We start from the raw sequence: 57671 nt of genomic DNA on the forward strand, positions 1-57671 counted from the left end.
CTATCCCATCGCTATCGGCGATACTCCAGGAACCCTCTCGCAGGCGTGTCATCCATGGCAACAGTGCTGGAAACAATTCAGCTACGACAATCCACAGGCACATTAAATACCCTATGATTATTGGGTGGCCATTCGGCAATGCGCGGCCGCTTGCCTGGGGATGACTAAAAACTCAAGCCTCCTGACCGCAGGAGGCTTGAGAACAAATTTACCGTGCCCATGGCGAAGCCCTATCGGACTAGGTTATCCTGACCGCATCATTGTCGGATACCTGACTGGGGGCCCCGCGAATAATGCAAAGATTTTTTGTGCTGGCCGTCCTTATCCTGCTGGGCTGGCTGACGTATCGCCTCTCTCCCATTCTCAGCCCCTTTCTGGTGGCCGGCATCCTCGCTTATCTCGGCAATCCGCTGGTGACCCGCTTGCAACGACACCGAATCAGCCGCACCTGGGGCACCACACTGGTTTTCGTCCTCGTCGCTGTGATCATGGCGGGAATCATCATGGCCCTGCTCCCCATCATCCGTCACCAGTCCTCACTGTTCATCGAATATCTGCAAAAATATGTCGAACTCCTGCAAACGCAGATCATCCCGCAGTTCTCCGCACGGATCGGCATCCACCTCGACAGCCAAAGCATTACCCATTACGCCACTGCCAACGCCCAGAAACTGGCGGGGTGGCTGGGACGCAGTCTCCAGTTAGCGCTGAGCTCCGGCTCCGGTCTGATCAGCAGTGTACTTAGTATCATTTTAGTACCGGTTCTGGGGTTCTATCTGCTACGCGACTGGCCACGTCTCATTGCTCGTATGGCCGCCCTCATTCCGCCACACTATCTGCCACTTTCCCAGCGTCTGGCCAGTGATGCGGACACCATGCTCATGGCATTTTTGCGCGGACAACTCCTGGTGATGCTGGCCCTGGGCACCAGTTACGCGATTGGCCTCAGTATGGTCGGTCTGCAAACCGCTATCCTCGTCGGCCTGGTGGCGGGACTGCTCAGTTTTGTGCCCTATCTTGGCGTCGTAAGCGGGATAACCATGGCCAGCCTCGCCATGTACGTGCAGACCGGCGCTTTTTTGCCCATCCTCTGGGTACTCATCGTCTTTGGCATCGGCCAAGTACTGGAAAGCATGGTATTCACCCCCTATCTGGTAGGGGATCGCATCGGCCTGCACCCGGTCGCTGTCATTTTTGCCGTGCTCGCGGGCGGTGAGCTCTTCGGCTTTGTCGGCTTACTGCTCGCACTACCCGTCACCGCCGTCCTCATCGCCCTGTTACGCCACCTCCACGGCTGGTATTTGCAGAGCCCTTACTACCTGGGCAAAGAGTCATAACTTATGGAAGACGTCGTTATTATCGGCGCTGGCATTTCCGGTCTGGCAACCGCCTATTTTCTCCGTAAGCGGGGTTGGAAACCCCTGCTGCTGGAAGCAGGCGCCAAGCCAGGCGGCAACCTGCAAAGCCGACAGGAGGAAGGCTTTCAGCGGGATATGGGACCCAACTCGCTCCTGCTCAAAGGCCAGATCGTCCCGGAATGGCTTCGCGAACTGCAGTTAGAAGAAGAGGTCGTCGAAGCCAACCCACTCGCCCAGCGCCGCTATATCCTTAATCGCCATCGGCAACCCGTCGCACTGGGACCGGGTGTGCTTTTCGGCAGCAGCCTGCTGAGCTTGCGCGGCCGCCTGCGTCTCCTTGGCGAGCCTTTTCGGCCACCGCGTCGGGCGCAGACGGGTGAGGAAAGCGTTGCTGACTTTGTGCGGCGGCGACTCGGGGATGAAGCGCTCACCTGGCTGGTCGACCCCTTCGTCTCTGGTGTCTTTGCCGGCAATCCCGCACGTCTTTCGGTACAGGCTACCCTGCCCCGCCTGGTGGCGCTGGAGCAGGACGGTGGCTCACTCCTCCGCGGCGCGCTGCGCGCCCGGAACAAGAAATCGCCCGCCACCCCGAAAACCCGTCTTATTTCTTTTCGCGAAGGTTTACAGGCCCTCCCGCTCAGGGTCGCCAGCACACTCGGCGATGCTCTGCGTTGCAACACCCCAGTCGATCAATTGCGTAATAGCGATGACATTTGGCAGGTCAGCAGCGGCAACCAATCCTGGCAAAGCAAACGGCTCATTCTTGCCCTGCCCGCAGGCGCTGCGGCCGAGCTGATCGCGCCAACGGACGCTGCACTTGCCCGTGAACTGGACGCCATCCCTTATCCCGCAGTCGGCAGCCTGTCCATTGGCTTTCAGCGCGCACAGGTACAACATCCGCTGGATGGTTTTGGCATGCTCATTCCGCGGGTCATGGGTCTGGAAACACTGGGGGTGCTCTTCTCCTCCACCCTCTTTCCCGGGCGCGCGCCGGCGGATCAGATATTGCTGACCGCCTTTATCGGCGGCAGTCAGAATGACATTTCCGGACGTAGCGATGATGATCTGCTGGCGACCGCATTACACGAAATCAACCCACTGCTGGGTATCAGCGGCAAGCCCGTTTTCAGCCGCTGCCAGACCTGGCCAAAAGCCATCCCGCAATACGAAATCGGGCACCTGGATCGGGTAAGGCGGATCGACGCCCTAAGCGCCCGGTACCCCGGGCTGTACTTCCGGGCCAACTGGCGGGAGGGCGTCGCGCTGGGAGACTGTATGGAAGAGGCTTACCGGTTCAGTCAGGATGCCGACTGGCAGCACTGAAATTAGTGTCTGGGGTTGGGGCGAGCGCCGCAACCAGGGTATCCATCGCCGTATCCTGGGGCTTCGCAACTGCCCTTGGTGTCGCCGTGCTATTGAGCGCGACAGCGGACTTATACCGGGCATCGGCGCTAACCGATTCCAATTTGCGCCGAAATCCGGGCACATTCCCAACGATCTCTACGGGCGTCCCCACCTGCACCATCGCGGCGATTTGCTGTGCATCCCAATTTGACAAGGCCACGCAACCGGCGGTCCAGCGCCCAGGAAATACCTTGCTCTGAGGATCATCAGCAAATTGCGGACCCATGCCGTGAATGCCTATTTCACCGCCCAGCGGGGTATTTTGTGGCGGCGTCTGCCCGGCGTCGACAGCGTCGACAATGGCGCGATATTGCGCCTTATTGATAATGCCCTCACGCAACCCCCACGCCGCATTTTCCCGGTTGGGATAGGTCAAACCCATGAAAGGGCCATAGCGCGTTCCCCGGCTCACCCAGCCGATGTGATAACGCCCCATCGGGGTGACGTCATCCCCTCGTGTCCGTCTGGAAGCTGCGCCATTGAAGCCGATGGCCACCGGGTAGGTCGCCAACACGGTATTACCCTTGTAGATCGTCAGGAAGTGCGTGGTAGTCGAAATGATGATATGCACCGATTGGGTGACGGGCGCAGCGCTTGCCGGAGAAACCACGGGCGCCACCGGCTGAACAACCGGCGGGGGAATCTGTGCGGCATAGTAGGCCACCGAATGCACTGGCGCAGAGGGCAGATGTGTCGTCGCGCAACCCGCCAATCCCAGAGCACCCGGCACCACCCCCAATAGCCCCCATCTCTTGAATTTGCGTATCACTCCCACATCCCCCGATTGTTTCCACTCACACAGTCTCATAATATACCGGAAGTCTGATCGCAAGGTCCATGATCTTCTGGCGGATTTCCGCTAACCCACCTGCCCATACCCTAGCCGGTTCCCCAGCCAGCGTTGCACGAGAGCCTGCGCCGCATCAGGATCTTCCTGCAGCAGTTGATCCGCCAATGCAGGCACGAAAGCCAGCAGGGCTTCGTCACGCAGGATATCTGCGACGCGCATCTGCAGGATGCCCGTCTGCCGCGTGCCGAGATACTCGCCCGGTCCGCGCAGTTCCAGGTCTTTGCGCGCGATGACAAAGCCGTCATGGGTTTCGCGCATCACCCGCAAACGCTCTCGCGCCCGGTTACTCAGGGGTGGATGATAGAGCAGGATACAACTGCTCTGCTGCGCCCCTCGCCCCACCCGCCCCCGCAACTGGTGCAGTTGCGCCAGACCCAGACGCTCCGCATGCTCAATAACCATGAGACTGGCGTTGGGAACATCCACCCCCACTTCGATCACCGTCGTCGCCACCAGAATGCATACCGCGCCTGACTGAAAGGCTGCCATCACTTCCGCCTTTTCTGCGGCGCGCATCCGTCCGTGGATCAGCCCGATGTTCACACCGGGCAAGGCCATTTGCAGCTCTGCAAAACTCGCCTCCGCCGCCTGCAACTCGAGAATTTCCGATTCCTCAATCAGCGGACAAACCCAATAGATTTGCCGCCCCTCTTCCAGCATGTGTTGCATCCGTCCGATCAGTTCGGGCCGACGACTGTCAGGCATCACCAGGGTTTCCACGGGGGTGCGCCCGGGCGGCAGCGCATCAATGACCGACACCTCCAGATCCGCATGCACTGTCATCGCCAGGGTTCGCGGAATCGGCGTAGCGGTCATCACCAGCAGGTGGGGCATGGTCATGGTGCCTTTCTCCAGCAATTGCCTGCGTTGCTCCACGCCAAAGCGGTGTTGCTCATCGATGATGACCAGCCCGAGACGAGCAAACTCCACCCCCTCTTGAAACAGCGCCTGCGTCCCCGTCACCAAACCAAGCCTGCCATTGGCGAGGGCTTCCAGGATCTCGCGGCGGGCGCGCGGCGAGCGGCTACCCACCAGATAACCCACGTCCCGGTCCAGCGGTTCCAACCATTGCCGAAAGCGCGTATATAATTGTTCTGCAAGGATCTCGGTCGGCGCCATCATGGCTACCTGATACCCGGCCTCCAGTGCGGTCAGCGCCGCTGCCGCCGCGACCAAGGTTTTGCCGGAGCCCACATCCCCTTGCAATAAGCGACGCATGGGCTGCTGGCGCGCCAAGTCGGCGTTAATCTCCGCAATCACCCGCTCCTGTGCTCCCGTCGGTACGAAAGTCAAATGCGTCAGAAAATGCCGCCACAACTGCCCTTTACTGAGTAGACAGGGGGCATTCTGCATCATCCCCGACTGCCGCGTCTGACGCACCGCCAAATGATTCGCCAGCAACTCCTCCAGCGCCAGCCGCTGCCAGGCGGGATGCTGCGGCGAGGGAATCTCGTCCGCACTTTCATGCAGCAAACGCAGCCCTTCGCGCAGACTGGGCCACTGCGGAGGCAGTCGATTTTCAAGGTAATCTGGAAGCTGGTCGAGAAGGGTCAGGGCTTGCGCTACCCAGCGCCGCCATTGCGCCTGAGTAACGCCTTCACTACTGGGATAAAAAGGGGTGAGGTGACGCGGAGCGCGAAACTGAGGGACATCCGCCATCTGCCATTCTGGATGCACCATTTCAAGGCCGTGAAAGCCGCCGCGCAATTCTCCGAAACACCAGAGCTGCCGCCCGACCTGCCATTGCCCACGCAGGGCCGCTACCATGTGAAAGAGCCGTATGAGCAGACGTCCACTGCCATCACTCAAAGTCACCAGCCATTGTTCCCGTCGCCCACGCTGGTGATCGACACGGACAATTTCACCCAGTACGGCGCACTCCTGACCGGGCTGCAAGGCCGTCATAGGGGATATGTGGCGGCGATCCTGATAACGACTGGGCAGATGAAACAGGATATCCTGCACCCGCCACAGGTCCATGCGCTGTAAGCGCTGGACCAGAGCGGGGCCGACCCCGCGCAATGCTGAGACGGAACTCTGTAGATACGGTCCCGTCTTCGCAACCACCATGCTAGTCGGCGCGCGGCAGGGCCTCGCGACGCGCCCATTCCGCGAGAAGCTCGTCAAGATCGACATGATGCATGATGGCTACCCCCCCCAGCGTTTCACGATCAGCAATAAAGCATTCTCCGCAATGAATACCGCGCTCTTCCAGCAACGAAACCAATACCGGATGTGTCTGCAGCAGCTCGCGCATGGGCTGGGCAAGGGCTTCCGCGCGCTCCATCTCAGTGCTCCTTGTCCAAGGCAACAATGCCGTCTATTTCTACCTGCGCGCCACGCGGCAGAGCAGCCACCTGTACCACCGCACGCGCCGGATAAGGTGGCGTGAACGCCACCTCCATGGCCTGATTTACCTGCGCAAAATGGCCGAGATCCACCAAATAGACCTGCAATTTGATCGCATCCTGCAGACGCCCACCCGCTGCTTCGCAGACTGCCTGCAGGTTATCCAGCACTCGCCGGATCTGCAGGGCGACGTCGCCTTCTACCATCTGCCCGGTTCTAGGGTCCAGGGGAATCTGACCCGAAAGGTAGAGCAGGCCGTCATGCACCATACCCTGACTATAAGCCCCGATAGCCTGAGGTGCCGAATTACTCTGAACTGGAACTGGCATAGATTAAACTCCTTGTTAGCCTTTGACCCGCTGTACCCGAGATACCATCGGCAGACTACGCAAACTCCGCATGATTTTAGCCAGGTGATCACGATCGTGTGCCTGTATGGTAAAGGTGATGCCCGTATAGAGTCCATCCTGGGGCTCGATGTCCACATGATCAATATTGGAATCTTCATCGGAAATCAGGGTGGCAACGCGGGCCAGCACACCACGCGCGCTCTCCGCTACCACCCGGATCATCACTGGAAATTCACCTTGAGCTTCGGGGTCCCACTGCACATCCACCCAACGGTCGCGGCGTTTGCGCCACTCGCGGATATTGTGACAATCATGGGTATGCACCACCACGCCTTTGCCAGCACTGATAAAACCCAAAATAGGATCGCCGGGGATAGGTCGACAGCAACGCGCCAACGTCACCGGCATCCCCTCTGTCCCTCGAATCAACAGTGGCTTTTTGGTGGCCACCTCACGGTTGAGCCGGCTCGGTAACAATTGACTTACCGCCTGCCCCAGACGACGCGCGGTCTGCGCCAGTTTCCCGCGATCTTCTTCCTCAGGTAACAATTTGTGGGCCACCACCAACGGGAAGACCTCGCCCATACCAATAGCTGCGAGCAATTGTCCCTCATCCTGAACATTGAACGTCGTCAGTACCCGCCGAAAATCGGCCGCTTCAACTTGTTGGAGGTTAGCGCCCAGACTATGCATCGCCTTTTCCAGCAGGTTGCGACCCAACACTTCGGCATCGCCGCGCTGAATGGTCTTCAGATAAGCACGCACGCTGCTGCGCGCTTTGGCGGTCACCACCACATCCAGCCAGCCGGGCTGCGGATGTGCCGAAGCTGCCGTGACAATTTCTACTTTATCCCCGTTATTCAGAGGGCTGCGCAACGGCACGTACATATCATTGACCTTAGCGGCCACTGCCTGGTCACCAATATCCGTATGCACCGCATAGGCAAAATCCACCGCCGTCGCGCCACGCGGCAAACTGAGAATCTTGCCCTTGGGGGTAAACACATAGACCTCATCAGGAAACAGGTCGAGCTTAATGCTCTCCAGGAACTCCTGAGAGTCCCCCCCCTGTATCTGTAGCTCCAGCAAACGCTGCAACCAGGCGCGCGCCTGCGTTTCGGCATGTGCGTTATTCGAGCCCGTCTTATACAGCCAATGCGCCGCCACCCCCGCTTCGGCGACCCGGTGCATATCCCCGGTGCGGATCTGGACCTCTACCGGATGTCCAAAGGGGCCCAGCAGCACGGTGTGCAGGGACTGATATCCATTGGATTTGGGGATGGCGATATAATCTTTGAAACGCCCGGGAATCGGCCGATACAGACTATGAACAATGCCCAAAACGCGATAGCAGGCATCCACATCGGCGACAATGACCCGGAAGGCATGGAGATCGTGGATGGCACTGAAGGGCATACCCTTCTTCTGCATCTTGCTATAAATACTGTAAACGTGTTTCTCACGACCGCTGACCTGTGCTGCCAGCCCCTCCTGCCGAAGACGGTCCTCCAGGGCATGTTCAATTTTTTGCACCGCTTCCTTGCGGTTACCACGCGCTGCCTTTACGGCCTCATTGAGGGTGTGCCAACGCTTGGGGTAGAGATGGGAGAAGGCCAACTCCTCCAACTCAATACGAATAGCGTGAATACCCAGACGTTGCGCGATGGGCGCATAAATATCGAGGGTTTCCCGGGAAATACGTCGCCGCTTCTCCAGCTTCATCACACCCATGGTGCGCATATTGTGTAGACGATCGGCCAGTTTTATCAGTACCACCCGAATATCCCGGGACATGGCCAGAAACATCTTGCGAAAGTTCTCGGCCTGTGCCTCTTCACGGGTTTCGAAACGGACCTGCCCGAGCTTGCTGACCCCGTCCACCATCTCCGCCACTTCTGGCCCGAAGCGCTCGATGATGCTTTCCTTGCTGATGTGGCAATCTTCAATCACATCATGGAGCAAGGCGGCTTGAATGGTGAAAATATCCAGTTGCAGTTCGGCGAGAATGCAGGCTACCGCCACCGGATGATGAATATAGGGTTCACCACTACGCCGGGTTTGTGCTCCGTGCGCCGTAGCCGCCAACTCGTAGGCTTCACGCGCGCGCACGACCTCTTCGGGCGTCATGTATTGCTGGAGCAACGCGCGTAGTGGCGCGCAAGGATCCTCTAAAGCTGGAGAAACCGGCGGCAGACGCAGCACCTCGCCCACCGCTGTCGCCAGGGGTAGTTTCGGCACCGCTGTGCCTAGCTCGCTTTCACTCGCCAGCGACATCCTCAGCTCCAGCCGCTTCGCGGTTCACCGCACCAGGGAAGTTGGGTAATGGTGGCGGCATCTGCTCGTCCAGTATCGCCCGGCTCACCTTGCCAGCTGCCACTTCGCGCAGCGCAACGACCGTATTTTTGTCACGTCCCGGCTCCACTCCCGGCACAGCGCCAGAGGCCAGTTGCCGCGCCCGTCGCGCCGCTACCAACGTCAACTCAAAACGATTATCCACATGCTCCAAACAATCTTCTACTGTTACTCGTGCCATCGTCTATTCACCTTTTATCAATTCAACCGCTCATACCGAGAAGGCTCTTTAATCGTTGATGCTGTGCATGCTGCTGGTAACCCAACCGCAAATGCTCGGCATGGACAATACATTGCAAGTCGGCTAACGCATCCTGGAAGTGGTCATTCACCACCAGATAATCAAACTCGTCATAATGCAACAACTCTTCACGTGCTGCCGTCAGCCGGTGCTCGATAACCGTCTCCGAGTCCTGGCCACGGCCGCGCAAACGTTCCGCCAAGGTGGCGACAGACGGTGGCAGGATAAAAATACTGACCGCCTGCCCCGGCAATCTTTCCCGCACCTGCCGCGCGCCTTGCCAGTCGATCTCCAGCAGACAGTCGGTCCCAGCGAACAGCTGACTCTTCACCCAAGGTTCACTGGTGCCATAACCATTGCCATGCACTCGGGCATACTCCAGAAACTCACCCCGCTCCGCCATGGCCGTGAAGGTCTCCATGGGAACGAAATGATAATCCGTCCCCTCTACCTCTCCCGGCCGCGGGGGCCGGGTGGTGTAAGAGACGGAGGTGCGCAATTGCGGAATCGCCGCCACCAGCGCCCGGGCCAGACTGGTCTTTCCCGCCCCGCTGGGTGCCGAAACAATCCACAGGATACCGCGTTCTGCTCCACCCGTCATTGGCTTTTCACTCCACATTCTGTACCTGCTCCCGCATCTGTTCGATAAGCACTTTCAGCTCTACCGAGGCAAAAGTCACCTGACTATCTCCGGCCTTGGAAGCGAGCGTGTTGGCCTCTCGATTGAGCTCCTGCATGAGGAAATCCAGGCGTCTGCCAACGGCCTCCTGCCGCTGCAAGATGCGCCGCAATTCAGTCAGATGAGTGTCCAAACGGTCCAGCTCCTCCGCTACGTCCTGACGTTGCAGATAAAAGAGCAGCTCCTGTTCCCAACGCCCCGCGTCCACCTGCTGTGCCAGTTCCTGCAGGCGCGCCTGTAAACGTTCGCGCAGCGCCTTTTCCAGCTCGGGCAAATGGTTGCGTAACGCTGCCGTCTGCCCGGCAACCGCATCCACACGACTCAGTAACAGTTGTGCCAAAGCAGCACCCTCCCGCTCCCGCGCCTCCTGCAACTCGGTTAACGCCAGGTCCAGCAGCGCCAGCGCTTCTGTTTCCAACACCTCCGCGTCCGTATCCGTACCAGATGCCTGCACCAGACCCGGCCAGCGCAGTGCATCCCACGGATTAAACACGGTCTCACCCAGTTCCCAGATGGCATTCAGTTCCGCATGGAGTCCGTGTAGTTCCGTCGCCAGTGTCGTATTAAGGCGCAACGATCCACCCGCCGCAGGTTGAAAACGCAGCCAGACATCCACCCGCCCGCGCACCAGCGTTTTTTGCAAGCGTGCCCGTACCGCTGTTTCGAGGGCGCTCAAGCCCTCGGGCAGGCGCAGACCGACATCAAGAAAACGGTGATTTACGGTACGCAGCTCCCAAACCAGCGTGCCCCAAGCCCCGTGACTTTCACAGCGGGCGAACCCGGTCATACTGCATATCATTTTGTTGGCTCCCCAGCGCAATCCTGCTCACGAAAAAGCAGGCATCCTTGCATAAACTAGCATACGGCTGCCAGTCCGGCGACCTCTGCACGCGCTTGCCGAGTGCAAAATACCGATTAAGCGGCCTTGACGCTGTCGGAATCCAGAACTAAACCTAAAGAACTAAACCTAAAAAATTGGGCTGCCGGTTCTAGCGTCAACGCATCCAGTTGGCGAATCCGACCATTACGATAACTGCGGGAGAGTGTCACATGATAGGCTCGAAAGAAATGCTGTTCGAATGGGATGAGTGGAAAACGCGGGCAGTGGCGCTGGGGGTCGCGGAGGATCTGGCCGAACTGGGCAAAAAGATCATGCGCGATGCCTATATGCAGCGCTGGCCCGAAGCCGTGCTCGGCGACTGCGGCTGGGATGACGATGGTTTTGGGATGCTGGCCTTGGCACGCGCAAAACCCGCTGAAGCTCGCCGTGATTGGGAACGGCTATATGCGCACCATCATCGCCGGCCCGCCTGCCCGGTAGAGGCGAGCCACCATCGCCCTAATAAGGCCATGGTGCGAACCACCGCTCCACTGCTGGTTCACCCCCGGAAACAGGAAGAGAACAGACCCTGAAATCTACAAACGCACCCAGAGCAAACGCCAGAGGATAACAGGCAAGGAAATCGCACCGACATAGTGACCAACGATGCGTTCTTGCCCGTTCACCCGTAGGGAGGTGGGCGCCAGCTACGTTTACTGGGTCAGGCCGGCGTAGAGCATGGGCAAACGCTCCGGCAGGCGTTCCACATGGTCGATCACCTGATAATTGCGCGCCCCGAAAATCCGCGACACATACTCATCGGCGTGGGGATCAAGGCTCAGACAATAGGTCATCACCCCGTCCCGCCCCAATTCCTCCACAGCCCGCCTCGCGTCGTAGCGCAGATACTGCGGATCGCGTACATCAATATCCGCTGGCTCGCCATCGGTAATAACCAGCAACAGTTTTTTCGATTGCCGCTGATGACGCAGGTAGTGCCCGGCATGGCGTAAGGCCGCCCCCATGCGCGTGGAAAGCTTGCCGGTCATACCCGCAATACGCCCCATGGCCTCATCGCTATACGCCTCGTCAAAGTCTTTAAAGCGGTAATATGCGACATCATGCCGCCCATCGGAATGAAATCCGTGAATGGCAAAGGGATCACCAATACGGTTCATGGCGTCGGCGAGCAGTGCCGTCGCATCCCGCGTAAGCTGGAGGATAGTGTCTTCCGAACCATGGACCTTGTCGTTGGTCGACTCGGACAGATCCATCAATACCAGCACGCTGAGATCGCGCACCTTGCGCAAGTTACGCATGTGGATACGGGTATCCGGCGCCAGACCCATGCGGATATCGACCAGTGCGCGCACCGCCGCTTCCATATCGATCTCATCGCCATCTTCCTGTTTGCGCAGACGCTGCACACCCTGTGGTTGCAATGCCTCGATCAGGTATCTGAGCCGACTGGAGACCGGCTTGTACTTGTCCAGCACCTCACGCACATCGCGCACATCGCCGATCCTGGGCCGACGCTCCAGCACCGTTACCCAGTGCGGGCGATTGGTCTGAATCTGATAATCCCACTCCGGATAATGGTAGGGATCAGAAACCGGCTCCTTGCCTTCCATTTGGTTGTAACTCAGCCCCATATCTTCGTAGGGGAAAAGCTCGGATTGCAGCACCCAGACTTCCTGGGCGTCGTCACCGGCCAACTCGGTATCAATCTCGTTGACCATTTCCATGACACTGACATATTTCCGCACTTGGGCGCCGGGAAGGATAGTCGCTTCACTTTCCCAGTCGATTTCCTCAAACTCCCAAATATAGCGGTTATCGTCCCGATAGGGGATATCGGGGATGTCGGTACGGGCATGGTAAGTCATCTTTTCCTTACGCAGGGTGTCCGCCAGTCGCACCCCCAAATCCCAGGAAAGTTGTGGATCGTCCCAGCGGGCCTTTGCCTCCTCAAAGGTTTGCCGACCCTCCTGCACCCAGACATTGTCGTCCTCATAGGCGGGATCAATGATTGCCCGCGCCAGTCGGGAAAACAGCTCCCCCATAGTGGCCACCGGCCCGGCCACCGCAGTGTGAAAAGGCATCCAGATTGCGCGCAGTCCGGGGAAGGCGCGCATGGCCAGTGCCTCCACCCGTGCATCTTCCAGCAAACCGATTACGGCCATCTGCTCAGGGTTGAGTGCCTCAGCCGAGATCGCCTTGTGCATGTAAGCCACATGCGCGGCGGCGTGAGCCGCCACGGCGCGATAGCGGGTCATCCCATCGATGCCTTCCCAATCATCGTAGGCGTCGGGAAGATGGATGAAAATCCCTTCGATATAAGGCCGGTAACCTTCGCGGTCTTCAAAGTCACCGCTGGTCGGGCGCAGGAAGAAATCCCGTCCCCATAATGCCCTCAAATACATACGCAGACGACGCTGAATGTCAACAAAAAGCGTGCCTTTACGCTCCTGCTGGAGCATAGCCAGGGCTTCCGGACTTTTCAGGGAAAAGTAGGCAATCTGCGCCGCAAAGTCTGTACGATGGGCGTGTGCACCCCAGAGTGCCCAGCGCCGCAAACCACCCAGCGTCAAATAGCCAAAAAGCTGGTCGATATTTTCCAGCATGGGTCGCAGCGCGCGCGGCACTTGCGCAAGCAGGCGGTCCAACATGCCGAGATAGCTTTTGAAGAGCTCCAGATCGGCCAGACGGTTGGCGGCTGTCGGACTGGTGGACACCACAGCCTCCAGTACCGCACCGCTGGTTTTGGACGCCATTTTCATAACGGCACCCACCAGTTCCCAGACGGCATCTTCTCCCATTTCGCGGGCGACGTGAGGGGCTGCATCCAGATAACTGCTCACCAAACCATCGCCCTTGCCCAGAGATCGCAACCCCATGGCACCATCCAGGTATCGATCCAGACCGGCAGGACTAAAAATTCGGGCAGCTTCTTGCCAGTTACTCTGCAGGATGGCCTGGCTTTCATCGCCAAAAGCCTCCAGCAATTCTGCATAATCTTCCAGATGTTTCATGCGTCCTCCATGATCGTCGGGCCCTCTGCACTGCTAGGCGAACGTGAGAACTCAGAAGTACGTGGTCACCGCCGCATCCAACGCGTCGCGCATGTCGGGGTCATCGGTAATCGGACGTACCAAGGTCACCCGGCACGCGGCCTTCGCCTCAACACCCTTGTTGATCAAGGAGCCTGCGTAGACCAACATACGGGTGGAGATGCCTTCATCCAGGCCGTGTCCTTTCAGATTGCGGGCACGTTCGGCAATGGAAACCAGCTTTCCGGCAACCTCCTTGCTGACACCAGTCTCGTGAGAGACAATTTCCGTTTCAATTTCGTGATCTGGATAGTTGAAATCCAGGGCCCCAAAACGCTGCTTAGTCGACTGCTTCAGATCCTTCATGAGGCTCTGATAGCCCGGATTGTAAGAAATCACCAATTGGAAATCGGGATGTGCCTGCACCAGCTCGCCCTTCTTTTCCAGGGGAAGCACACGGCGGTTATCGGTCAGCGGATGGATGACCACAGTGGTGTCCTGACGAGCCTCCACCACCTCATCCAAATAGCAGATAGCGCCCAAACGGGCCGCCATGGTCAGCGGCCCATCCTGCCAGCGGGTGCCTTGCGGGTCGAGCAGGAAACGTCCGACCAGGTCAGAAGCCGTCATATCCTCATTGCAAGCCACCGTAATCAACGGCTTGCCCAACTTATGGGCCATATACTCCACGAATCGGGTCTTGCCACAACCCGTGGGACCCTTGAGCATCATCGGCATGCGCACGCTGTAAGCGGCTTCGTAAAGCGCTACTTCATCACCAGTAGCGCGGTAATAGGGTTCTTTTTTGATGCGATATTCGGCCAGCTGGTCGTTCATGAGATGATTCTCCTCGGGCAGGGAAACACGGCACTTGACGGGAACATTCACGCTATCAGCAATCTGGAGGGATAGCAGGGGATGTTCTCGACAAGCGCCGCACCGGCTCAGCGCAAAAAGTCTGAGCGGTACGGCACGGGGCTTATACGGTCTTGCCCCGATAGACTACCAGGGAGGTACCCTGGGACTGCTTGAAGTTGTCATAGCCGACGATACGGACGTGGTTATGGGGATTCGCCTTATGGCACGCTTCCGCTTCTTTCAGGATAGTGTCCACGTCGGTTTCGCCGAACATGGGCAACTTCCACATATACCAATAGTTGCCGAAGGCGTTTTCCGGTTCGGTATGTTCTACCGCCGGGTTCCAGCCCTTGGAAACAATGTACGCAACCTGTTGACGGATCTGCTCCGCGGTCAGGGCGGGCAGGTAAGACAGTGTCTCGAACTTCCGGCTCGCCGGATCGGAGAGACGGGATTTATAATCTTGCACTTCACTCATAAAAAGCTCCTAGGCATCAAGACGTGCCCACCGGCGCGGGGATCCAAGCACCCCCGCCAGGGTACACGATAAACCTGCTTATTTGTGGGCAACGTCCAGCTTGTCGACCGTATCGAACTCGAACTTGATCTCTTTCCACGTTTCCATGGCAATCTTGAGTTCGGGAGAATGCTTGGCGGCCTCGGTGAGCACAGCCTTGCCTTCCTTCTCAATAGCCACACCACGGTTGCGGGCTTCCACACAGGCTTCCAGCGCGACACGGTTGGCAGCGGCGCCGGCCGCATTGCCCCAGGGGTGACCCAGGGTGCCGCCACCGAACTGCAACACCGAATCATCACCAAAGATGGTGACCAGCGCCGGCATGTGCCAAACGTGGATACCACCAGAAGCGACCGGCATCACGCCCGGCATGGAGCCCCAGTCCTGGTCGAAGAAAATACCGCGGCTGCGATCTTCCTTGATGAAACCATCCCGCATGATGTCGATCCAGCCCAGGGTCGCCTCACGGTCGCCTTCGAGCTTGCCTACCACCGTACCGGAGTGCAGATGATCGCCGCCAGACAGGCGGAGAATCTTGGTCAGCACACGGAAGTGGATGCCGTGATGGGGGTTACGGTCGAGCACCGCATGCATGGCGCGGTGAATATGCAGGAGCATGCCATTGTCGCGACACCAGTTGGCCAGACCCGTGTTGGCGCAGAAGCCGCCGGTAATGTAATCGTGCATGATGATGGGTGCGCCGATTTCCTTGGCGTACTCCGCACGCTTGTACATTTCCTCCGGAGTCGGGGCGGTAACATTCAGGTAGTGCCCCTTACGCTCGCCGGTCTCAGCCTCGGCCTTCTGGATGGCTTCCATGACGAAGTCGAAACGCTGCCTCCAGCGCATGAAAGGCTGGCTGTTGACGTTCTCGTCGTCCTTAGTGAAGTCAAGTCCACCACGCAAGCCTTCATAGCAGGCGCGACCATAGTTCTTGGCCGACAAACCCAGCTTGGGCTTGATGGTGCAGCCCAGCAATGGACGACCATACTTGTTCATGATGTCGCGTTCGACCTGAATCCCGTGGGGTGGCCCACCGCAGGTTTTGACGTAAGCGATGGGGAAACGGACGTCTTCCAAGCGTAGCGCACGCACCGCCTTGAAGCCGAAGACGTTACCAACCAGCGAGGTGAAGACGTTGACCACAGAACCTTCTTCGAAAAGGTCGATGGGGTAGGCGATAAACGCATAGAAACAGGTATCATCGCCAGGAACGTCTTCGATCCTGTACGCACGACCCTTGTAGTAGTCGAGATCGGTGAGGAGATCGGTCCACACCGTGGTCCAGGTACCGGTAGAAGATTCGGCGGCAACCGCAGCAGCGGCTTCCTCACGATCTACGCCCGCCTGGGGAGTAATTTTGAAGACCGCAAGGATATCGGTATCCTTGACGTTGTAATCTGGTTCCCAATAGGTGTTCCGGTAATCCTTCACACCCGCGTTATAGGTCTTGACGGCCATAATGCCACCTCCATGCAGTTGCCCGACGCCGGTGCCTCCGGCGCAATCGCTACGTCTGCAGCGATGGAGTGACTATAGTGTTCACAAGCCATAAACACTAATCACTATTAATTATTTTTCTCATAAGCACAAACTGATGCAATGATCGCCGGGGAGTTTTTTTGGCGCTGGGATAGGGCGTATCTACCAGGGCAGCACTCTTGGCGTTACCTTGTTCGCGTGCCATCATCCACCAAGTTAGGAGCACATGACCGCTGCAAATCTTCGCCAAAAAGCTGCGGCATGATTTCTGCCCACACATGGACAGAAATCCCGGTATCCTCGTGTCCAAGTCGGACTTTATTTAACTCATTGTTTGCTGTCTAATACTCTCCACGCCATGGCAACAAGGTTAATAAATATGCGCATCTGTATTCTGGGTGGGGACGGTTATCTAGGATGGCCTACGGCTATGCACTTTTCGGCGCGTGGGCATAAAGTATTAGCTGTTGATAATATGATCAAGCGCCATTGGGAAGCCGTGGTTGATGTAGCTCCCCTGGAGCCCACCCCGCTTCTTCAAGGCCGTGCCGTTCATTGGCATGGGAAAACCGGCAAAGTGATTGAAGTGGTCGTGGGCGATATTGCTACCGACCCGGAATTACTGCAACGCATTTGCCGGGATTATCAGCCGGACGTTATTATTCATTATGCGGAGCAGCCTTCGGCACCTTACTCCATGATGAATCAGAATGCTGCCATACATACTCAGCAGAATAATATCATCGGCACCCTCAATGTGATGTTTGCCATGCATGATCATTGTCCTCAGGCGCACCTTATCAAGCTGGGCACGATGGGTGAATATGGCACCCCGAACATCGACATAGAAGAGGGCTGGATCGAGATCGGGCACAAAGGCCGAAAAGACCGGATGCTTTATCCTAAAAAAGCGCATTCTCTCTACCATTTGTCCAAGGTCGCTGACTCCAATAATTTGGAGTTTGCCTGTCGCGTATGGAATCTCGCGGTAACCGATTTAAATCAAGGTGTTGTCTATGGTATAGATACACCAGAAATGGACAACGATCCAGACCTGCGCACCAGCTTTTACTACGATGACATTTTTGGTACCGTTTTGAATCGTTTCGTCGTGCAAGCTGCTATCGGTCATCCGCTCACTATTTATGGCAATGGTGGTCAAACACGTGGATACCTCAACATTCAGGATACTCTCCAGTGCGTAGAATTAGCCGCCTTACATCCAGCAAAAGCAGGAGAGTTCAGGGTTTTTAATCAGTTTACCGAACAATTCTCCATTATGGATATTGCCGGAAAGATCCAAAAGGTTTCTGGCACACGTGATCTCGATGTAGCCATCAACCATCTACCCAATCCCAGGGAAGAGATGGAACAACACTACTACCATGCGATTCACACAGGACTTCCAGAACTGGGTCTCAAACCCCATATGTTAACCGACGATGTGATCGCGCACATGCTAGATCGTGCCATATCTGCCAAGGATAATGTTCGCCGCGTGGGGCTCTTACCGCGCGTCACTTGGAAGCACGGCATGGATGACAAGCAGATAATACAAGCCTCTCGTGAATAGGCGAAGCTTTATGTCTGCCATGATGACTCTTACGGGGGTAATAGGTCTACCACTGTCCAGCATGGCATCAAAGGATGGTTTTTTCGCCATTCCCAAGAGTCTTTGGGTATGGAAAACCCCCCTGGTTGATATCAAGAAAGTTGCCACCTTTTCAAAAAACTATGGGTTTAATACAGTTTTCTATTCAGTTCCACCAGCGGATAGGGGTAGTTTACCCGCATTGCAATCAGCATTACGCTTTCTGAAAGAATGCGGAATATCAGCTTATGTGGTTGGGGGCACTCCCGCTTGGGCGCAACATCAGAATCTACCAAGTTCCTTTCAATCCCTCCTAAACCTGGCTGGTCAGGGGGCTAATGGGATCTGTTTGGATGTCGAACCGCAAGACTCATACGCATGGAAGATGTCTCTGGATCATCAGGCGATTGGAATGGATTACTTAAACTTCCTACAGAATGCAGTCGCACGTACCAAATCTAATGGATTAGCTACTTGTGTATCCACTGTGCCTGCATTCAACAACCTTTCCATTTCTCATACTGGGGACAACATCCTTGGTGCGGTGACATCTATCGTCCAGGCGCAGGTGCTCATGGCATACCGATCTAATCCCAGTGCGGCATTACGTGTCGCCAACCGATCCCTTGAAACGATAGCTGCCATGAAAGGCAAATTCTGGTTCGGGGTCACTACTAAAGTTGGCGTATCTAGTGCAATTAGTTATGCGGGAAATACGGCCGATAACTTCCAGCATGCGATGACAACCTTGGATAGTATGCTCAGGAACAAATCTGGCTATCTTGGTATCGCCATCAATGACTACCAATCATTGCGAACACTGATGGGGAGATAAGCCGTGCTATTCCGCAAGTCATCTCCTAACGCACAAAACATACCGGTCAGGAAGTCACACTTTCCGAGACATGTAGCGCGCTATATTTTATTCGCAATCATTGCTGTGTTGCTGTTTTATTTTTTCTTGCCACCATTTTCTAATATCCGCGTGATGGGAATCGTCAATGGCAATCTCACTCCAGTTAGCCCTATATTTCTATCTCGCATCGATCAGGAGATGGTGTCCTGCGATACTATGGTGCATCGTGGCCAATCACTGGCTTTGGTAAGCAATGAACTTTTGGCGGACCAATACCAGCAAAACCAGTATAATGCCGAAAAGGCAATCGCCCTTGCTCGTAATGGGGCAAGCAACGGTGTCGCCGAAGCCCAGGCTGCAGCCACAGCAGCACAATATACTGCTCACGCTGCAATAGCGAACTGCTCACGATTGGCTTCGATATATACATCCACCATAAAGTTGGCCGAAGTTGAAGCCGTTAGTCCAGTTGCTGTGTCGGCAGCTCGGGACCAGCTGTTGCAAGCGCAATCTGAGGCGAGAGCTGCAGCAGCCACGGCAAAACAGATGACGTTGCAGGTAACCCAATTGCAAGTAGCAGAAAAAGCCGAAATGCTCTCTGCCGAACAGCAATTAAAATTACAACTTGCTCAAAAGACCAGTGTTTATCGCCGCCCGTTAGTTGCGCCCGTAGATGGGGAATTGCTGGACTGCCATGCTCATCCAGGTGAGATTGTGGCTGCAGGCGAGGCTCTCTTCAAAATATTTCAGCCGGAAAAAGCCTATGTGACGGCCTTCGTCCCACCTAATATGGTGAGCCACCTACATGAGCACGCGAGCGCATATATCGATATTCCTGGTGTCGGCGAAATGCCCGCTACAATCACATCAATCCAACCAGAAATAACCCAACTTCCTAAGCTTCTCACGCGATATTTTTGGGAACAACCACAGTGGACTCAATATCGTTTAGTGCGAATCACATTCGATAATCCCTCTCCAGACCAACGCGGCAATCTGCTATTTGGGGAAAGAGTGCATGTCAGGATTCCACTGGAGTCTTGGGGCAAAAGAGTCATGGAGGATTTCTGATATGCCTGAGGATAGCGAGCGACACCTAAATATTCTGCGCCGTATGCAGCTATGCGGTGGGGAATGGTTGCCAATATGGACTCCCTGCTTCTCCAAAGGCTACGTATATGATGCCAGTATCGAGTCCATGGAAATCAATGACATCCTGATACGAGATTTACAATATCTCGTGCAAAACGATTATCTTGAGAAAACCTTCTTTGAAATACTCACCCGTTGCCCAGCCTGCAACAGCCATCATGTGAACGTGCGTGAAGTCTGTGTTTCCTGCAAATCCGCTCACATAGAGGCGATTCCTCTCATTCATCACTTCCGATGTGGCTATGTAGGCCCCATTTATCTATTTGAGCGCGACGACAAGGGCGCACGGCGCTGTCCAAAATGCGAGGGCAAGCTGGAGCATTTGGGTACAGATCACGATCTTCCTGGAGAGAATCACCATTGCGTGAACTGTAATGCGTCATTTCAGTCGCCAGACGTTGAAGCATTTTGCTTGAGTTGTCAGAAACGATCACGGGGACTTGAGCTTATTCGAGAAGAAGTTGACAAATATCAGATCAGCAGCCTGGGATTTTCCGCGTTACATCGAGGTCGCTTTTTTGAAGCGGATAATGAGCGATTTTATGAAGCCGATAGTCAGATTATCCGTCATCATTTATTTATGCAGCTTTTGGAAGACGAAAGAAATCGCCAGCACCGTTATGGGATCCCTTTCAGCTTACTGTTGGTGCAACCCATGGATATGGCCGATCCCCTGACATCCATAAAAATAGTAGCGGACCGCATCGCCAGTAATTTGCGTAACACAGACCGGCTGGGGCGATTGGATAAGGAGAACCTTTTGATCGTGCTTTCTTCCTGTGATTCGGCAGGTGCCGCTATCGCGAAAACCAGATTGGTTGACAGTAGCATGCGTACGCTCAGCATCGAGACATCGCCCAAAAAAACCATTCAAGAACAAATCGAAACAGCACGCGCTTTATTGAAAAACAATGATCGGATATCTTAGCTATCTTCTGTCTTATCTGGAACCGGGGACTCTGTCACAAGTACCCAGCGCCACGGGAACACTCATTCGGTCAAAAGACCCTTATTTTTGGTTTATTACCATTGTCATGGCTCGCTTCACACTGCCAGACATTACCGCTTGGGTAATATTTATGATCCGCCCTTCAATGCTCTTTGATACTGGAAGCGTATTACAAAACAGACCGTTAGTATCTGTCATGATCGCTGGGCGTAATGTTGCCGAGGGTATTATTCCTACCATACGATCTGTACTTGGTTGTGGATATCCCAATTTAGAGATCATCTTTGTAGATGATGGATCCACCGATGGATCCGCCATGCGGGCCAGATCGCTTGAAAAGACGGGAAGACTGCGTGTCTTTGCATCAACGCAGCACAACGGCAAACCCCCCAGCCTTAACATCGGCTTAAGCATGGCACGGGGAGACTTTTTATTTATCCTCGATGCGGATTGCGAAGTGCAATATGGCTGTATTGATGCGCTCCTTAAGCCTTTTGAAGATCCTCTTGTTGGAGCCGTGGCCACCAATCTGCGGGTCCGCAATGCCCGTGAGAACATTTTGACCCGTTTCCAAGAGTGTGAGTATGCAATGAATGTAAGCATTTCCCGACTCTGGCGCGCGCGTCTTGGACTCCTCTCCATTCTTCCCGGTGCTGGGAGTATGTTTAGAGCCAAAGCGATGTTCGCTCTTGGTGGACTCGACGCAGGCCTTGGCGACGACACTGATCTTACCATGCGCTTGCGGAAGGCGCGATGGAAACTGCGATTCGCGCATGACGCCGTGGTATGGACAGATGTGCCCAACCAGTTCGGTTGGCTGTTACGCCAACGGAGCCGATGGGCACGCAATATGGTTAAGATCCGCTTACACAAACAGCTAGACATTGGTATACCTAGTCGCTTTGGTTTCAGCAACATGCTCATGACTTTGGATATCCTTATTACTCGCACTGTTATACCTATTCTAGGCTTTTCCATGGTTACATATTACACTTTATCCATGCCACTTTCTCGACCGCTATTATTGACTGGATTATATTGGATTGTGATTTTCCTGTTGGGTATTCGCTTGCTCATAGCGAATGACATTTTCCGCACACCAAATTTGCGTACATTCTGGTTGTGGCCCATTTATCCATTTTATCGGCTCCCTATCAGGGTTATTGAATTGGTTTCCATCATTAGAGAACTGCTAGGCATTTATCGGTGGCATCCTTATGTACCTAAAAGAATCTGGGATCAGACAACACATTGGTGAACGGCTTATGAATTTTAATCAAGTCATAGTGCTAATCATAGCCAGTAGCTATATGTTGCCAATGGTTGCTGATGCAAACCCATCGCTCAGTCTCCAGACAATCGAACGGATGGTGCGGAGGTCGCTACCCGTCCAAGCGGCTCTGGCCAATATCAAGGCCGCTCAGGAAAATGTCAAAGAAACTAAGGATCAAGGCGGGCTTACTCTTCATACCGGTATCAATATTGGCCAACATTATCCCTTAGTAATCAGTAATATCACGCCAAAATATTTTGGGATAGACCCACAGGTTAGCCTGAGCTATCCATTGCTTGGCGCAAACGTTGTGCAACAGGAGAAGACATATGAATCAATATCTGCGCTTTCGACAAGCCGTGCTACGTTACTGCAAACGCGATTGCAGGTAATTGATCTTGCGGACACCGCCTTTTTACTTTATTGGCAGTCGAAGGAAAGAAAACTGCTAGCTGAGAATCTTGTAGGACAAATTAAAAAATGGTCACTGGCCGCAAAAGAGGAGCGGATATCCGGCTCATGGTCACTTGCCGATGGCTTGTATTTTGATAGGGTGCAGTCCCAAGCAGTTGATGCAGTGAATCAGGCACAAATACAGGAGGAGACGGCCCTATCCGCTTTGAATTCCATTCTGGGACAAAAACTCGGACCATTTGAACCGAAATCACCCAATATTCTGCAATTTAATCAATGTCATATATCAAAGGTAAATGATGCGGCCATGGCCAGCGATCCCATGATCAAGACATTGCTGGGGCAACTAAACGCTATTCGCGCAGAACAGCATCTGGGTCCTTGGAGGTATATCGATGCAACGGCAAATGTCGGTGCCCAGTCATCTTATGATCCTGCAGGGAATCGAGCAGGATACACTATTGCAGCAGGTATTCAGGTCAATGTGCCTCTTGACGTAATTGATGCTGACAACGCTCACATATCAAAACTGGCCGCCCAGGCTGAATCTTTACAATTACAGATACTTCAAGCGCGAGCCAACGTTCACCAAAATCTTGTCGCAGCGATGGGTGATCTTCGAGTCGCAAGAGATGATCTCGTTGTAGCTCAAAAACAAGTTGCAGTGAATCAAGCAGATTGGAACAGCCTACATGCCATGATGCAGGATGGTCCCAACGATGTGTTCCGGAAGTCTATTGTTGCCCGTATGGACTGGTTTCAGGCAGAAACTATGCGCATAAATGCTATCGCCGCGGTTGCTGCTGCGGCTGCCAAGTTACGGAGACTCGATCCATCTGCGTGTGGACTATTTGCAACTTCTCCCGGATGATATGCGGAAGTTATGGTCAAGATACCACACCAATGAAATATCATGAAGGAAATCATAGACTGCAATCACTATTAATTATTTTTCTCATAAGCACGAACTGATGTAATAATCGCCGGGGAGGTTTTTTTTGGCGCTGGGATAGGGCGTATCTACCAGGGCAGCACTCTTGGCGTTACCTTGTTCGCGTGCCATCATCCACCGATGAATCCCAATCCCCTATATTCTTCGCGCTCATGACCAGCCACCACCCTCTGCGCAGCGTGCTCAAGGTGGGCAGCAATACCATGGTGTCACGCCTGTTGGGCTTTGCCCGCGACGTGATTCTGGCGCGGCTCTTTGGCGCGGGAGAAATGGCCGATGCGTTTTTTGTGGCTTTCCGTGTCCCGAATTTGTTCCGGCGCCTGTTCGGTGAGGGGGCGTTTTCTCAGTCATTCGTCCCAGTGCTGGGGGAATATCGGGCGACACGCTCTATCGAGGAGACTCAGGCTTTTGTCGCCGACGTGGCGGGCTGGCTGGCCCTTACCCTGGCGGTCGTCACCCTCGTTGGGATACTGAGTGCCAGTGCCGTTGTCTATGCCATCGCGCCCGGTTTCGCGGCCAATCCGGGCAAGTTTCACCTTACCGTAGAGCTGCTGCGTATCACCTTCCCCTACCTTTTCTTTATTTCACTGGTAGCGCTAGCCGGCGGTGTACTCAACACCTACGGGCATTTTACGGTACCGGCTTTTACGCCGGTATTCCTGAATCTCAGCATCATCGCCGCAGCGGTCTTCTGGGCGCCGCACCTGCAACAACCCGCCGTAGCAGTGGCCTGGGGTGTACTCATCGGCGGCGTGGTGCAGTTACTTTTTCAACTGCCCGCACTCAAACGGGTCGGGCACCTGCACTGGCCGCGCCTGCGCCGCCGCGACCCCGGCGTGAACAAATTACTGCGGCTGATGGGACCTGCGGCTTTTGGCGCGTCGGTAGCACAGGTCAACCTGTTTCTGAACACCATTCTCGCCTCTTTAGTGGGGGGTAATGTGGTGTCATATCTGTATTATTCCGATCGTCTGGTGGAGTTTCCTTTGGGCGTCTTTGGAGTAGCACTGGGGACGGTGGTGCTGCCGCTGCTCTCGCGGCAGGCGGCGGAACGTTCGCCGCAATTCCCGCAAACGCTGGACTGGGCCTTGCGCCTGACCTGGCTCATTGGCCTGCCTGCTACCGTCGGTCTGCTCATTCTCGCGCAGCCCTTGCTGATCAGTCTGTTTCGTTATGGGGCCTACACGGCGGAAGATGCCCGGCAAAGCACCTTGAGCCTGATAGGTTATGGCCTCGGTATCCTGCCGATCGTTGCCGCGCGGGTGCTCGCGCCCGCCTTCTACGCCCATCAGAACACACGCACACCGGTGCGTTTCGGCATGATCAGTGTCGCCGTCAACATGGGTATCAGCCTTATCCTGGCCTGGCCGTTGCAGCAATTGGGCCTGGCGCTGGCGACCAGTACGGCAGCACTGGTCAACGCCTTTATGCTCTGGCGTCGTTTGCGCCACGACGGACTTTACCAAGCCCAGCCGGGTTGGTGGGTCTTCCTGCTGAAAACCCTAGGTTTAGCCTTATGCATGGGGATCGTCTTGCTGTGGTTGCGGGGAGATGCTGCCCTTTGGCTGTCGCTGCCCCTCTGGGAACGGCTGTTGCGGGTGCTCGGCCTGGTGGTTCTCGCTGCCGTCTTATACCTTATGGGTGGATGGTGGCTCGGCATACGGGAGTTGCGCGATTTATACCGACGGAAGTCTTCCCATGCCTGAGTCCGACGGACCACACGGACATGGTGATGCGGTCTTCGCCATTCAACGACCCGGCCAGGTAAGGGTATTCACCCTGCACGAGGCAGAAGCCATTTTCCCCCTGCTGCGTTTTATTACCGCCCAGGCGCACGACGAGTTGGCTCCAGTATTGGAGTCCATGCGCACCGACCTGGAGAACCGCGCGGCATTGACCCGGCACGAGGGCCATTACGAAGAGATTGTTCAGCGCTGGATCAACAAGATGGAAAGGCTGGGCGTGGTCGTTTCCGGACTGTGGCTGGTGGATTTTGATACCGGCGACGGTTATTTGTGCTGGAGATACCCTGAAGTCGCCTTGGGCTTCTATCATGGCCACGACCAGGGATTTGGCCAGCGCCGCCCCCTGTCGGACCTATTGCAGGCGCATCAACCCGAACCACCCCCAATCTAGGGTAATCCACATTTTTACGCTAAGATGATGGCATTTTTTGGCAAACCCGGACGCACTGAGGCGCATGCACCCCTTCCTCTCCCTCCATCACCGTATCACCCGCACCGCTGAGGCAACCCAGGCGGTCAGCATCGGCAATTTCGATGGGGTGCATCGCGGCCATCAGGCACTACTGGGAACCATGCGGGAAAGTGGGCTACCGACGGCGGTCCTCACCTTCGAGCCCCTCCCCCGAGAGTTTTTCCGGGGTACGGACGCGCCACCACGCCTCAGCAGCCTGCGCGAGAAGGTAGTAGCACTCCGCCAAAACGGGGTACAGAACATCACTTGCTTGCCCTTTGATCAGGCACTGGCCAACCTGTCTGCTGAAGATTTCATTACTCAGATACTGGTCAAACAATTGCGTTGCGGTCTGCTGAGCGTTGGCCACGACTTCCGTTTTGGGGCAGGGCGACATGGCGATCTGGACATGCTCATCCGTTTCGGACAGCGGTATGGCTTTTCGGTGAAAGAGCAGCCCCCCTTTCTGCTCGACGGCCAGCGGGTGAGCAGCACCGGCATCCGCACTTTTTTACAGGCCGGAGACTTAACTCAGGCGGCGGCTTGGCTGGGACGTCCCTATGCCCTCTGTGGACGGGTCGTGCATGGCGATCATCTGGGCCGTGAACTGGGCTTTCCTACCGCCAATATCCCTTTGAATCGCCGCCCGGTGCCGGTCAAAGGGATCTTTGCTGGACAACTGTTGAGCCCAAAAGGAAACTGGATCGCCGCCATCAGTATCGGTCTGCGCCCCACCGTCGGCGGCAAACAGATGGTACTGGAGGCCCACTGTCTGGATGCGGACAGCCCCGATCTCTATGGACAGCAGGTTTCTGTAGAATTGCACCACAAACTGCGGGACGAAGAGAAATATGAGGATCTCGATACCCTCAAGGCCGCCATCGACAATGACGTCGTGAACACTCGCAATTTTTTCGCCGAACATCCCCAGGACTTTGAATAATCATGGACTACAAGCAAACCCTTAACCTTCCTAAAACCGATTTTCCCATGCAGGGAAAACTGCCGGAGCGTGAACCCGCGATCCTGGCCCGCTGGCAGGAGCATGACCTCTACGGAGCACTGCAAAAGGCGCGTGCCGAAAGCCCCGCGTTCGTCCTGCATGATGGCCCGCCCTATGCCAACGGCAAGATTCATATCGGCCATGCGGTCAACAAGGTGCTGAAGGACATCATCAACAAAAGCAAGCTGAGCGAAGGCTTCCGGGTGCCTTATGTGCCGGGCTGGGACTGCCACGGGCTGCCTATTGAGATCCAGGTGGAAAAAGAGCTGGGACGCCCCGACGAAAAAGTCAGCGCACAGGCTTTCCGCAATGCCTGCCGTGCTTATGCCGAAGGTCAGATTGCCGGGCAACGCCAGGATTTCGAGCGCCTCGGTATTATCGGGGACTGGGAAACCCCCTACCTGACCATGCACTTCCAGGCCGAAGCCAATATCTTGCGGGAACTCGGTCGCCTGACGGTGAGCGGCCAGGTGGTACGCGGTGCCAAGCCGGTACACTGGTGTGTGGACTGCGGCAGCGCCCTGGCAGAGGCGGAAGTGGAATATCAGGATCGCAGCGATCCGTCTATCGACGTCGCCTTCGTCGTCGCCGACGCCACCGACTTGCGCCAACGCCTTGGTCTCGCTGAACCGGTAGAAGCCAACGTGGTGATCTGGACGACCACGCCGTGGACTCTGCCCGCCAATCAAGCGGTAGCCATGCACCCGGAATATACCTACGTATTACTGCGCTCCGGCAACCGGCATCTGATCCTCGCTGCGGCACTCGCAGAAAGCGCCCTCGCCCGATATGGCCATCCGGAAGCAGAAATGCTGGCTGAGTTCGCTGGTGTGGAGCTGGAAGGCCTCCAGCTCAAGCACCCTTTCCTGGACCGCCAAGTACCAGTCATTCTCGGCCAGCATGTCACCCTGGAGGCGGGCACCGGCTGCGTACATACCGCCCCCGCCCATGGTGTGGATGACTATGAAGCGGCCCGGCACTATCACCTGCCGGTGGACAGCCCCCTGCTCGGCAACGGCCGCTTCAAAGATGACCTGCCCCTGAGTCTGGGGGGTATCACCGTGCAGGAAGCCAATGAACGGGTACCTGAACTCCTGCGCGAGCGCGGTGCTCTGCTCCATTTTGAGAAAATCCGTCACAGCTACCCCCATTGCTGGCGCCACAAGACCCCCCTGCTCTTCCGCGCCACACCCCAGTGGTTCATCAGCATGAGCGCCAACGGTCTGCGCGAGAAGGCCATCGACGCCATCGACGCCACCCGGTGGATTCCCGACTGGGGCGAAGACCGCATCGCCGGTATGGTCAACCAGCGTCCGGACTGGTGTATCTCCCGGCAACGCGCCTGGGGCGTACCCGTCGCGATCTTCTCCTGTGCCCAGTGCGGCGAGCCCCTGCGCGATGCTGACACCTTCGAGCGTATTGCCCAGGCGGTGGATGCGGGCGGGGTCGATGCCTGGTTCAACCAACCGGACAGCGATTTTCTGCCTGCGGATGCCCGCTGCGACGACTGCGGCCACGATCACTTTCACAAGGTCACTGACATTCTTGATGTCTGGTTCGACTCCGGCTGCACCCACGCCTTTGTACTGGAGCAGAGGCCGGAGTTGCACAGCCCGGCCGATCTTTATCTGGAAGGCTCCGATCAGCATCGCGGCTGGTTCCAGTCTTCTCTGCTGGAGTCCGTCGCCAGCCGTGGGCGGGCACCCTACAAAGCGGTACTTACCCACGGCTTCACCGTCGATGGCGAAGGCCGGAAGATGAGCAAGTCCGTGGGCAACGTCATTGCCCCGCAGGCGATCATCGACCGCTACGGCGCGGACATCCTGCGGCTCTGGGTGGCATCGGAGGACTACCGCAGCGAGATCCCCATCTCCGACACCATCCTCAAGCAACTGGGCGACAGCTACCGGCGCATCCGCAATACGGCCCGCTATATGCTGGGCAACACCCACGACTTTAATCCGGCCACGGATGCCCTGCCCACGGCAGAGCTGTTGGAAATGGACCGCTGGATGCTGGCCCGTACTGTACTTTTGCAGGAGGAAATTCGCGCTGCCTATAGCGAATATCAATTCCTTCGCGTCCAGCAGCGTCTGCATCACTTCTGCTCAGTGGATCTGGGCGGGCTCTATCTGGACGTGCTCAAAGATCGCCTCTACACCACCCCCGCCGCCTCGCGGGCGCGGCGCTCGGCGCAGACGGTACTCCGGCAGATGCTCGAAGCCATGGTGGTGTGGATGGCCCCCATCCTGAGCTTCACCGCTGAAGACATCTGGAACGAGATGGGCAATCGCCCGTCCCCCAGCGTGTTTTTTGCGCAATATCCGAAAATTACACTACCCGATGATAGTGAAGTACTGAATGTACGTTGGGGGCGGCTCAGTCAGTTGCGGGACGCTGTCAATGCCACGCTGGAACCCCTGCGTCAGGAAAAAAAGATTGGCTCCGGCCTGGATGCCGAAATCACCCTTTACGCCAACAGCGAATGGCACGAGTTTCTGGTGCCATTCGCTAAGGAACTGCGCTTTTTCCTGCTAAGCTCCGCGTGCGCCCTGCACCCCTATGGAGAACGCCCGGAAGGATGCAGCGATATCCTCTCCGGCATCGCCATACAGGCCCGGCCCAGTGATGCCCAAAAATGCGCGCGCTGCTGGCATCGTCGCCCGGACATGGGGCATCACCCCGAGCATCCGGATATTTGCGACCGCTGTGTCGAAAACCTCATTTTACCCGGCGAAACACGGGAGTTCTGCTGATGCTGCGTTATTTATGGTTATCGCTCGGAGTCATTCTGCTGGATCAGGGCGTCAAACTCTGGCTAAGCCACATCTGGCGGGTAGGACAGGGTGTTGTCATCATCCCGGGCCTGCTCAATTTCCGCCTGATCCACAACACCGGCGCCGCCTTCAGCTTCCTGGCGGGGGCTGGCGGCTGGCAACGCTGGCTGCTCATCGGCATCGCGCTGCTGGTGGTGGTGGTGATCGTCGCCATCCTGCGACGGCTCAAGCCCGGCGCCACCTGGACCGCCATATCCCTTGCGCTGATTCTCGGCGGTGCGGTCGGCAACCTGATTGACCGTATCCGTCTCGGCTATGTGGTCGATTTTATTGGCACCCATTGGGGCAGTCTCTACTGGCCCTACTTCAACATCGCTGACAGCGCCATCTCCATCGGCGCCGTGATGCTTGTCCTCGACGCTTTCCGGCGTCATTAATGTAAAACGGCGGTAGGACCTGGGGGCTTTTTGCGACGCAAGCCAAAGTAGCAAAAGCCGCCCTGCCAATTGACGAATTCCCGCTGCGGCCCCGCTACAACGGGGCCTTGTCGTTCAAACGTGACAAACCTTCCCCGGCCGGCCCGTCGGGAAGCACCTGCCCCTTAATTTTAATGGCTTATTTTTTTGGCACGACTATTGCTTTTACTCTCATATTCATCAGAGCAAAGCAATGGAGACGGACATGGACAGCACCGCGAATCTTCTGGCCGCCTTACGCCGGGTACGCAGCTTCCCCAGCTATGCATCTTTTATGGCGGGTCACGAGCGGCAGCGCATCAAACGGGAGTTGCAACGGCGCTTACTGCGTCTGCGTCGGCAACGTCAAAGCCATGACCTCACCCACCATGTCGCAAAACAGCAACAGACGGCCACTGGTTTGTTGCATGCCATTTTTCACTGATTGCCATTGAAACGATTAAACCGCCGCCCTTTGCACGTCTTTACCCAATTCCTGCAAGGCCTGCCAACGCGTTGCCCATTCCTGCACGGGATGCGGTGACGCGGCAGCGATGGCTTGGCGAAAAGCGATAAAATCCTTTTCCACTTGCTGCAACACGCTGAGCAAGCGTCGGATACGACCGGGATCACCTTTGCGTCTAGCTGACTCAATGGCCTCCTCAGCCGCAGTAAGCGCACGCGGAAAATCCATAGACTGACGCAATGCAGCCTCGCGCCGTTTACGCTCCCCGCCGCCTTCGCGATCGGGCATACGCGGCACCCGCTGCTGCCATTCTTTGAGCAGGTCTAATGCCTGTTTCTCCAAATCAGCGCGCAATTTTTCCGTCGATCCCGCTAGCATTCGTGCACTTTTAGCACGCCGGTCATCGTGACGCAGACGTGCCTGATGACTGAGACTGAAGGCCAGGTCTTGTTCATTCACCAAACCGTCAGCGATGAGAAGCTTCCCTAGACGCTCTCCTCCGACAGTCTGACGCGCAATAGCACGGTCGAGCTGCTCAGGGGAGATAAACCCCCGCTGCAGCAGCACCTGACCAATGCGTAGCGTTTCTTCTTGAGATGTCAATGTGACTGTTCTACCGAAGGAATGACCACTCCCTCCAACTCTGCGGCCATGGACGGCAAACGCTCCGGCCAGCCTGCCGTGGCGCACCGATACCCGGGGAGGCGCACCACGGTACAACGCTGCTGCGCAGTCATACCCAGTCCTCCGGCTCGTTGCCCGGCCGCCACTTGATACTGCAACCAATGCTGGGCAGCACTTTGGCCGAAGGCTCGGCACCCGCTAACATCGCGGCTATGGCTGCAGACAGGTCTTCGCCGGTCACCGGCAGATCATTTTTGGGACGACTCGCATCGAATTGACCGTGATAAAACAGTTTGCCTGCCGCATCAAAAAGGAAAAGATCCGGCGTGCACACCGCATTAAAAGCCTTGGCCACTCTTTGTTCGGCATCAAATAAATAAGGGAAATGATAACCGGCGCGCAGGGCCTCGGCGGGCATTTTTTCCGGCGCGTCATCCGGATAGGTCAGGGCATCGTTGCTGTTGATGCCCACCACCTGCACACCCTGCTGCTGCCATTGCTTCGCCAACGCGCCTAAACGTTTGCTGATGTGGACCACATAGGGACAGTGATTACAGATAAAAAGTACCAGCATGGGCTTGCCCTGCGCCTGCGTGCTGCACCACTGTCCCGCCTGGCCGCCGATGGGCAGACAGAATTCGGGCGCTGTGCCGCCAAGCGGCAAATCTTTTGCGGTCATAGCCATAAATGATCTCCTTTCAAATCATCACGATGGATGGAAATAAAACGGGGCGTCCTCTCCGTCTGTTATAATCAGGCCGGTGCCGGCTGCTGTCCCCCAGGGACGGGATGGACGATGGTCTCCAGACGCCAACGCCCGCCGCCTTGCAGACGCAGGCAGTGCTGATGGTGCTGCAACAGGCTGGAACGGTGGCCCACACTGATGATGGCGGTTTCCGGCAACTCCTCGACGAGCGTATGGTAGAGCGCATCCTCTGCCGGCTCATCCAGTGCCGAGCTGGCTTCGTCCAAAAACACCCATTGCGGCTTCTGTAACAGAATGCGGGCAAAGGCCAGACGCTGCTGCTCACCCAACGACAATACATGGGACCACAAACGGGTGTCCTCCAGCTTGTCGGCTAGCGCCTCCATGCCAACCAGATGGAGTACCTGCTGCAGCCGGGCGTCGCTGACCCCTGGCACCCCGAAGGGGTAGACCAGCACATCACGCACAGTGCCCAGAGGCAGATACGGCTTCTGCGGCAGGAAGAGCGGACGGTCGCTCCGCGGTATCTCCACCACGCCTTCACCAAAGGGCCAAATGCCGGCCAAAGCCCGTACCAGCGTGCTTTTGCCTCCGCCCGATGGGCCCATGATCAGCAAGCGCTCCCCGCGGCGCACCTCCAGATCCAGGTGGTGAATCAATTCCCGGCCATCGGGCAGGCGCACATTGAGGGCCTGCACAGTGAGTTGCGGACCATCCTTGCGCTCGATCTGGTAATGGGTCTCCCGGATGACCCGTACCTCGTCCATCGACTGTTCAAAAAAACGTAGACGATCGACGACGGCGTGCCAGTTGGCGAGGCTGCCATAACTGCTGACAATGAAAGACAGCGCGCCCTGCACCTGGGCAAAAGCCGAGGCAAGCTGCTGCAAACCACCGATGCCGATGGTCTTGTTGACAAAATAGGCGGGCATACTCACCAGGATCGGGAAAATGATGGCCACCTGGCCATAGCCCGACACCCACCAGTTGAGGCGCATGGAACGCCAGATAATCCGCCAATAGTTGGCGTAGACGTTAGCGAATCGCTGCAGAAAGTGGTGGCGCTCCTCAGTCTCTCCGCCATACAGCGCAATACTTTCACTGTTTTCACGCAGGCGCATCATGCTGAAACGGAAATCCGCCTGATAACGCTCCTGATTAAAGTTCAGACTGATAAGTGGCCGCCCGATAAGGGCCGTCAGGATGGTGCCGAATACGGAATAAATGAGTGCCGCCCAGACCAGATAGCCGGGGATTGTATAGAGACTGCCCTGCCAGGGAATGGTGATCATGGCCGACAAATCCCAGAGCATGAACACAAAGGCAGCGAGGGTTGTGACAGAACTGAGCAGGCCAATCACAATATTGAGTGTCTGCCCGGTGAAACTGGCCAAATCCTCGCTGATGCGCTGATCCGGGTTGTCGGTGCCATCGCCCAGCACCTGCATGTGATAAAAGGTACTTTTGGCCAGCCAGGCATCCAGATAATGCTTCGTCAGCCAACGTCGCCAGCGAATCTCCAGCATCTGGGTAAAAAAGGTCTGGGAAACCGCCGCGACGATATACAGGGTGGCCAATCCCAGAAAAACCAGCATCTGGTGCCAGGCGGCATCCACTGCAAAGTGCTGCAGGGCATTCCAGAACACCGCATACCACTCGGTAATGCGATAGGAAATAAAGACCATGAACAGATTGAGGAGGAGGATGAGGGCAAAGACCCCACGCGCCATCCAGCGCTCCTCGGAGTGCCACCAGTAGGGTTTCGTCATCCACCACAGGTCACGGAAGAATGCCCCGTTAAACTGCTTCATGCACGATCTCCAAAGAAGTCCCACTCAAGCATCCAACACTCCTCATCTGCCGAATCCAAGTCGGCGCAAACATTGCTGTCTTCGGGTAATGGTCATAATCCATAAAGCCCAGGAGAATAGCATGGCTCAAACCAAAAACCATTCCCGCCCCTATTCATGGGGCCTGGCTTCTAGGCGAAGCCGGCGTTCAGCGACACAGGTCTCATCATCCAGCAACAGAGGGATTAGGCCGGCATTGCCTGGGACGCGCCACCAAACGCCTGGCGACGATGCTGCAGCGCCGGCAGATTACTACGGCAGCGCCGCAAAAATTCCGTGTCAACCGGAGCCAGCGCGACGCCTTCGCCCTGGTCCATGCGGGCCAGCACCTGACCCCAGGGATCGATTATCATACTACCGCCAAAGGTCTGGCGGCCGTTCTGGTGCAAACCACCCTGATCCGCAGCGAGCACATAGGCCTGGTTCTCGATGGCACGGGCCCGCAGCAAACACTCCCAGTGCGCGGCGCCCGTCTGTTGGGTAAAGGCGCTGGGGACGACCAGTAATTCAGCCCCCGCGTAACAGCGGTACAACTCCGGGAAACGCAGGTCATAGCAGATAGAGAGGCCAAGCTGGCCCCAGGGCGTGGTCACGGCCACCGGGGCGCTGCCGGGGGCAATAGTGCGGGACTCGCGGTAACTTTCGCCGCCCGCCAGATCGACATCAAAGAGGTGTATCTTGTCATAACGCGCCAGGCATCGGCCGGCGGGGTCAAAAACCAGGCAGGCGGCATAGCTGCGCCCGTCAGGTGCGGTCAGGGGGATACTGCCCCCTATCAACCACAGGCCCAGGCGCTGTGCCTGCATTGCCATCCAGGACTGGATCGGGCCGTCGCCATCCACCTCCATAATGGCCAGCTTGGCTTTTTCATCACGCCCCATGAGGGCAAAATTTTCGGGTAAGAGTGCCAGTTGCGCCCCCTCCGCAGACGCCTGCGCCAGCAGAGACCCGGCACGGGCGAGATTATCCGCCAGCACGTCCGACGACACCATCTGTACTACGGCAACCTGAGCATTCATCGCGTTAGCTCCCTTTGGTCGTGGCCGGTGCATGCACCGGACGCACCGCCGGATGCGCCCAGGGCCCGTCCACCTGATAACGCCATTCTAGCACCTTGCCCGATTTCCCAAAGATGGCCGGGCCGAGTATGGGGAAATGCCCGAGAAGCAAGTCAAAACTCTGCAATGGATAAACCTGCAGACCCATACGCACGGTTTGATGCGCCAAGTCGACGGCGCCGACTCCCTTCATTTCGAGCGCACTGGATTCAAGGAGCAGATTGCGGGTATGGGCAACACCATCCTGCACTTGAAAATCGGCAAAAAGCTTGGAAAAGAACAAGCCACCACCGTAGAGCGGGCGATAATCAAAGGTGAGAACATCTTCAAACAACGTCGTAGGATTCAGAAAGATGAGCCAGGAAATATCCGTACCCAGTTTTCTGAGACGACCATTCCACAACTTGGTTTGTATGGTTCCGCTGAGATGCGCGGCAGAGAAATCCCAGGGCGCACCTGGCCAGGACAGTTTTCCTGCATAATCGGCGCGCCCGTAGTCCAGGGTATCCATACCGATGTCCCGCAGAACCGGGGCGATATTGTTGCTGCGGATATTTCCCTGAAAGGTCGACTGACCCGCTCCGGCGCCCTGCCACGACCCCTTAAAATCCCACTGACTGCCTGCCCAGTCGCCTTTGAGCATAGAAAAGTTCCAGCCGGCCGCCGATCGCGCCGCATCCAACAGCACATCATGCGCCTCGTGGCCATGCCAATCGAGTTGCGCGATCCGGGTATGCAGTGTCAGCGGGCTGCCTGCGGCCCCTTGCCGTATTTGCGAAAGGACGGGGGCGGAAGATACTGCGGATACCGGTGCAGCAACACTTAATTTTTGGATGTCCAGACGGAGTTGGGCGGAAGCCGTGGGTTGCGGCGCACGCGCATATTGTAAGACACCGGCTAACCGGGAGCTAGCAAATTGCAGATGCAGCTTTTTTGCCGCCACCTGGCCGCGGATCTGCACATCCGGCCAATCCTGTTGCAAAAAACGCAGGTGCCGCCAATGCAGATCAAAGCGGATTCCCGGCCACGTCTTACGGTCTTCTTCACCTGTCAGCATGTTCAGCCACGGCCCTACGGAGAGGCTATCGCCACGGCCCTGAAGGAAAAACCCAGTATTGGGCAACGGCGGAGGGATTTCTCCACCCAAACGCGCGGCGCCAGCCTCCCATCGCCAGACGGATGCCTCCCGTTGCCAAGCCAGAACGGCAGACCCCAGGGGTAACTTGAAATTGACCTGCAAACGGCGAGCCACATTCCCATAACCTTGCACGGCCAGGCTTCCACCCTTGCCTGATGCCCAATTCAAGGGCGCCGGTAAAGCACTACGGCTTTGGCGCAGGTCGGCATCGCCCTTAAAATGCAGCTCGTTGTTTAACAGCGTACCGCTACCCTGGTACGGGACGGCGCCACCGAAAGCCGTGCGCCAGCGTTCCGGCATTGGCAGATCGGCCGCCTGGGCCTCACCCTGTAGCGAAAGACGCAGGTGCGGCGAGGTCTCCAGTTGACTGGCCTGCAGGCTTGCCTGCATGGGGCCTCCGGCAAAAACGCCCTTCAGCTCACCAACGCGAATCTTATCCCGCTGAAAATAAACCGGCCCCTGCATACTCGTGGCCTGCCAACCGCGCCATCCGATCCCCGCGTGACGGAGATCAATCCGGCCATCTACCTGGCTTTTCTCGGCCCCGAAGGGAACGCTGAGGGCTAACTGTAATTGTCCTTGCCCCGTCAGACGCAGGGGCATATTCGCCACGGCCTTACCCTCCAATACGGGTGTTTCCCGCAAAAAAGGCAGCAATTTATCCAGCGGGATCGGTGCCTTCAACGTTACCTGCAGCGGCGAGGTATGCGGTGCGAAGAGATGGTTGAGCGCAATGCTGGCGGACGCCACTGGCACCCCGAAAATGTCACCCCGATGACTTTGGACAGAAAGGCGATCTCCCGCCCAGAGGAGTTGTGCGTTCACTTGCGTCGCTATGGGCCAGCGCGGGGCATAATGCAGGGTCACATGGCGAAAATTCGCTCGCAGCGAAAAATGCTCGCCCGGCGCCAGGCGGGGCAGATGATTCCATGGTCCCTGCCACTGCAGATCAGCATGCTGCAAGGATCCTGCCTGAAAAGCCTGAAGTAACCACTGGCGCAGGGCAGGGCTAATATTACTCTGCGGTACGAAATCCGCCATCGCCGTCACCGGCATGTCGTCAATCTGCGCCTTCAGACGCAGTTGCTGGCCCTGCACCGCCAGGCTGGCGTGCAGGTGACCTGGCCCCTGAAACACGATCGGATTGGCTTGAATCGACCAGTCGGTACCTGTCTTTCGGGCGACAATTCGTGCCGATAGTTCTTGCAGGTGCAGCGGCGCTGCAAAGCGTTGCGGCCAGTCCAGGGTGAACTGCTGGCTCACCAGATGAAATTGCACGCTTTCCGGGTGAAGGACGACGTCGCCGCTAAGACCCTGCACGCCGAACCAGTCTCCATGCGGCGAAACACCGATGCCATGAAGTCCCGCCTGAAGCTCCCAGATGGCGGACTGGTGGCCCACGCTGCGCGCGCGAAAGTGCAGATCGCGCAAGCTGCCCTGCCACTGTTGCCGGGGTATCCAACGGAGCTGCACGGGGAGCGCCATCTCCGGCACGTTCTGCAGGAGTACGGCGGGAAGCAGCGGCGCTTCCACCTGCCATTGCAGGCGATGGCGCCAGTTGAGCCCCAAGCGCGCGGCCAAAGGTTGTGCAGCAAGCCCCGTCAAATCAGCAAGCTGCAATGTCCCGGTGGAATCCGTTCCATTCCAGTCCAGATGGCCATGGATTTGCGCCCATTGTTTACCGTCCATCCCGGCGTCATGCATGGCAAACTGCCCGGTAGCGGTGCGCGGCAAGCCAGAACGCCATTGCAGGTGCCCGCTGCCGCTCACGCTACCACTCCACACTGGCAAGTGCGAATCCGCTAGATGGAACCAAGGCAGCGGCAACGACTGCAATACCCAATTACCGCTGCCCGAGGAGCGCCCCGGACCGGTAAAGACGCCGCGCGCCGCTCCTGAGTAACGCAACAGACCCTGAGGTGACCAGCGCACCTGCACCTGCACCTGCGGACGCAAGCCACCGCTGCTCTGCCCCTGTACATGCAGCGAAATGGGGGCGGCCTGTGGCTGGGATCGCCATTGTATGGTCAGGTGCTGTACATCCACACGCGCCCAGTCCAAATCCAGTGGCAATAGCGATCCGCCATGTCCCAGCGCCTGCCCGGCCACCTGCCAGTTACCGTCGCCCGCCTGAACAACAGACACCTCGCCGGCGGCGACGCGGAAATCCTGCGCGACCAGATCCCCCCAGAGCAGCGGCAGGGCAAAAAGGCGCAAATGCACCCCGTGCAGCACCAGATCAGGCTGCGCGGACGAACCCACCCGCAACGCGGCCAATTCCAGCAACGGCCCCCAGTTCCAGCTTAGGTGCATCCCTTGCACCTGCACCGGGGCATTCAAAGCCCGCGACAAGGATTGAGAAACATAGGGACGCAACAAATCCAGACGGGGAATCAGCAAGAGATAGAAAGCTGCCGCCAGCAACACCAGCACTGTCGGCACGATGGCCAGCAGCCAACCACCAACCCGGCGGACACCGGCAAGGATCAGGCGCAAACGCGGCAAGGCACGCCTCTCCTGAAAACCCGTAACATCAGCCAATCCGTCCGGTCAACGCCGGTAAACGCGGTAAGGTAATGAATGTGCTCCCTGCTACGATTGTCTCTGTGGACCGCGTTACCACCTAGCACCGCGTAACGCGCCAACGTACCGCACAAAATCCTAGCACAAGAAGCGCCACAGAGCCCCATGCGGACCAGAAAACCGGGATAAGTTACACTGCCCATACACACGATGCGGAACACCACCGGAAGGAGCACGCATGGCGGCACCAGAGTTACCCGTGGAGATCATCCACGCCATTAACCTGTTACCCCTGGAAACGGCGCCGATCACCGAGTCACTTGCTGCCACCTGGGCCACCCTCGCTGCTGAGGAACAGGCGGAGATCCGCCGCCTTGGACCTTCTTTTGCTGCACATTGGGTGCATATCGCTTGTGTCAGCCCCTTCGCGCGCCAACTTCTCCTACGCCATCCCCACTGGTTGCTGCGCCTCGCAAGGGGGGGCAGGCACAGCGACCTTGCCACCTCCCACGGACTCACCAGCGAGGTCTTCCTTGCCGATCTGCGCCAGTACCGCAATGCCCGTATGATAGAAATTATCTGGCAGGATCGTCAGTCCGGCGAACATTATTCAGAAACCGTAGCGGCCCTCAGCGAACTGGCCGAAATCTGCCTGCAACACGCTTATGCTTATGGCGTGGCGATGCTGCGCCAGCGCCACGGCACCCCCCGCAACAACGACGGTCAGGAGGTGCCTTTCACCGTCCTCGGCATGGGCAAGCTGGGCGGACGCGAACTCAACCTCTCCTCCGACATTGACCTCATCTTCTGCTACGGCGAGGGCGGCGAGACCGATGGCCCCAGCCCCCTCGACAACAGTGCCTACTTCCAACGCCTCGGTCGCTGGCTGATTCAGGCCCTTGATCAGCGCACGCCCGACGGCTTCTGCTTCCGCGTCGACATGCGCCTGCGCCCCTTCGGAGATGCCGGCCCCCTCTGCATCTCCGCTACCGCCATGGAGCAATACTATCAAGTGCATGGCCGCGGCTGGGAGCGTTACGCCTTTATCAAGGCGCGCCCAGTCGCGGGTGACGTCACCTTTGGCCAGATTCTCCTCGACACCCTGCGCCCCTTTGTCTATCGCCGCTACCTGGACTACACCGCCCTCACCGGCCTACGGGAAGTCAAAGCCCTCATGGATGCGGAACAGGGTGGCAGCAGCAACGACATCAAAAAGGGCCAAGGCGGCATCCGTGAAATCGAGTTTGTCTGTCAATCCCTGCAAATTATCCACGGTGGCCGCCAACCCGCCCTGCGCAGCACCAACACCCTGGACACCCTTGCGGCCATCGCCAGTGCTGGACTTTTGCCTGCGGACGATATCGACCAGCTTCGGCATGCTTATCTTTTTTTGCGCAATACCGAGCACTGCCTGCAAATGGTCGATGATCAGCAGACCCAGCAACTACCGCGCTCGGAACTGGAATGGCAACGCCTGGCCTGCAGCATGGGTTTCACGGATGTCATCACCCTGCGCGAAACCCTGGACACCCTCCGCCAGCGGAACCACATTATCTTTCAGCGCATCCTGGCCTCCGGGGAGGATGACCGCCAAGGTAAAAACGGCAACGGAGAGAAACTCTGGCAACGCGCCCAGACCGGCGCGCTGGAAACCGCTCCCAGCGACCTGCTCCAGGTCCTGCACTGCATAGAACCGGAAGTTGTATGGACACGCCTTTGGCGTTTCGCCCACAGCCGCGATGTGGCCAGCCGCCTCTCTACAGAAGGACGACAACGCCTCAACCGCTTGCTTCCCCTGGCCCTCGACCTGTGCAGCGCCCAGCCAGACACCGACGCCTTGTTACAACGCTTCCTCACCCTCATTGAGGCCATTCTGGGGCGTGCCAACTACCTTGCTCTGCTTGCGGAGAATCCGCCGTACCTCATACGCATCGCGGCGTTACTGCATAGCCCCTGGCTGGCACAGGAGCTGGCACGCTTCCCCATCCTGCTGGATGACGTGCTCAGCGATACCATCATCAGCCCCGAGCACTGGCCGCAGGCCCTCGCTGCACAATTACAGCTTGCTGAAGATATGGAAGAACGGATGGATGCCCTGCGGCGCTTCAAAAATACCGAAGTCCTGCGCCTCGCCGCCGCCTTCTGGACGAACCAGCTGCCCGTGGAAACGCTGCTCCCCCAACTCAGTGACCTCGCCCAGCTCACCCTGCAAACCGCATTGGCCTGGGCTGAAGCGGAAATGCAGCGCCGCCACGGCTGCGTGCACTCCAGCAACGGCCAAGCGGCCCCCTTCACCGTTATCGCCTTTGGCAAACTGGGTGGCCGGGAAATGGGCTTCGCCTCCGATCTCGACCTGGTCTATCTTTACGATGCCCCCCTCGACGCCGAAAGCGATGGTCCTGCCCCCCTCGCGGCGTCCACCTGGTTCGCTCGTCTCGGACAACGGCTTATTCACATCCTCAGCACCCTCACCCGTGCTGGGTTGCTCTACCAGATCGACATGCGCCTGCGCCCCAGCGGGCAGTCCGGCCCCCTGGTTACCACCCTGGACGCCTTCAGCCGCTATCAGCGCGAATCCGCCTGGACTTGGGAACACCAAGCCCTCACCCGCGCTCGCTGGATCGCTGGCGATGCGGCGCTCGGCGCCCGTTTCACCAGCCTGCGTGCGGAAATTCTCGGCCAGCCGCGCATTCCAGAACCGTTGGCAGAAGACGTCCGCGCCATGCGGCAGCGCATTTATCGGAGCAAAATCATTGCCCAGGACGCCTTTCACCTCAAATTAAGCCCCGGTGGCCTCACAGATATCGAGTTTCTCGTACAATTTGCTATGCTAGGGGCTTGCTCCCAGCAGCCGACTCTATGCCAGGATACCGGGACCGCCGCAGGGATAGCCGCACTGACGGGCGCGGGCATCTGGAGCGCGGAGCAGGGGGCCGTCCTCGGCCAAGCCTGGCAACGGTACCGTCAGGAAGAAAACCGGCGCTGGCTGAACTTGCAGGACAACGAAATCCGCGCCGCAGATATCCCGGATTGGGAGGCGCTGCAAGACGCAGCGCATGGGGTGCGGCAGATTTGGCAGGAATTCATTGGCAGTTATAGCGATTAAGGAGATGTGACGATGTCCATGGCGGAACGCGACGGTTTTATCTGGTTTGACGGCAAGATGGTTCCCTGGCGGGAGGCCACCGTGCATGGTCTCACCCACAGCCTGCACTACGGCATGGGCTGTTTTGAGGGCGAGCGTGCCTACGCCACCGCGCAGGGCACCGCCATTTTCCGCCTGCCGGAACACACCAAACGCCTCTTCAACAGCGCCAAGATATTGCAGATGGACGTCCCCTTCACCCAGGACCAGATTAACGACGCCACCAAGGAAGTCATCCGTGCCAACCATCTGGAGTCGGCCTACATCCGCCCCCTCCTGTTCTATGGAGCTGAAGGCATGGGCCTCTCCGCCAAGGGACTCAAGGTCCATGCGCTCATTGCCGCCTGGAGCTGGGGCAGCTATTTGGGCCAGGAGGCCCTGGAAAAGGGTATTCGCGTCAAGGTGAGCTCCTTCAGCCGCCACCATGTCAACGTACACCTGTGCAAAGCCAAGGCCACGGGCAACTACATGAACTCCATGCTGGCCCAGCGCGAGGCGGCCTCCTGCGGCTATGACGAAGCCCTGCTGCTGGATCGCGAAGGCTACGTGGCGGAAGGTTCCGGCGAAAATATTTTCATGATCCGCGACGGCATTCTTTACACGCCCACCCTGACCAGCGCCCTGGAAGGCATTACCCGCGACACCATCCTCAAGTTCGCCCGCGATGCCGGTATCCCTATCGTCGAAAAACAACTGACCCGGGACGAATTCTACATCGCCGACGAAGCCTTCTTTACCGGCACCGCTGCCGAAGTGACCCCTATCCGCGAGATCGACAATCGGATCATCGGCGAGGGCTGTCGCGGCCCAGTCACCGAGCTGCTGCAAAGCCGCTACTTCGATACCGTGGCCGGGCGCCGCGAGGACCACCCAGAATGGCTGCACTACGTTGGCTGACCCCATGACCGGCCCCATCAAGTGCTGTGACCAGAGCCATACCGAGGTGGAGACCAAAGACCTCCCCCTCTGCTGCCCCACGCCCGGCATGAGCCGCTGGAACGGGCACCCCCGTGTTTTCCTCAAGATTGAAGAGACCGGAGAAGCCCGCTGCCCGTATTGCGGAACCCTTTACGTGCTTAAAGGCGGGCCATTAAAGGCGGCGGGGCACTGAAAAGCATCAGCATGGTTGCTCTAAGATCTCGGCAGCCACTGCAAAAACGCCTCTGGGCCTAAATACCCCTCCTGCTGCGCGGCTGTTTTGCCATCAGCGGCGACGGCGATGAAGGCCGGGGGACCTACCAGATTGTAACGTTTCAGGAGGGCGCGGCTGGCGGCGTCATCCTGTGTCACATCCACGCGGATCAGATCTCGCCCCTGTAAAGCGGTCTTCACCCGCGGATCAGCGAAAGTAACTCTATCCATGCGCACGCATTCCACGCACCAGCTTGCCCAGTAATCCACCAATATGGGCTTGCCTTTGGCCTGCGCCAGCGCATTCTGCAAAGCCTCCGGAGTTTTTACCACCGTAAAATGCGGGGCTTCAGCCCGGTTTTCCGGCTGCGCCGACACGGCTGTTGTAAGGCGCGCCAGAGGTTGCAGGGGATCACCGGCACCGCTGAGCGCTCCAATACCCATGACCAGACCATACGCCAGCACCACTATACCGAAGCCTTTCCAAAAACGACGCCATCCCGAAACGCCTGCGGCCACTGCATCCAGCGCGCCGAGATAGATGGCGCTGATCACTGCCAGCGCTGCCCACAAGGCCAGACCAACCGGCCCAGGCAGCACCCGCGCCAGCAGCCAGATAGCGACGCCCAGCATCAGTACACCAAAAACCGCTTTGACGGCATCCATCCAGGCGCCAACTCGCGGCAACAAATGGCCCGCGGAAGTGCCAATGATCAGCAAGGGCACGCCCATCCCCAGGCTGAGGACGAAGAGCGATAGCCCACCAAGAAAAACATTCCCCGTCTGCGAAATAAAGAGTAGCCCGCCCGCCAGAGGCGCCGCTACGCAGGGCCCGACAATCAGCGCCGACAGTGCGCCCATAACAAAGGTACTCAACAGATCTCCACCCTTTCCCATGCCCGCCAGGCGCGTCTGGATACTGCTCGGCATTTGCAACTCGTAAAAACCAAACATGGACAGCGCCAGCAGCACGAAAATAAACGCAAAAGCCCCCAGCACCCAGGGGCTCTGGAAGGCCGCCTGCATATAGGCCCCGGTCACCGCCGCGAGCACTCCAGCAATCGTGTAAGTCAGCGACATCCCCAGCACATAGGCAATAGAAAGCGCAAAGGCGCGTGACCGCTGCTGGCCGCGCCCCGCCTCTTGCCCGACAATCAGCGCCGAGAGAATAGGGATCATGGGGAAAATACACGGCGTGAAAGCCAAACCCAGTCCGGAGAGAAAAAAAAGCCCCAAAGTCAGCCAGAAGCGATCCTGCAAAGCCGCTGCCAGGACCCCGGCGTTACTCGAGTGGCTGACCGCAGCTGGCGCGCTCACCACTGTTGACGACTGCACGACGGGCGCCACCGGCGGTGCCACAGCCTGCTGAGTCAAAGCCAACCTGACTGTTTTGACCTGCTCAGGGTAACAAACACCGGCATTCGCGCAGCCCTGATAAGTGGCTTTTAATTCAATGAAAGCGGGGACAGTTCCCTGGACGGTGAAAGGCACCGTGAGGGTATTTTGTCCTTCCAGGACCCGCATTTTGCCAAAGGCCGGGTCGTCCAGCATCATCCCTGCGGGCAAGGTGTAATGGCCGAGAATAATGCTGTCTGGCGCCGCGGAGAATTTTATCCGGTCGCGGTAGAGGTGGTACCCCGGCGCCACATCCCAGCGCAGTTGCAGCTGGTCGTGGCCGCTCAGACTCGCTGCAAAGCGAAAGGCCTGGCCCGGCGTCAAAAACGGGGCCGCATGCGTAAAGGGCAGCCAGAGCAGTAGCAGGAACCCGCAAATGGCACTCCACATCAACGCGCTCCTGACCCAAATAGCCCTACTCCCTGCTCCAGTACGCATACCTGCATCGCTCCTCGCCACTCTATTACCTCTGCAGACATTTTCCGCAAGTTATTCGTTCCTCAAAGCGGCAAGAACTGCGCCACCGCGCTGAGGATACAGGCTCCTAGAAAGAAATCCCAGCAGCGTGGAACTTTCTGCGGACCTTGCTCTCTAATCCCTTGCAAGCGACTGTAGATTGTTGCGAGCGCATGTTTCTTCCTCCTTTGGTGGTTTTTGGGCGGGCCTCACGGTTCCGCCCTTCTTTTATCCGACCGGTCGGGATGTAATTTGCCAACACTTCTGTCTTTTGCTAATATATCAACTGCAGTTAGTAACTGACTGCAGCGCATGTTTCTTTCCTCCTTTGTGGTTTTAGGGCGACTTTAGTCGCCCTTTTTTGCGCGGAGCAGACAATGTCCCCCTCAGCCGAAAGACCTTTTACCCTGGTTCACCCCAACGGCGACCGCGTTTGCGGGCTCATTCACGAAACCCATACCGACCCCGTCGGCGTCTTCTTGCCCGGCTTCGCCTCCAACATGGAAGGCTCCAAATCACAGCTCCTTGCCCGCAGCGCGCAGGCACAAGGCTGGTCCTGGGTACGCTTTGATCCACGCGGCGTCGGGCGCTCCGACGGCCCCTTTCAGGCACTGACCCTGTCCCGCTATCTGGCCGATCTGCAATTGATCCTGCACATGCTAGAAGATCGCCCGGTACTGCTGGTAGGCTCCAGCCTGGGCGGCTGGCTGGGCACCATCGCCGCCACCCGCTGGCCAAAACAGATCCGCGCTCTGCTGCTCATCGCCCCCGCCTACAACTTTATTCAGGATATCTTCCGGCGCCTGCCCGCTGACGAACAACAAGCCTGGCAGGACACTAACCTGCGCTGCTGGGATGATTCTCATGGCCTCGGTGCACTGCACATGCGGTTCGATCTGGTAGCGGACAGTTGGCGCTACGACTTGTTGCGCTTCCCCCCCTATCTGCATTGCCCCGTAGAAATTCTCCACGGCAGTGCCGACAAGGCCGTACCCCTTGCCCTCAGTTATCGCTTCGCCGCCCGCGCCCATGCGCCGGAACTCGTTATCCGCCCCCTGCCGGGGATAAACCATCGCCTGCAAGGCGCCGATAGCGTGCTCCTGCGCAGCCTGCAATCCCTCTGGAACCGCATTTCCTAAGCAGAACCCCCGTGACAGACGCGCCCCTTGACAGAACATTTTCAGCGCCTATGATTAGCACTCGATGGGTGCGACTGCTAACAGCGCCCAGGATGAAGTCATCCACTAACTTGTATAAAACGAGGAAATGCTCAATGAAATTGCGTCCTTTGCATGATCGCGTCGTCATTCGTCGCCTGGAAGAAGAGCAGAAGACCGCCGGCGGGATCATCATTCCCGATACCGCCAAAGAAAAGCCTGTGCAGGGTGAAGTGGTCGCCGCTGGCCATGGCAAGATTCTGGAAGACGGCAAGATTCGCGCCCTCGACCTCAAAGTCGGCGATCGCGTTCTGTTCGCCAAATACGCCGGCACCGAGATCAAGGTGGAAGGCGAAGAACTGTTGGTGATGCGCGAAGACGACATCATGGCGGTCGTCGAGAAGTAAGCATTGCTGAATATCCCAACCATTTCTACACATTTTGAGGAGTATTTATGCCAGCTAAACAAGTAGCCTTTGCTGAACATGCCCGCGAGAAGATGTTGCGCGGCGTTAACGTGCTCGCCGACGCCGTCAAGGTCACCCTGGGTCCCAAGGGCCGTAACGTGGTGCTCGACAAGTCTTTCGGTGCCCCCACCATTACCAAGGACGGCGTCTCCGTCGCCAAGGAAATCGAGCTGGCTGACAAGTTCGAGAATATGGGCGCGCAGATGGTGAAAGAAGTCGCCTCCCAGGCTTCAGACGAAGCTGGTGACGGCACCACCACCGCCACCGTTCTGGCCCAGGCGATCATTCGCGAAGGCCTCAAGGCCGTCATCGCCGGCATGAACCCCATGGACCTGAAGCGCGGCATCGACAAGTCGGTCATCGTCATCGTCGAAGAGCTCAAGAAGCAGTCCAAGCCCTGCAAAACCCAGAAGGAAGTAGCCCAGGTCGGCACCATTTCCGCCAACTCTGACGACTCCATCGGCAAGATCATTGCCGAAGCCATGGAGAAGGTCGGCAACGAAGGCGTCATCACCGTGGAAGAAGGTTCCGGCCTCGCCAACGAGCTGGACGTCGTCGAAGGTATGCAGTTCGACCGCGGCTACCTGTCCCCCTACTTCGTCAACAACCAGGACAAGATGGTTGCCGAGCTGGAGAATCCTTACATCCTCCTGCACGACAAGAAAATCTCCTCCATCCGTGACATGCTGCCCATCCTGGAGCAGGTCGCCAAGTCCAGCCGTCCCCTGCTGATCATTGCGGAAGACGTCGAAGGCGAAGCGTTGGCCACCCTGGTGGTCAACACCATGCGCGGCATCATCAAGGTCGCTGCGGTCAAGGCGCCGGGCTTTGGTGATCGTCGCAAGGCGATGCTCGAAGACATGGCCATCCTGACCGGCGGCCGCGTGGTCTCCGAAGAGATCGGCATGAAGCTGGAGAGCACCACCCTCGCCGATCTTGGCCAAGCCAAGAAAATTGTCATCGACAAGGAAAACACCACCATTATCGATGGCGCTGGTCAGCAGGCCGAGATCAAGTCCCGCGTTGAGCAGATCCGTCGCCAGATGGAAGACGCCAGCTCCGACTACGATCGCGAGAAGCTCCAGGAGCGGGTCGCCAAGCTGGCCGGTGGCGTTGCCGTCATCAAGGTCGGTGCCGGTTCCGAGATGGAAATGAAGGAAAAGAAGGCCCGTGTCGAAGACGCCCTGCATGCTACCCGTGCGGCCGTCGAAGAAGGCATCGTCCCCGGCGGCGGTGTGGCGCTGGTCCGTGCCCGTCATGCGCTGGAAGGCTTCAAGACCGCCAACCACGACCAGGACATGGGTGTGGCCATCATCCGTCGCGCCATCGAAGAGCCATTGCGTCAGATCGTCGCCAATGCCGGCGGTGAGGGCAGCGTGGTGCTGAACAAGGTTGTCGACGGTAAAGACGGCTACGGCTACAACGCCGCCACCGACGAATATGGCGACATGTTCGAGATGGGCGTCATCGACCCGACCAAGGTCACCCGCACCGCGTTGCAGAAGGCCTCCAGCATTGCTGGCCTGATGATCACCACGGAAGCCATGGTCACGGAACTGCCGAAGAAAGACGACAAGTCTGGCGGCGACATGGGTGGTGACATGGGCGGCATGGGCGGCATGGGTGGTATGGGCGGCTTCTAAGCCCTTACTCCCCGACGTCTGTAGCGTCAGAAAGCCGGCCCTTCGGGGCCGGTTTTTTTTACGCCTTTCCTGTTCATGCTGCAGATCCTGCTGAAATATGTGCCGATACCGCCCGCGACAGAGCGGTCGGGCTTGTCCAACAAACCGGTCTCAGATCGTGGCTAGGCACGACCTAACCTTATTCGTTAGGCTCTAGTCTGCCAAATGGCGGGGTCTCTACCGCTATGAAATACCGCCAAGACAACAATGCGATGTTCCTCCGCGCGAAAATAAATGCTGTATGGAAAACGATGCGCGACGACACGCCGAACTTCTTCGCGAACAACGGCAAACTGGAGAGGATGTTTAGATGCCAGCGACACGCAACGATCAATCTCGGCAATGAACTCAAGGGCAGGGCAAGGCCAATTCGCTTGGTCTCATGCCACGCACTTGCTTCGATGAACTCTGCACTCGCGGCCCGATGAAAAATAACAGGAAGGCTCATTGCCTGATTTTGGCAAGAGCAGCAGCCTTTACTTCACTCCAGGGAACTACATCATCAGGGTTGGCAAGATGATCTGCGCGGCGGCGGTCGAGTTCCGTTGTCTGCGCTTCAGTCAGCAATGGCGTGGCACCACGATTCACAATACCATCCCAGATGGCCTCAACCAATTCGATCTGCTCGTCAATGTCGAGTACACGGGCTTGCTGTAAGAGTTGTGTGTTCATGATCTGGACTCCATTCAAAACTAATGAGGCGATTTTAGCGTGCGTCGCTGCTCCATGTCGGACGTATGCCCGATCATCCCAGATACACCACGCCTCATATCCGGTTTTTGTTCATCCCCCCGCAGCTTTGGATTCAGCTTCCTTCAGCCCTTGCTTCGCGACAACGCCCTTGCCGTTCTCCTAGCCTTCGGCTCTGCAAAAACCTGGCCCCATGACTCGCACCCGGGTAGTTACGTACCACGCCGCCCCCGGCACACACGCGCGAATTCAGGGGCGCGCCGCTTTTGGCACGTCCATCTCCGGCATGGACGTAGCATAAATCAAGGCCAACATTAAGGTAAAGGTGGCCGGCCCAACAAACGGTTCAGATCGCGGCTTCGCACGATTTAACCTTATTCGTTAGGCCCCACTCGGCAGCCGCTTGGCCAGGAAAAGAGAACGAATTTCATAGCCCAGTTCCTCGTACAGGTGGAGTGCGTGGGCGTTGAAGGCCCAGACATTCAGGCGGACTTCCGAGCCGCCATGTTGAGCTACCCAGTCTTGGGCCAGTTTCATGAGCGCAGGCCCGATTCCTTGGCCTCGTCTCTCTTCTGTGATGCTGATGCTACCAACGCGACCAAAGCGCATGGGCTGCAGCAAGGAGTGGGACTCATTCGCCATGCTGACATTGACAAAGCCAAGGACTTTGCCATCTTCTTCCGCGACGAAAGTGATTGCGGAGTCCTTGCCGATGCTATTCAGCCAGTGCGCAGCGTCTCGATCATGTTTGCCCGGGCCGGCAAAGACATCTGGGAAGGCACGGTGATGCACTGCATTCACTTCTTCACCAAGAGTGCAGATGCTGGGTAGATCGTCTGGTGTGGCTTCTCGATAGCGCATAGATGGTTCTGTGGGGCCTAACGTAATTTAGGCAGCATACATACCACACCATCCACGTCGCCTAAATTCTTTACTGGCGACTCACAACAAGCATATACGGCCATTTGCCCCCCAAATGTACTTTTATGGCATCCTCATTTTTATCGGACGCAGACAACGGCCAGCCTGTTTTTCCCCGCCCCAACCGCGTCGCCCTAGTGCGTCAGGGGACCCCGAAAACACCTGCTACCCATCCGCATCGTGAGTACGCACTTCTGTCTTGGAATCTACAATGGTTCATAGCATTACACAATCCAACCCGTGACTCTGCAGTATCGAATTTTCTTGGAAGACACCGACCACCAAGCTACCCACCCCCCTTCCCCTGTGGCAGAATGCGCATAAAAGGAGCATTCATGACCCACACCGATAGCCACAGCAGCACCTACCCCCTCCACATCAACGGGGTGCAGCGCGATCTCCCCCTTTTTAAAGTGCAGCCGGATCTGGCCATCGCCGTCCTCAACATCCTCGGCGATACGGAACTGACGGAGGCCGCGGCCCACGCGCTGAACGGGCGCATGGCGGAACGCTCTTACGACGTGATCGTCACCGCCGAGGCCAAGAGTATTCCCCTGGCCTACGCCCTGTCGGTGCACAGTGGGCGTCCCTATATCGTCCTGCGCAAGAACTACAAGTCCTACATGGGCGAGGCTTTGTCCACCGAAACCCTGTCCATCACCACCGGCAAGCCCCAGACCCTGTATCTGGATGCCAAGGATCGCGCGGCAATCCGCGGCAGGCGGGTGGCGCTGGTCGATGACGTGGTCAGCACCGGCTCTACCCTGGCTGCTATGCGCGCGCTCATGGTGCAGGCTGAGGCGGAGATCGCCGCCGTCGCGGCCATTTGTACGGAAGGCGACGCCACCCACTGGTCGGATGTGATCGCCCTGGCGCACCTGCCACTCTTTCCGCTCTCCGCGTAAGGACCGGCCCATGTCCACTCCATCGGTTCATGTCCTGACGGCGCGCCAACGCTGCGATCTGGAGCTGTTGCTGACCGGCGCTTTTGCCCCATTGGAAGGTTACCTGGATGCAGCGGACTGGCAGTCCGTGCTACAGGATATGCGTCTGAGTAATGGCGCGCTCTGGCCTATTCCCGTAGTGCTCGATGTCAGCGAGGCACTCGGCCGGTCCTTGGCGGCAGGGGACACTTTGCGCCTGGAGCGCAGTGATGGCACGCCCCTCGGGTCCGTTGCCGTCAGCGCCTGCTATCGTCCGGATACACTGCTGGAGGCCGCGGCGGTTTATGGGACGACCGACTCCAGCCATCCGGGCGTGGCCGAGTTGCTGGCGCGCGGCCCTTACTATGTGGCGGGGCGCGTGTCAGCCTGGGATGCGGACACCCTGACCCGCGCCGCGGCCGTCGAATTTCCGCCCGAGTATCAGACCCCGGCCATGCTGCAAAAGCACTGGAGTGGTACGCACCCCGTGGTCGCCTTTCAGACGCGCAACCCGCTGCATCACGCCCATATTGCCGTGACCCAGGCCGGGCTGGAGCAGGCCGGGGCAGGCGCCCGTCTCCTGCTGCACCCGGCCATCGGCCCCACCAAACCCGGCGATGTGGAGGCATCCTACCGCATGCGGGTGTATCGTGCGGTGCTGGGCCATTATCCCCAGGCAACCGCCCTGCTCTCGCCCCTGCCCCTGGCCATGCGCATGGCCGGCCCGCGGGAGGCGCTGTGGCATGCACTGATTCGCCGCAACTATGGGGCTAGCCATTTCATCATCGGCCGCGGTCATGCCGATCCGGGTGCACCGGCGGGCGGTCTGTTCTACCCGGCCTTTGCGGCGCAAGAGCTTTTTGCCCGGCATGCCAGTGAGATGGGCATCACCGGCATTTTTTTGCCCGAGTATGCGTATTCCCAAACCCGGCGCCGTTATGTACCGGTGGAAGAGGCCAACGGCGAGGCCCTGGCGGGCATTTCCGGTACAGAGCTGCGGCGGCGGCTGGCCAGCCGGGAGGACATCCCCGAATGGTTCTCCCCGCCCGAGGTCATTCAGATATTGCGCCAGGCCTACCGTGGTGCGGACCGGCGCGGACTGGTCATCTGGTTTACCGGCCTGTCTGCCAGCGGCAAGAGTACCCTGGCGGGAATGCTGGCCCGCGCTCTGGAAGCGGGTGACGAGCGCGCCGTGACCCTGCTGGATGGCGATGTGGTGCGGCGTTTTCTGTCCAAAGGCTTGAGTTTCAGCCGCGAAGACCGCGATGAGAATATCCGCCGCATCGGCTTCGTCGCCAGCCTGGTGGCGCGCCATGGCGGCATTGCGGTGGTCGCCGCCATTTCCCCCTATCGTCAGGCCCGTGCCGATGCGCGTCGTCTGGTGGAAGAAGCCGGTGGTCTGTTTATCGAAGTGCATGTCTCCACCCCGCTGGAAATCTGTGCCGAGCGCGATCCCAAAGGCCTTTATGCCAAGGCCATGCGCGGCGAGATCACCGGCTTTACCGGCGTGGACGACCCCTACGAGGCACCGGAGCATGCGGAATGTGTATTGGACGCCAGCCTGCAAAAGCCGCCGGCCGCGCTGGCAACACTGATGGGCGTGCTGTGCCAACTGGGCGCGGTGACAGATAAGCCGGTCGTGATCGAGGCGCGCAAAGAGGCGTGATCACGTTGCCAGTGCGCGCGGTTTAGCTTCGACAGATGGATACTTTGCAACTCGCCGCCGCCGCCCAGTGTCTGGACCGCCAGCTCGCGCAGCAGGCCATCCAGGGCATCAGCGACGCGCCGGGCGGGATTTATCTGCACACCGCCAAGGCGCATATCGCGCTCATCGTGCAGCGTGCCCCTCTGGGGCTCTGGCAGGACCCGGCATTCCATAAGCCGGGTGCCCTGACCACCTGGAGCAGCCCGCTCAACCAGCGTTTAGCCGGTTTTCGCATTCAGCGCATCAGCGTGCCCTGGGCGGATCGCATCGTACGCATGGATTGCCGCCGCATCCATATCAGCAAGCGGGTGGACCAGATCAGCCTGGTTGCCGAATGCTTTGGCGGACGCGGCAATATCGCCCTGCTCGATGCGGCGCAGCATATTCGCTGGGCCTGGCGCTGGGACAGCCTCGACGGGAAGGCCGCGCCGCGCTTCCTGCCCGGCGTGGTGTATGTACCGCCGGAAGACAGCCTGCCCTTTGACCAGCCCTTACCGGGTGCTGCCGCCTGGCTGCGCCGCGTCGCACCCCGTTATCGCCCGCAGCACACGGCCGAGCAGCAGGCCATGCAAGAGGCATGGTCGCAGCGGTTAGATCCGTGTGCGTCCTGGTGGCGGTCTTCGGCGGAGGTCGATAAATCCGTCCTCTACCCCGTGCCCCTGCCCGACTGGGCACCGCTGCAGGAGATTCCGGCACAGGAGGCGCTGCGCTTTGTGCTCCCCGCCGCACACCCGGAACCCTCAGCACAGGAACGTGCGTTCGCCTTGCAGCGGGAGCGTCTGCAACACCGCATCCAGAAAATGCGCCAGGACATGACGCGCTGGGAGGACCCGGAGGTGTATCGTACCCAGGCCTTCGCCCTCTTCGCCCTGCCCGACACGATGGCGTCAGACACGCAGATCAGCGCCCCGGACCACACCAGCGCAACGGGTACGCTCCTGACTATTGCCGTAACACCGGGCAAGTTTCTGCACCAGCAGGCGCAGTGGTATATGCAGCAGGCGCAACGCAGTCAGCGCGCACAGCGGGAAATCACCAGCCGCCTGCAAGAATCAGAGAAGCTGCTGGAGCGACTGGTGGGTAACGAACCACAGCCATCGCCCGTGGAAGGCCCGGCAACCCAAGCGCGGCTCGTGTCAGGAAGCCCGGCCCCAAAAGGGAAACCGGAGGATGCCACATTCAGTCAAACCGTCGTCGACGGCTTCACGATCCTCTGGGGTAAAAATGCCCGGGAGAATGACCGCCTGACCTTCCGCACGGCTAAGCCCTGGGACCTGTGGTTTCATATTCAGGATTTAGGCGGCAGCCATGTGGTGCTGCGCCGGGAGAATAGTCAGACACCGGTGCCCGAGCCGGTGCTCGCCGCCGCCGCGCGCATTGCCCTGCAACAAAGCCAGTCCCGCGCCATCAGCGGCGAGGTGGACTGGACGGAAATCCGCCACGTCCACCGTAAACCGAGTGGCGGGCCCGGACAGGTGACCTACCGCCACTTCAAGAGCATCCGGGTACGCCGCGACGGCCACCATAGTAACTTATAGAAAAAAGCCCAGGCCCATAGCTTGGGCCTTTTTATCCCTGTTTTTATTTTGCTCCCGATGTTACCCCAATGCCTTCCGCGCGTTCACAAAAACCTGCATCCATGGCGTAGCCTCACCCCACTCCGGCGGCCGCCAGCTCATCTGCAGGCTGCGCACCACCCGTTCGGGATGAGGCATGAGGATGGAGACCCGGCCGTCCTCGTTGCAGAGGCCGGTAACACCTTGCGGGGAGCCGTTGGGATTGGCTGGATACTGCACTGCGGGTTGTCCCTGGGCATCCACAAAACGCATGGTAACGGGCGCTGCGACCGACTGATCTCCGGCGAAGCGCGCCTGCCCTTCGCCGTGGGCGATAACGATGGGCGCGTAAGTGCCCGCCATACCCGCGAACCACAGCGACGGCGAATCCACGACCTCGACCATGGCCAGTCGGGCCTCGAACTGTTCCGAGCGATTGCGCGCAAAATGCGGCCAATGCGCCGCGCCGGGGATAATGTCACGCAGTTCCGCGAGCATCTGACAGCCATTGCAAACGCCCAGGGCGAGGCGCGAGGTATCGGCAAAAAAGGCGGCGAAATCGTCCCGCAGACGGTCATGGAAAAGGATCGATTTGGCCCAGCCCGCACCGGCACCCAGCACATCTCCGTAGGAAAAGCCGCCGCAAGCGGCCATTGCCTGGAAATCCGCTAAGCGATGACGACCGGCCGCAAGGTCGCTCATATGCACGTCCACGGCGGTAAAACCGGCACGATGGAAAGCCGCCGCCATCTCGATCTGACCATTGACGCCCTGCTCCCGGAGGATCGCCACGCGGGGCCCGGCCCCGGTCTGAATCATCGGCATCTGCGGGGTAAAGGAGAGATGGGAGAACAGCGGCGCATTCTCGCTGGCCACCAGAGCAAAAGCCTCTTGGGCGCAAAGCGGATCATCGCGCAGGGCCTGCATCCGGTTACTGGTCTCCGCCCAGACACGCAGTAGATCAGCGACCGCTTCATTCAGGACGGATTGGCCGTCCTGCTGTACTTGTAAACGCCAGTGGTCGGTCTTTACCTGACCAATGACCTGAGCCCGTCCAGCGAGGACGGCATCGGCAAAAATCTGCGTGATTTGCGCGCGCCGGGCGGCCGGGGTCTGGATGACCACGCCCGGTTCCTCGGCAAAAAGGAAGGACCAGCTATCCGCCTCCGAAGGCAGTTGAATGTCCGCCCCACAACGGCTGGCGAAAGACATTTCGCAGAGCGTCGCCCAGAGGCCACCGTCGGAACGGTCATGGTAGGCCAGCACCAGTTCCTGCATGCGCAAAGCCTGCAATGCAATGAACAGGCCGCGCAGCAACTCCGGGGCATCCAGATCAGGCGCCGTATCGCCCATCTGCCCCAAAGTCTGGGCCAGGATGGAAGCGCCGAGCCGACCACACCCCAAGTCCACCAACCAGAGATCGGTATCTGGTTGGGCAGACCACTGGGGGGTCCAGCTCTTCCGCAAATCTGCCACGGGCGCGAAGGCCGAGATAATCACCGACAGGGGCGACACGACGGCCTTTTCCACACCCTCCTCTCGCCAGATAGTGCGCATGGACAGGGAGTCTTTGCCCACCGGGATGGCAAGGTCCAGCGCCGGACACAGTTCCAGTGCCGCAGCATGTACCGCGTCATAGAGCGCCGCATCTTCTCCCGGATGGTCTGCCGCCGCCATCCAGTTGGCCGAGAGCTTGATATCCCCCAGCGCAGCCACATCGGCAGCAAACAGGTTGGTGAGGGCTTCGGCAATGGCCAGCCGGGCGCTGGCCGCGGGATTCAACACTGCCACCGGGGCACGCTCGCCGATGGCCATGGCCTCGCCGTGGGTATTCCAGAAATCCGCTGCCGTGACCCCGCAATCGGCCACCGGCACCTGCCATGGCCCCACCATCTGGTCGCGGTGAATCAGACCCCCGACACTGCGGTCACCGATGGTGATCAGGAATTCCTTGCTGGCTACCGAGGGATGGCGCAAAACGGCATAGGCGGCAGCACGCAAATCGGCACCCGACAGGTCCAGCGGACGCAAATCGGGCGGCACATGCCGACTGTCCCGCTCCATGCGCGGCGGACAACCCAGCAGAGCGCTGAGGGCCATATCCACCGGCCGGTCATGGAGCAGGGAGTCCTCCAGAATCAGGGCGTCCTCCGCCGTGGCTTCTCCCAGGACCGCCCAGAGGCAGCGCTCGCGGGCGCAGATCTCCGTGAAACGTGGCAAGTCTGCTGCCGCCACGGCCAGCACATAACGCTCCTGCGCCTCATTGCTCCAGATCTGCATAGGCGACATGGCCTGTTCTTCATTGGGCACCGCCCGCAGTTGCAGTTGGCCGCCACGACCACCATCGTGCAACAACTCGGGAATGGCGTTGGAGAGTCCGCCCGCCCCGACATCATGAATGGACAAAATGGGTGAATTCTCTCCCAGCGCAATACAACGCTCGATCACTTCCTGGGCCCGGCGCTGCATTTCCGGATTGCCGCGCTGCACCGAAGCAAAATCCAGTTGCTCATCCCCTGCCCCGCTGGCCACACTGGAAGCGGCGCCACCACCCAGACCGATGAGCATGGCCGGACCGCCGATAACCAGCACTTTGGCGCCTTCCGGCAGAGGCTTCTTTTCCACCAGCAAGGGGCGAATCTGACCCAGACCGCCGGCCAACATGATGGGTTTGTGGTAGCCGCGGTGCAGCCCGTCCTGATCACATTCGAAGACCCGGAAATAACCGGCAATGGCCGGGCGGCCGAACTCGTTGTTGAAGGCCGCAGCACCCAGGGGGCCTTCGCGCATGATGTCCAGCGCCGAGCGGATACGCGCCGGCTTTCCGTAAGGGTTCGACTCCCATGACTGGATATAGCCGGGAATCCGCAGATGGGACACCGAGAAGCCCGTCAAACCCGCCTTGGGCTTGCCGCCCCGCCCGGTGGCCCCTTCGTCGCGAATCTCGCCGCCACTCCCCGTGGCCGCTCCGGGGAAAGGGGAAATGGCCGTCGGATGGTTGTGGGTCTCCACTTTCATCAGAATGGCGGTGCGTTCCTCCGCTACGGTATACGCTCCCGACGCGTCCACCGCGAAAGGCTGGCTCAGCGCGCCGCCCGCCATGACCGCGGCGTTGTCCTTATAAGCGGACAAGGTGCCCTGCGGATGCAGGCGGTGGGTTTCGCGAATCATGGCGAAGAGGCTGAGGGCTTGATCCTGGCCATCCAGCCGGAAGGCCGCATTGAACACCTTGTGCCGACAGTGCTCGGAATTGGCCTGCGCAAACATCATCAGTTCGGCATCACTGGGATCGCGGCCCAAGCCCGAAAAATAATCAAAAAGATAATCCAGTTCCGCCGGAGCGAGAGCGAGCCCCATACGGTTATTGGCCGAAAGCAAGGCGGCACGCCCCTCTTTGTGCAGAGGAATGCGGGTCAGTGATGCGGGTTCCGGACGGGCAAAAATGGCCTCTGCCGCCGACCAGTCCGGCAACACCGACTCGGTCATGGGGTCGTGCAGAAGCCGGCTCATCGCCTGCAACTCCGCCGCGCTGAAGGCCGCACCGCCGACGTTGCGCAAGCGATATGAAACCCCCCGTTCAATACGCCGCACCGCCCCCAATCCACAGTGTCCGGCAATGTCCGTTGCCTTGCTGGACCATGGCGAGATGGTCCCGAGACGGGGCACCACACAGACTTCCTGTGCGTCCTCTACATGTCCTTCAGCAGGTTCCCCGTAATGCAGCAAGGCGGTCAGCACCCCCATTTCTGCCGACGTTAAAGGTGCGCCGAGATCCACCAGATGCATATGCTGAGCGACTGCGCTCTGGACGGAAAAACCCTCGGCAATGAGGATGCGTAGCAAGTGTTGCACACGAAAGGCGGACAGCGCCGCAGAGCCGCGAAGCAGCAGCATGGGATGGTCCCTCATTCAAGAAACGCGGCAGGACGAGCCAGAAGACTATCCCGCTGGAAAGATTACGATTTTATGATGCTGCAGGAAGCGGCACGCCCAAGCGGCGTGCGACTTCTACATAGGCTTCTACCACACCGCCCAGATTGCGACGAAAGCGATCTTTATCCATTTTTTCCAGACTCTGGGCATCCCAAAGTCTACAGCCGTCGGGGCTGAATTCGTCACCGAGATAAAGCTCACCGTCAAAACGCCCGAA

General features: G+C 58.2%; 47 protein-coding genes and 1 pseudogene (1 of these 48 running past the window's edge). 24 read left to right on the forward strand and 24 right to left on the reverse strand.

The window, feature by feature from the left end; all coding sequences use genetic code 11:
* The first annotated feature begins 293 nt into the window (after positions 1–293).
* Entirely contained in the window at positions 294–1337 is a 1044-nt protein-coding gene (locus tag M0P56_RS06590; RefSeq protein WP_291509259.1) for an AI-2E family transporter, read from the forward strand.
* A gap of 3 nt (positions 1338–1340) precedes the next feature.
* A complete protein-coding gene (gene hemG, locus M0P56_RS06595; protein ID WP_291509260.1) occupies positions 1341–2681 on the forward strand; it encodes a protoporphyrinogen oxidase in 1341 nt (446 codons plus the stop codon).
* On the opposite strand, the gene M0P56_RS06600 is transcribed toward hemG, so the two are convergent.
* The 8 genes from M0P56_RS06600 to M0P56_RS06635 all read right to left on the reverse strand — a co-directional run bounded on the left by M0P56_RS06600 (position 2653) and on the right by M0P56_RS06635 (position 10370).
* The gene (locus M0P56_RS06600; RefSeq protein ID WP_291509261.1) at positions 2653–3531 is read right to left on the reverse strand and encodes a murein L,D-transpeptidase family protein; all 879 of its coding nucleotides are present in this window, start codon (positions 3529–3531) and stop codon (positions 2653–2655) included. The genes hemG and M0P56_RS06600 overlap by 29 nt on opposite strands.
* Positions 3532–3621: 90 nt before the next feature.
* Entirely contained in the window at positions 3622–5682 is a 2061-nt protein-coding gene (gene recG / locus M0P56_RS06605) for an ATP-dependent DNA helicase RecG (protein WP_291509262.1), read from the reverse strand.
* 1 nt (position 5683) lies between these two features.
* The gene (locus tag M0P56_RS06610; protein ID WP_291509263.1) at positions 5684–5899 is read right to left on the reverse strand and encodes a DUF1858 domain-containing protein; all 216 of its coding nucleotides are present in this window, start codon (positions 5897–5899) and stop codon (positions 5684–5686) included.
* A 1-nt stretch (position 5900) separates the two neighbouring features.
* Positions 5901–6290 (reverse strand): Rid family detoxifying hydrolase, encoded by a 390-nt coding sequence (locus M0P56_RS06615; protein WP_291509264.1) that lies wholly within the window; start codon positions 6288–6290, stop codon positions 5901–5903.
* Between the two features lie 15 nt (positions 6291–6305).
* Positions 6306–8585 carry a bifunctional (p)ppGpp synthetase/guanosine-3',5'-bis(diphosphate) 3'-pyrophosphohydrolase gene (locus M0P56_RS06620; protein WP_291509265.1) on the reverse strand — a complete coding sequence of 760 codons (2280 nt, stop codon included), beginning with the start codon at positions 8583–8585 and terminating at the stop codon, positions 6306–6308.
* The gene (gene rpoZ / locus M0P56_RS06625) at positions 8569–8844 is read right to left on the reverse strand and encodes a DNA-directed RNA polymerase subunit omega (protein WP_291509266.1); all 276 of its coding nucleotides are present in this window, start codon (positions 8842–8844) and stop codon (positions 8569–8571) included. The genes M0P56_RS06620 and rpoZ overlap by 17 nt, the downstream gene beginning before the upstream one ends.
* 22 nt (positions 8845–8866) lie before the next feature.
* Positions 8867–9505, reverse strand: a complete 639-nt coding sequence (gmk, locus tag M0P56_RS06630; protein ID WP_291509267.1) for a guanylate kinase — start codon at positions 9503–9505, stop codon at positions 8867–8869.
* 7 nt (positions 9506–9512) lie between these two features.
* Positions 9513–10370, reverse strand: coding sequence for a YicC/YloC family endoribonuclease (locus M0P56_RS06635; RefSeq protein WP_291509268.1), 858 nt, complete (start codon positions 10368–10370; stop codon positions 9513–9515).
* A gap of 263 nt (positions 10371–10633) precedes the next feature.
* Here M0P56_RS06635 and M0P56_RS06640 point away from each other — a divergent pair, with 263 nt between their 5' ends.
* Positions 10634–10996, forward strand: coding sequence for a hypothetical protein (locus M0P56_RS06640; protein WP_291509269.1), 363 nt, complete (start codon positions 10634–10636; stop codon positions 10994–10996).
* A 120-nt stretch (positions 10997–11116) separates the two neighbouring features.
* Here the strand turns inward: M0P56_RS06640 and M0P56_RS06645 are convergent, their stop codons facing one another.
* The 4 genes from M0P56_RS06645 to M0P56_RS06660 all read right to left on the reverse strand — a co-directional run bounded on the left by M0P56_RS06645 (position 11117) and on the right by M0P56_RS06660 (position 16289).
* Positions 11117–13435, reverse strand: coding sequence for a VWA domain-containing protein (locus M0P56_RS06645; RefSeq protein ID WP_291509270.1), 2319 nt, complete (start codon positions 13433–13435; stop codon positions 11117–11119).
* 51 nt (positions 13436–13486) lie between these two features.
* A complete protein-coding gene (locus M0P56_RS06650) occupies positions 13487–14290 on the reverse strand; it encodes a CbbQ/NirQ/NorQ/GpvN family protein (protein ID WP_291509271.1) in 804 nt (267 codons plus the stop codon).
* Between the two features lie 142 nt (positions 14291–14432).
* Positions 14433–14789, reverse strand: a complete 357-nt coding sequence (locus M0P56_RS06655) for a ribulose bisphosphate carboxylase small subunit (RefSeq protein ID WP_009566929.1) — start codon at positions 14787–14789, stop codon at positions 14433–14435.
* Between the two features lie 78 nt (positions 14790–14867).
* Positions 14868–16289, reverse strand: a complete 1422-nt coding sequence (locus M0P56_RS06660; RefSeq protein WP_291509272.1) for a form I ribulose bisphosphate carboxylase large subunit — start codon at positions 16287–16289, stop codon at positions 14868–14870.
* Positions 16290–16689: 400 nt separating this feature from the next.
* Between M0P56_RS06660 and M0P56_RS06665 the strand changes: the two genes are divergently transcribed.
* The 12 genes from M0P56_RS06665 (at position 16690) to M0P56_RS06720 (ending at position 30373) form a co-directional block, all read left to right on the forward strand.
* Entirely contained in the window at positions 16690–17883 is a 1194-nt protein-coding gene (locus M0P56_RS06665; protein ID WP_291509273.1) for an NAD-dependent epimerase/dehydratase family protein, read from the forward strand.
* Between the two features lie 10 nt (positions 17884–17893).
* Positions 17894–18736, forward strand: a complete 843-nt coding sequence (locus M0P56_RS06670; RefSeq protein WP_291509274.1) for a hypothetical protein — start codon at positions 17894–17896, stop codon at positions 18734–18736.
* Between the two features lie 3 nt (positions 18737–18739).
* A complete protein-coding gene (locus M0P56_RS06675) occupies positions 18740–19828 on the forward strand; it encodes an HlyD family secretion protein (protein WP_291509275.1) in 1089 nt (362 codons plus the stop codon).
* A 1-nt stretch (position 19829) separates the two neighbouring features.
* The gene (locus M0P56_RS06680; protein ID WP_291509276.1) at positions 19830–20837 is read left to right on the forward strand and encodes a diguanylate cyclase; all 1008 of its coding nucleotides are present in this window, start codon (positions 19830–19832) and stop codon (positions 20835–20837) included.
* The gene (locus M0P56_RS06685) at positions 20821–22116 is read left to right on the forward strand and encodes a glycosyltransferase family 2 protein (RefSeq protein ID WP_291509277.1); all 1296 of its coding nucleotides are present in this window, start codon (positions 20821–20823) and stop codon (positions 22114–22116) included. The genes M0P56_RS06680 and M0P56_RS06685 overlap by 17 nt, the downstream gene beginning before the upstream one ends.
* A 7-nt stretch (positions 22117–22123) precedes the next feature.
* Entirely contained in the window at positions 22124–23416 is a 1293-nt protein-coding gene (locus tag M0P56_RS06690) for a TolC family protein (RefSeq protein ID WP_291509278.1), read from the forward strand.
* 185 nt (positions 23417–23601) lie between these two features.
* Positions 23602–25203, forward strand: a complete 1602-nt coding sequence (gene murJ, locus M0P56_RS06695) for a murein biosynthesis integral membrane protein MurJ (protein ID WP_291509279.1) — start codon at positions 23602–23604, stop codon at positions 25201–25203.
* Positions 25196–25633: a DUF2203 family protein gene (locus tag M0P56_RS06700; protein WP_291509280.1), complete on the forward strand. Its 438-nt coding sequence runs from the start codon at positions 25196–25198 to the stop codon at positions 25631–25633. The genes murJ and M0P56_RS06700 overlap by 8 nt, the downstream gene beginning before the upstream one ends.
* A 64-nt stretch (positions 25634–25697) precedes the next feature.
* Positions 25698–26636, forward strand: coding sequence for a bifunctional riboflavin kinase/FAD synthetase (locus M0P56_RS06705; RefSeq protein WP_291509281.1), 939 nt, complete (start codon positions 25698–25700; stop codon positions 26634–26636).
* 2 nt (positions 26637–26638) lie between these two features.
* Positions 26639–29452: an isoleucine--tRNA ligase gene (ileS, locus tag M0P56_RS06710; RefSeq protein ID WP_291509282.1), complete on the forward strand. Its 2814-nt coding sequence runs from the start codon at positions 26639–26641 to the stop codon at positions 29450–29452.
* Positions 29452–29910, forward strand: coding sequence for a signal peptidase II (gene lspA / locus M0P56_RS06715; RefSeq protein WP_291509283.1), 459 nt, complete (start codon positions 29452–29454; stop codon positions 29908–29910). Before ileS ends, lspA begins: the two co-directional genes overlap by 1 nt.
* Positions 29911–30154: 244 nt before the next feature.
* Positions 30155–30373, forward strand: a complete 219-nt coding sequence (locus M0P56_RS06720; RefSeq protein WP_291509284.1) for a hypothetical protein — start codon at positions 30155–30157, stop codon at positions 30371–30373.
* 15 nt (positions 30374–30388) lie between these two features.
* Here M0P56_RS06720 and M0P56_RS06725 read toward each other — a convergent pair whose 3' ends face one another.
* From M0P56_RS06725 to M0P56_RS06750, 6 genes are all read right to left on the reverse strand, one after another.
* Complete coding sequence (locus M0P56_RS06725) at positions 30389–30997, reverse strand: hypothetical protein (protein ID WP_291509285.1); 609 nt, start codon at positions 30995–30997, stop codon at positions 30389–30391.
* Positions 30994–31131, reverse strand: a complete 138-nt coding sequence (locus M0P56_RS06730) for a hypothetical protein (protein ID WP_291509286.1) — start codon at positions 31129–31131, stop codon at positions 30994–30996. The genes M0P56_RS06725 and M0P56_RS06730 overlap by 4 nt, the downstream gene beginning before the upstream one ends.
* The gene (locus M0P56_RS06735) at positions 31128–31703 is read right to left on the reverse strand and encodes a thioredoxin family protein (RefSeq protein ID WP_291509287.1); all 576 of its coding nucleotides are present in this window, start codon (positions 31701–31703) and stop codon (positions 31128–31130) included. Before M0P56_RS06735 ends, M0P56_RS06730 begins: the two co-directional genes overlap by 4 nt.
* Before the next feature lie 68 nt (positions 31704–31771).
* Positions 31772–33535 carry an ABC transporter ATP-binding protein/permease gene (locus tag M0P56_RS06740; protein ID WP_291509288.1) on the reverse strand — a complete coding sequence of 588 codons (1764 nt, stop codon included), beginning with the start codon at positions 33533–33535 and terminating at the stop codon, positions 31772–31774.
* Positions 33536–33759: 224 nt separating this feature from the next.
* Positions 33760–34593, reverse strand: a complete 834-nt coding sequence (locus tag M0P56_RS06745) for a carbon-nitrogen hydrolase family protein (protein WP_291509289.1) — start codon at positions 34591–34593, stop codon at positions 33760–33762.
* Positions 34594–34597: 4 nt separating this feature from the next.
* Positions 34598–38275 carry a YhdP family protein gene (locus M0P56_RS06750; RefSeq protein WP_291509290.1) on the reverse strand — a complete coding sequence of 1226 codons (3678 nt, stop codon included), beginning with the start codon at positions 38273–38275 and terminating at the stop codon, positions 34598–34600.
* A 256-nt stretch (positions 38276–38531) separates the two neighbouring features.
* Between M0P56_RS06750 and glnE the strand changes: the two genes are divergently transcribed.
* From glnE to M0P56_RS06765, 3 genes are read left to right on the forward strand one after another with little or no spacing between them, the layout of a single operon-like run.
* Positions 38532–41399 carry a bifunctional [glutamate--ammonia ligase]-adenylyl-L-tyrosine phosphorylase/[glutamate--ammonia-ligase] adenylyltransferase gene (gene glnE / locus M0P56_RS06755; protein WP_291509291.1) on the forward strand — a complete coding sequence of 956 codons (2868 nt, stop codon included), beginning with the start codon at positions 38532–38534 and terminating at the stop codon, positions 41397–41399.
* Positions 41400–41411: 12 nt separating this feature from the next.
* Positions 41412–42335, forward strand: coding sequence for a branched-chain amino acid transaminase (locus M0P56_RS06760; protein WP_291509292.1), 924 nt, complete (start codon positions 41412–41414; stop codon positions 42333–42335).
* Between the two features lie 4 nt (positions 42336–42339).
* Positions 42340–42549, forward strand: a complete 210-nt coding sequence (locus tag M0P56_RS06765) for a zinc-finger domain-containing protein (protein WP_291509293.1) — start codon at positions 42340–42342, stop codon at positions 42547–42549.
* 20 nt (positions 42550–42569) lie between these two features.
* Here the strand turns inward: M0P56_RS06765 and dsbD are convergent, their stop codons facing one another.
* Positions 42570–44354: a protein-disulfide reductase DsbD gene (gene dsbD, locus M0P56_RS06770; RefSeq protein ID WP_291509294.1), complete on the reverse strand. Its 1785-nt coding sequence runs from the start codon at positions 44352–44354 to the stop codon at positions 42570–42572.
* 443 nt (positions 44355–44797) lie between these two features.
* Here dsbD and M0P56_RS06775 point away from each other — a divergent pair, with 443 nt between their 5' ends.
* The 3 genes from M0P56_RS06775 to groL all read left to right on the forward strand — a co-directional run bounded on the left by M0P56_RS06775 (position 44798) and on the right by groL (position 47687).
* The gene (locus M0P56_RS06775) at positions 44798–45559 is read left to right on the forward strand and encodes an alpha/beta hydrolase (protein ID WP_291509295.1); all 762 of its coding nucleotides are present in this window, start codon (positions 44798–44800) and stop codon (positions 45557–45559) included.
* A gap of 134 nt (positions 45560–45693) precedes the next feature.
* Positions 45694–45984, forward strand: a complete 291-nt coding sequence (gene groES / locus M0P56_RS06780) for a co-chaperone GroES (RefSeq protein ID WP_288020136.1) — start codon at positions 45694–45696, stop codon at positions 45982–45984.
* A 47-nt stretch (positions 45985–46031) separates the two neighbouring features.
* A complete protein-coding gene (gene groL, locus M0P56_RS06785) occupies positions 46032–47687 on the forward strand; it encodes a chaperonin GroEL (protein ID WP_291509296.1) in 1656 nt (551 codons plus the stop codon).
* 185 nt (positions 47688–47872) lie between these two features.
* Here groL and M0P56_RS12375 read toward each other — a convergent pair.
* From M0P56_RS12375 to M0P56_RS06795, 3 genes and pseudogenes are all read right to left on the reverse strand, one after another.
* Positions 47873–48073: pseudogene (locus M0P56_RS12375) on the reverse strand (hypothetical protein); the annotation flags it as partial.
* Between the two features lie 97 nt (positions 48074–48170).
* Positions 48171–48398: an addiction module protein gene (locus tag M0P56_RS06790; RefSeq protein WP_291509297.1), complete on the reverse strand. Its 228-nt coding sequence runs from the start codon at positions 48396–48398 to the stop codon at positions 48171–48173.
* A gap of 399 nt (positions 48399–48797) precedes the next feature.
* Positions 48798–49277 (reverse strand): GNAT family N-acetyltransferase, encoded by a 480-nt coding sequence (locus M0P56_RS06795; protein ID WP_291509298.1) that lies wholly within the window; start codon positions 49275–49277, stop codon positions 48798–48800.
* Positions 49278–49672: 395 nt separating this feature from the next.
* On the opposite strand from M0P56_RS06795, the gene M0P56_RS06800 reads away from it, so the two are divergent.
* From M0P56_RS06800 to M0P56_RS06810, 3 genes are read left to right on the forward strand one after another with little or no spacing between them, the layout of a single operon-like run.
* Positions 49673–50242: a phosphoribosyltransferase family protein gene (locus M0P56_RS06800; RefSeq protein ID WP_291509299.1), complete on the forward strand. Its 570-nt coding sequence runs from the start codon at positions 49673–49675 to the stop codon at positions 50240–50242.
* 10 nt (positions 50243–50252) lie between these two features.
* Complete coding sequence (gene sat, locus M0P56_RS06805; protein WP_291509300.1) at positions 50253–51926, forward strand: sulfate adenylyltransferase; 1674 nt, start codon at positions 50253–50255, stop codon at positions 51924–51926.
* Positions 51927–51961: 35 nt separating this feature from the next.
* Entirely contained in the window at positions 51962–53503 is a 1542-nt protein-coding gene (locus M0P56_RS06810) for an NFACT RNA binding domain-containing protein (RefSeq protein ID WP_291509301.1), read from the forward strand.
* A gap of 60 nt (positions 53504–53563) precedes the next feature.
* On the opposite strand, the gene purL is transcribed toward M0P56_RS06810, so the two are convergent.
* Both purL and purC read right to left on the reverse strand, forming a co-directional pair.
* Entirely contained in the window at positions 53564–57415 is a 3852-nt protein-coding gene (purL, locus tag M0P56_RS06815; protein WP_291509302.1) for a phosphoribosylformylglycinamidine synthase, read from the reverse strand.
* A gap of 70 nt (positions 57416–57485) precedes the next feature.
* On the reverse strand, positions 57486–57671 hold the final stretch of the coding sequence (purC, locus tag M0P56_RS06820; RefSeq protein WP_291509303.1) for a phosphoribosylaminoimidazolesuccinocarboxamide synthase. It continues 537 nt past the right edge of the window; 186 of the gene's 723 nt are visible here — the last part of the coding sequence; its start codon lies off the right edge, out of view — the gene reads right to left on this strand; the stop codon is at positions 57486–57488.

The organism is Acidithiobacillus sp., from assembly GCF_023229925.1.
Taxonomy (GTDB): Bacteria; Pseudomonadota; Gammaproteobacteria; order Acidithiobacillales; family Acidithiobacillaceae; genus Acidithiobacillus.

Excerpts from the sequence above, each read along its gene's own strand:
- M0P56_RS06690 (WP_291509278.1), top strand. The coding sequence starts at position 22,124 with ATGAATTTTAATCAAGTCATAGTGCTAATCATAGCCAGTAGCTATATG.
- M0P56_RS06800 (WP_291509299.1), top strand. The coding sequence starts at position 49,673 with ATGACCCACACCGATAGCCACAGCAGCACCTACCCCCTCCACATCAAC.
- M0P56_RS06620 (WP_291509265.1), bottom strand. The coding sequence starts at position 8,585 with ATGTCGCTGGCGAGTGAAAGCGAGCTAGGCACAGCGGTGCCGAAACTA.
- M0P56_RS06760 (WP_291509292.1), top strand. The coding sequence starts at position 41,412 with ATGTCCATGGCGGAACGCGACGGTTTTATCTGGTTTGACGGCAAGATG.
- groL (WP_291509296.1), top strand. The coding sequence starts at position 46,032 with ATGCCAGCTAAACAAGTAGCCTTTGCTGAACATGCCCGCGAGAAGATG.
- M0P56_RS06665 (WP_291509273.1), top strand. The coding sequence starts at position 16,690 with ATGCGCATCTGTATTCTGGGTGGGGACGGTTATCTAGGATGGCCTACG.
- M0P56_RS06705 (WP_291509281.1), top strand. The coding sequence starts at position 25,698 with ATGCACCCCTTCCTCTCCCTCCATCACCGTATCACCCGCACCGCTGAG.
- M0P56_RS06730 (WP_291509286.1), bottom strand. The coding sequence starts at position 31,131 with ATGACTGCGCAGCAGCGTTGTACCGTGGTGCGCCTCCCCGGGTATCGG.
- M0P56_RS06740 (WP_291509288.1), bottom strand. The coding sequence starts at position 33,535 with ATGAAGCAGTTTAACGGGGCATTCTTCCGTGACCTGTGGTGGATGACG.
- M0P56_RS06635 (WP_291509268.1), bottom strand. The coding sequence starts at position 10,370 with ATGACCGGGTTCGCCCGCTGTGAAAGTCACGGGGCTTGGGGCACGCTG.
- gmk (WP_291509267.1), bottom strand. The coding sequence starts at position 9,505 with ATGACGGGTGGAGCAGAACGCGGTATCCTGTGGATTGTTTCGGCACCC.
- M0P56_RS06810 (WP_291509301.1), top strand. The coding sequence starts at position 51,962 with ATGGATACTTTGCAACTCGCCGCCGCCGCCCAGTGTCTGGACCGCCAG.
- M0P56_RS06655 (WP_009566929.1), bottom strand. The coding sequence starts at position 14,789 with ATGAGTGAAGTGCAAGATTATAAATCCCGTCTCTCCGATCCGGCGAGC.
- ileS (WP_291509282.1), top strand. The coding sequence starts at position 26,639 with ATGGACTACAAGCAAACCCTTAACCTTCCTAAAACCGATTTTCCCATG.
- M0P56_RS06745 (WP_291509289.1), bottom strand. The coding sequence starts at position 34,593 with ATGAATGCTCAGGTTGCCGTAGTACAGATGGTGTCGTCGGACGTGCTG.
- M0P56_RS06640 (WP_291509269.1), top strand. The coding sequence starts at position 10,634 with ATGATAGGCTCGAAAGAAATGCTGTTCGAATGGGATGAGTGGAAAACG.
- M0P56_RS06645 (WP_291509270.1), bottom strand. The coding sequence starts at position 13,435 with ATGAAACATCTGGAAGATTATGCAGAATTGCTGGAGGCTTTTGGCGAT.
- M0P56_RS06765 (WP_291509293.1), top strand. The coding sequence starts at position 42,340 with ATGACCGGCCCCATCAAGTGCTGTGACCAGAGCCATACCGAGGTGGAG.
- M0P56_RS06735 (WP_291509287.1), bottom strand. The coding sequence starts at position 31,703 with ATGGCTATGACCGCAAAAGATTTGCCGCTTGGCGGCACAGCGCCCGAA.
- sat (WP_291509300.1), top strand. The coding sequence starts at position 50,253 with ATGTCCACTCCATCGGTTCATGTCCTGACGGCGCGCCAACGCTGCGAT.
- M0P56_RS06700 (WP_291509280.1), top strand. The coding sequence starts at position 25,196 with ATGCCTGAGTCCGACGGACCACACGGACATGGTGATGCGGTCTTCGCC.
- M0P56_RS06610 (WP_291509263.1), bottom strand. The coding sequence starts at position 5,899 with ATGGAGCGCGCGGAAGCCCTTGCCCAGCCCATGCGCGAGCTGCTGCAG.
- lspA (WP_291509283.1), top strand. The coding sequence starts at position 29,452 with ATGCTGCGTTATTTATGGTTATCGCTCGGAGTCATTCTGCTGGATCAG.
- M0P56_RS06720 (WP_291509284.1), top strand. The coding sequence starts at position 30,155 with ATGGACAGCACCGCGAATCTTCTGGCCGCCTTACGCCGGGTACGCAGC.
- glnE (WP_291509291.1), top strand. The coding sequence starts at position 38,532 with ATGGCGGCACCAGAGTTACCCGTGGAGATCATCCACGCCATTAACCTG.
- groES (WP_288020136.1), top strand. The coding sequence starts at position 45,694 with ATGAAATTGCGTCCTTTGCATGATCGCGTCGTCATTCGTCGCCTGGAA.
- hemG (WP_291509260.1), top strand. The coding sequence starts at position 1,341 with ATGGAAGACGTCGTTATTATCGGCGCTGGCATTTCCGGTCTGGCAACC.
- M0P56_RS06660 (WP_291509272.1), bottom strand. The coding sequence starts at position 16,289 with ATGGCCGTCAAGACCTATAACGCGGGTGTGAAGGATTACCGGAACACC.
- M0P56_RS06775 (WP_291509295.1), top strand. The coding sequence starts at position 44,798 with ATGTCCCCCTCAGCCGAAAGACCTTTTACCCTGGTTCACCCCAACGGC.
- M0P56_RS06790 (WP_291509297.1), bottom strand. The coding sequence starts at position 48,398 with ATGAACACACAACTCTTACAGCAAGCCCGTGTACTCGACATTGACGAG.
- dsbD (WP_291509294.1), bottom strand. The coding sequence starts at position 44,354 with ATGTGGAGTGCCATTTGCGGGTTCCTGCTACTGCTCTGGCTGCCCTTT.
- rpoZ (WP_291509266.1), bottom strand. The coding sequence starts at position 8,844 with ATGGCACGAGTAACAGTAGAAGATTGTTTGGAGCATGTGGATAATCGT.
- purL (WP_291509302.1), bottom strand. The coding sequence starts at position 57,415 with ATGCTGCTGCTTCGCGGCTCTGCGGCGCTGTCCGCCTTTCGTGTGCAA.
- M0P56_RS06615 (WP_291509264.1), bottom strand. The coding sequence starts at position 6,290 with ATGCCAGTTCCAGTTCAGAGTAATTCGGCACCTCAGGCTATCGGGGCT.
- M0P56_RS06795 (WP_291509298.1), bottom strand. The coding sequence starts at position 49,277 with ATGCGCTATCGAGAAGCCACACCAGACGATCTACCCAGCATCTGCACT.
- M0P56_RS06650 (WP_291509271.1), bottom strand. The coding sequence starts at position 14,290 with ATGAACGACCAGCTGGCCGAATATCGCATCAAAAAAGAACCCTATTAC.
- M0P56_RS06685 (WP_291509277.1), top strand. The coding sequence starts at position 20,821 with ATGATCGGATATCTTAGCTATCTTCTGTCTTATCTGGAACCGGGGACT.
- M0P56_RS06590 (WP_291509259.1), top strand. The coding sequence starts at position 294 with ATGCAAAGATTTTTTGTGCTGGCCGTCCTTATCCTGCTGGGCTGGCTG.
- M0P56_RS06680 (WP_291509276.1), top strand. The coding sequence starts at position 19,830 with ATGCCTGAGGATAGCGAGCGACACCTAAATATTCTGCGCCGTATGCAG.
- M0P56_RS06670 (WP_291509274.1), top strand. The coding sequence starts at position 17,894 with ATGTCTGCCATGATGACTCTTACGGGGGTAATAGGTCTACCACTGTCC.
- recG (WP_291509262.1), bottom strand. The coding sequence starts at position 5,682 with ATGGTGGTTGCGAAGACGGGACCGTATCTACAGAGTTCCGTCTCAGCA.